This window comes from Corynebacterium appendicis CIP 107643, assembly GCF_030408415.1.
Taxonomy (GTDB): Bacteria; Actinomycetota; Actinomycetes; order Mycobacteriales; family Mycobacteriaceae; genus Corynebacterium; species Corynebacterium appendicis.
In genome coordinates, this window is record NZ_CP046976.1 from 1 (window position 1) to 57393 (window position 57393).

52 protein-coding genes, 4 tRNA genes, 2 pseudogenes and 2 riboswitches (1 of these 60 only partly in view) are annotated in these 57393 nt (G+C 64.1%); of the genes and pseudogenes, 26 read left to right on the top strand and 32 right to left on the bottom strand.

Annotated features, from left to right (window positions below; genetic code table 11):
* The 6 genes from dnaA to CAPP_RS00030 all read left to right on the top strand — a co-directional run bounded on the left by dnaA (position 1) and on the right by CAPP_RS00030 (position 8725).
* Positions 1-1656, top strand: a complete 1656-nt coding sequence (gene dnaA, locus CAPP_RS00005) for a chromosomal replication initiator protein DnaA (protein ID WP_076598258.1) — start codon at positions 1-3, stop codon at positions 1654-1656.
* Between the two features lie 578 nt (positions 1657-2234).
* Positions 2235-3422, top strand: coding sequence for a DNA polymerase III subunit beta (gene dnaN, locus CAPP_RS00010; protein WP_076598257.1), 1188 nt, complete (start codon positions 2235-2237; stop codon positions 3420-3422).
* A gap of 3 nt (positions 3423-3425) precedes the next feature.
* Positions 3426-4622 (top strand): DNA replication/repair protein RecF, encoded by a 1197-nt coding sequence (recF, locus tag CAPP_RS00015; RefSeq protein WP_076598256.1) that lies wholly within the window; start codon positions 3426-3428, stop codon positions 4620-4622.
* Entirely contained in the window at positions 4619-5278 is a 660-nt protein-coding gene (locus CAPP_RS00020) for a DciA family protein (protein ID WP_076598255.1), read from the top strand. Before recF ends, CAPP_RS00020 begins: the two co-directional genes overlap by 4 nt.
* Before the next feature lie 317 nt (positions 5279-5595).
* Positions 5596-7710, top strand: coding sequence for a DNA topoisomerase (ATP-hydrolyzing) subunit B (gene gyrB / locus CAPP_RS00025; RefSeq protein WP_076598254.1), 2115 nt, complete (start codon positions 5596-5598; stop codon positions 7708-7710).
* 115 nt (positions 7711-7825) lie between these two features.
* Positions 7826-8725, top strand: coding sequence for an alpha/beta fold hydrolase (locus CAPP_RS00030; RefSeq protein ID WP_076598358.1), 900 nt, complete (start codon positions 7826-7828; stop codon positions 8723-8725).
* 33 nt (positions 8726-8758) lie between these two features.
* On the opposite strand, the gene bsaP is transcribed toward CAPP_RS00030, so the two are convergent.
* The 7 genes from bsaP to CAPP_RS00060 all read right to left on the bottom strand — a co-directional run bounded on the left by bsaP (position 8759) and on the right by CAPP_RS00060 (position 12849).
* Positions 8759-8962 carry a biotin synthase auxiliary protein BsaP gene (gene bsaP / locus CAPP_RS11315; RefSeq protein WP_076598253.1) on the bottom strand — a complete coding sequence of 68 codons (204 nt, stop codon included), beginning with the start codon at positions 8960-8962 and terminating at the stop codon, positions 8759-8761.
* Positions 8962-10038 (bottom strand): biotin synthase BioB, encoded by a 1077-nt coding sequence (bioB, locus tag CAPP_RS00035; protein WP_076598252.1) that lies wholly within the window; start codon positions 10036-10038, stop codon positions 8962-8964. Before bioB ends, bsaP begins: the two co-directional genes overlap by 1 nt.
* 106 nt (positions 10039-10144) lie before the next feature.
* Positions 10145-10807: a thiaminase II gene (gene tenA / locus CAPP_RS00040; protein WP_076598251.1), complete on the bottom strand. Its 663-nt coding sequence runs from the start codon at positions 10805-10807 to the stop codon at positions 10145-10147.
* 4 nt (positions 10808-10811) lie between these two features.
* Positions 10812-11462 (bottom strand): TenA family protein, encoded by a 651-nt coding sequence (locus CAPP_RS00045; RefSeq protein WP_076598250.1) that lies wholly within the window; start codon positions 11460-11462, stop codon positions 10812-10814.
* 39 nt (positions 11463-11501) lie between these two features.
* A riboswitch (TPP riboswitch) is annotated at positions 11502-11600 on the bottom strand.
* A 56-nt stretch (positions 11601-11656) separates the two neighbouring features.
* Positions 11657-12094 (bottom strand): DUF6918 family protein, encoded by a 438-nt coding sequence (locus CAPP_RS00050; protein ID WP_076598249.1) that lies wholly within the window; start codon positions 12092-12094, stop codon positions 11657-11659.
* Positions 12095-12355: 261 nt separating this feature from the next.
* Positions 12356-12625, bottom strand: a complete 270-nt coding sequence (locus CAPP_RS00055) for a TetR family transcriptional regulator (protein WP_076598248.1) — start codon at positions 12623-12625, stop codon at positions 12356-12358.
* The gene (locus CAPP_RS00060) at positions 12625-12849 is read right to left on the bottom strand and encodes a CopG family transcriptional regulator (protein ID WP_076598247.1); all 225 of its coding nucleotides are present in this window, start codon (positions 12847-12849) and stop codon (positions 12625-12627) included. Before CAPP_RS00060 ends, CAPP_RS00055 begins: the two co-directional genes overlap by 1 nt.
* Positions 12850-12949: 100 nt before the next feature.
* On the opposite strand from CAPP_RS00060, the gene gyrA reads away from it, so the two are divergent.
* The 4 genes from gyrA (at position 12950) to CAPP_RS00080 (ending at position 16238) form a co-directional block, all read left to right on the top strand.
* A complete protein-coding gene (gene gyrA / locus CAPP_RS00065; protein ID WP_076598246.1) occupies positions 12950-15571 on the top strand; it encodes a DNA gyrase subunit A in 2622 nt (873 codons plus the stop codon).
* Positions 15572-15574: 3 nt separating this feature from the next.
* A complete protein-coding gene (locus CAPP_RS00070) occupies positions 15575-15916 on the top strand; it encodes a DUF3566 domain-containing protein (RefSeq protein ID WP_076598245.1) in 342 nt (113 codons plus the stop codon).
* A gap of 160 nt (positions 15917-16076) precedes the next feature.
* Positions 16077-16153: transfer RNA gene (locus CAPP_RS00075), tRNA-Ile, on the top strand.
* Positions 16154-16165: 12 nt separating this feature from the next.
* Positions 16166-16238, top strand: a tRNA-Ala gene (locus tag CAPP_RS00080).
* A gap of 511 nt (positions 16239-16749) precedes the next feature.
* Here CAPP_RS00080 and CAPP_RS00085 read toward each other — a convergent pair.
* A complete protein-coding gene (locus CAPP_RS00085) occupies positions 16750-17619 on the bottom strand; it encodes a polysaccharide deacetylase family protein (protein WP_234958682.1) in 870 nt (289 codons plus the stop codon).
* Between the two features lie 136 nt (positions 17620-17755).
* Here CAPP_RS00085 and CAPP_RS00090 point away from each other — a divergent pair.
* The 4 genes from CAPP_RS00090 to CAPP_RS00105 all read left to right on the top strand — a co-directional run bounded on the left by CAPP_RS00090 (position 17756) and on the right by CAPP_RS00105 (position 20669).
* Positions 17756-17828 (top strand) — tRNA-Ala (locus CAPP_RS00090).
* 148 nt (positions 17829-17976) lie between these two features.
* Positions 17977-18103: riboswitch (TPP riboswitch) on the top strand.
* Between the two features lie 35 nt (positions 18104-18138).
* The gene (locus tag CAPP_RS00095; RefSeq protein WP_076598243.1) at positions 18139-19161 is read left to right on the top strand and encodes an ABC transporter substrate-binding protein; all 1023 of its coding nucleotides are present in this window, start codon (positions 18139-18141) and stop codon (positions 19159-19161) included.
* Positions 19142-19963 (top strand): ABC transporter permease, encoded by an 822-nt coding sequence (locus tag CAPP_RS00100; RefSeq protein WP_084560449.1) that lies wholly within the window; start codon positions 19142-19144, stop codon positions 19961-19963. Before CAPP_RS00095 ends, CAPP_RS00100 begins: the two co-directional genes overlap by 20 nt.
* Entirely contained in the window at positions 19956-20669 is a 714-nt protein-coding gene (locus CAPP_RS00105) for an ABC transporter ATP-binding protein (protein ID WP_076598242.1), read from the top strand. Before CAPP_RS00100 ends, CAPP_RS00105 begins: the two co-directional genes overlap by 8 nt.
* Here CAPP_RS00105 and CAPP_RS00110 read toward each other — a convergent pair.
* The 7 genes from CAPP_RS00110 to CAPP_RS00140 form a co-directional block, all read right to left on the bottom strand.
* Positions 20613-21275 (bottom strand): YhgE/Pip family protein, encoded by a 663-nt coding sequence (locus CAPP_RS00110; protein ID WP_084560448.1) that lies wholly within the window; start codon positions 21273-21275, stop codon positions 20613-20615. The two genes, CAPP_RS00105 and CAPP_RS00110, sit on opposite strands and share 57 nt — an antisense overlap.
* Before the next feature lie 79 nt (positions 21276-21354).
* A complete protein-coding gene (locus CAPP_RS00115; RefSeq protein ID WP_076598241.1) occupies positions 21355-21750 on the bottom strand; it encodes a hypothetical protein in 396 nt (131 codons plus the stop codon).
* Positions 21747-21992 (bottom strand): hypothetical protein, encoded by a 246-nt coding sequence (locus tag CAPP_RS00120; protein WP_076598240.1) that lies wholly within the window; start codon positions 21990-21992, stop codon positions 21747-21749. The genes CAPP_RS00115 and CAPP_RS00120 overlap by 4 nt, the downstream gene beginning before the upstream one ends.
* 828 nt (positions 21993-22820) lie before the next feature.
* Entirely contained in the window at positions 22821-23117 is a 297-nt protein-coding gene (locus CAPP_RS00125) for a hypothetical protein (protein WP_076598239.1), read from the bottom strand.
* A gap of 839 nt (positions 23118-23956) precedes the next feature.
* The gene (locus tag CAPP_RS00130) at positions 23957-24211 is read right to left on the bottom strand and encodes a helix-turn-helix domain-containing protein (RefSeq protein ID WP_200803244.1); all 255 of its coding nucleotides are present in this window, start codon (positions 24209-24211) and stop codon (positions 23957-23959) included.
* Positions 24208-25080, bottom strand: a complete 873-nt coding sequence (locus tag CAPP_RS00135; RefSeq protein WP_076598238.1) for a replication initiation protein — start codon at positions 25078-25080, stop codon at positions 24208-24210. Before CAPP_RS00135 ends, CAPP_RS00130 begins: the two co-directional genes overlap by 4 nt.
* Before the next feature lie 30 nt (positions 25081-25110).
* Complete coding sequence (locus CAPP_RS00140) at positions 25111-25812, bottom strand: hypothetical protein (RefSeq protein WP_076598237.1); 702 nt, start codon at positions 25810-25812, stop codon at positions 25111-25113.
* Between the two features lie 31 nt (positions 25813-25843).
* Here CAPP_RS00140 and CAPP_RS00145 point away from each other — a divergent pair, with 31 nt between their 5' ends.
* The gene (locus tag CAPP_RS00145) at positions 25844-26356 is read left to right on the top strand and encodes a TetR/AcrR family transcriptional regulator (RefSeq protein WP_200803251.1); all 513 of its coding nucleotides are present in this window, start codon (positions 25844-25846) and stop codon (positions 26354-26356) included.
* A 9-nt stretch (positions 26357-26365) separates the two neighbouring features.
* Here CAPP_RS00145 and CAPP_RS00150 read toward each other — a convergent pair whose 3' ends face one another.
* Positions 26366-27067, bottom strand: a complete 702-nt coding sequence (locus CAPP_RS00150) for a hypothetical protein (protein WP_076598236.1) — start codon at positions 27065-27067, stop codon at positions 26366-26368.
* Between the two features lie 408 nt (positions 27068-27475).
* On the opposite strand from CAPP_RS00150, the gene CAPP_RS00155 reads away from it, so the two are divergent.
* Positions 27476-28444, top strand: coding sequence for a methylenetetrahydrofolate reductase (locus CAPP_RS00155; RefSeq protein WP_076598235.1), 969 nt, complete (start codon positions 27476-27478; stop codon positions 28442-28444).
* Between the two features lie 19 nt (positions 28445-28463).
* Positions 28464-30719 carry a 5-methyltetrahydropteroyltriglutamate--homocysteine S-methyltransferase gene (gene metE, locus CAPP_RS00160; protein WP_076598234.1) on the top strand — a complete coding sequence of 752 codons (2256 nt, stop codon included), beginning with the start codon at positions 28464-28466 and terminating at the stop codon, positions 30717-30719.
* A gap of 272 nt (positions 30720-30991) precedes the next feature.
* Here metE and CAPP_RS00165 read toward each other — a convergent pair whose 3' ends face one another.
* From CAPP_RS00165 to CAPP_RS00180, 4 genes and pseudogenes are all read right to left on the bottom strand, one after another.
* On the bottom strand, positions 30992-31381 hold the full coding sequence (locus CAPP_RS00165) for a CoA transferase (protein WP_076598233.1): 390 nt from the start codon (positions 31379-31381) through the stop codon (positions 30992-30994).
* A 206-nt stretch (positions 31382-31587) separates the two neighbouring features.
* Positions 31588-32274: a methionine ABC transporter permease gene (locus tag CAPP_RS00170; RefSeq protein WP_076598232.1), complete on the bottom strand. Its 687-nt coding sequence runs from the start codon at positions 32272-32274 to the stop codon at positions 31588-31590.
* A 61-nt stretch (positions 32275-32335) separates the two neighbouring features.
* Positions 32336-33091 (bottom strand): annotated as a pseudogene (locus CAPP_RS00175) (methionine ABC transporter ATP-binding protein); the annotation flags it as partial.
* A gap of 14 nt (positions 33092-33105) precedes the next feature.
* Positions 33106-33933: a MetQ/NlpA family ABC transporter substrate-binding protein gene (locus CAPP_RS00180; protein WP_076598230.1), complete on the bottom strand. Its 828-nt coding sequence runs from the start codon at positions 33931-33933 to the stop codon at positions 33106-33108.
* Between the two features lie 135 nt (positions 33934-34068).
* On the opposite strand from CAPP_RS00180, the gene CAPP_RS00185 reads away from it, so the two are divergent.
* The 3 genes from CAPP_RS00185 to CAPP_RS00195 are packed head-to-tail and all read left to right on the top strand — an operon-like array spanning position 34069 to position 36683.
* The gene (locus CAPP_RS00185; RefSeq protein WP_076598354.1) at positions 34069-34593 is read left to right on the top strand and encodes a peptidylprolyl isomerase; all 525 of its coding nucleotides are present in this window, start codon (positions 34069-34071) and stop codon (positions 34591-34593) included.
* A complete protein-coding gene (locus CAPP_RS00190; RefSeq protein WP_076598229.1) occupies positions 34594-35241 on the top strand; it encodes a rhomboid family intramembrane serine protease in 648 nt (215 codons plus the stop codon). It begins immediately after the preceding gene.
* 47 nt (positions 35242-35288) lie between these two features.
* Positions 35289-36683 carry an NAD-dependent succinate-semialdehyde dehydrogenase gene (locus CAPP_RS00195; RefSeq protein ID WP_076598228.1) on the top strand — a complete coding sequence of 465 codons (1395 nt, stop codon included), beginning with the start codon at positions 35289-35291 and terminating at the stop codon, positions 36681-36683.
* A gap of 426 nt (positions 36684-37109) precedes the next feature.
* Here the strand turns inward: CAPP_RS00195 and crgA are convergent, their stop codons facing one another.
* The 8 genes from crgA to CAPP_RS00235 all read right to left on the bottom strand — a co-directional run bounded on the left by crgA (position 37110) and on the right by CAPP_RS00235 (position 46348).
* Positions 37110-37388: a cell division protein CrgA gene (crgA, locus tag CAPP_RS00200; RefSeq protein WP_076598227.1), complete on the bottom strand. Its 279-nt coding sequence runs from the start codon at positions 37386-37388 to the stop codon at positions 37110-37112.
* A 159-nt stretch (positions 37389-37547) separates the two neighbouring features.
* A complete protein-coding gene (pknB, locus tag CAPP_RS00205; RefSeq protein WP_076598226.1) occupies positions 37548-39467 on the bottom strand; it encodes a Stk1 family PASTA domain-containing Ser/Thr kinase in 1920 nt (639 codons plus the stop codon).
* Positions 39468-39488: 21 nt separating this feature from the next.
* On the bottom strand, positions 39489-40925 hold the full coding sequence (locus tag CAPP_RS00210; protein WP_076598225.1) for a serine/threonine-protein kinase: 1437 nt from the start codon (positions 40923-40925) through the stop codon (positions 39489-39491).
* Complete coding sequence (locus tag CAPP_RS00215; protein ID WP_076598224.1) at positions 40925-42400, bottom strand: penicillin-binding transpeptidase domain-containing protein; 1476 nt, start codon at positions 42398-42400, stop codon at positions 40925-40927. The genes CAPP_RS00210 and CAPP_RS00215 overlap by 1 nt, the downstream gene beginning before the upstream one ends.
* A complete protein-coding gene (locus tag CAPP_RS00220; protein ID WP_076598223.1) occupies positions 42401-43732 on the bottom strand; it encodes an FtsW/RodA/SpoVE family cell cycle protein in 1332 nt (443 codons plus the stop codon).
* The gene (locus tag CAPP_RS00225) at positions 43733-45064 is read right to left on the bottom strand and encodes a PP2C family protein-serine/threonine phosphatase (RefSeq protein WP_076598222.1); all 1332 of its coding nucleotides are present in this window, start codon (positions 45062-45064) and stop codon (positions 43733-43735) included.
* Positions 45061-45516, bottom strand: coding sequence for an FHA domain-containing protein FhaB/FipA (locus CAPP_RS00230; protein WP_076598221.1), 456 nt, complete (start codon positions 45514-45516; stop codon positions 45061-45063). Before CAPP_RS00230 ends, CAPP_RS00225 begins: the two co-directional genes overlap by 4 nt.
* Positions 45517-45532: 16 nt before the next feature.
* Positions 45533-46348: an FHA domain-containing protein gene (locus CAPP_RS00235; RefSeq protein WP_076598220.1), complete on the bottom strand. Its 816-nt coding sequence runs from the start codon at positions 46346-46348 to the stop codon at positions 45533-45535.
* 160 nt (positions 46349-46508) lie between these two features.
* Between CAPP_RS00235 and CAPP_RS00240 the strand changes: the two genes are divergently transcribed.
* Together CAPP_RS00240 and CAPP_RS00245 are read left to right on the top strand one after the other, a co-directional pair.
* Positions 46509-46592, top strand: a tRNA-Leu gene (locus tag CAPP_RS00240).
* Positions 46593-46659: 67 nt separating this feature from the next.
* A pseudogene (locus tag CAPP_RS00245) lies at positions 46660-47904 on the top strand (glutaminase); the annotation flags it as partial.
* Between the two features lie 323 nt (positions 47905-48227).
* Here the strand turns inward: CAPP_RS00245 and CAPP_RS00250 are convergent.
* Positions 48228-48818: a TetR/AcrR family transcriptional regulator gene (locus CAPP_RS00250; protein WP_076598218.1), complete on the bottom strand. Its 591-nt coding sequence runs from the start codon at positions 48816-48818 to the stop codon at positions 48228-48230.
* A gap of 91 nt (positions 48819-48909) precedes the next feature.
* Between CAPP_RS00250 and CAPP_RS00255 the strand changes: the two genes are divergently transcribed.
* Positions 48910-50127: an alpha-amylase family protein gene (locus CAPP_RS00255; RefSeq protein WP_076598217.1), complete on the top strand. Its 1218-nt coding sequence runs from the start codon at positions 48910-48912 to the stop codon at positions 50125-50127.
* Between the two features lie 299 nt (positions 50128-50426).
* Positions 50427-51503, top strand: coding sequence for an HNH endonuclease signature motif containing protein (locus CAPP_RS00260; RefSeq protein ID WP_076598353.1), 1077 nt, complete (start codon positions 50427-50429; stop codon positions 51501-51503).
* A gap of 169 nt (positions 51504-51672) precedes the next feature.
* On the opposite strand, the gene CAPP_RS00265 is transcribed toward CAPP_RS00260, so the two are convergent.
* The 3 genes from CAPP_RS00265 to CAPP_RS00275 are packed head-to-tail and all read right to left on the bottom strand — an operon-like array spanning position 51673 to position 55591.
* Positions 51673-53175, bottom strand: a complete 1503-nt coding sequence (locus tag CAPP_RS00265; RefSeq protein ID WP_076598216.1) for a succinic semialdehyde dehydrogenase — start codon at positions 53173-53175, stop codon at positions 51673-51675.
* Between the two features lie 56 nt (positions 53176-53231).
* Positions 53232-54602, bottom strand: a complete 1371-nt coding sequence (locus CAPP_RS00270; protein ID WP_076598215.1) for a M20/M25/M40 family metallo-hydrolase — start codon at positions 54600-54602, stop codon at positions 53232-53234.
* Complete coding sequence (locus CAPP_RS00275) at positions 54599-55591, bottom strand: hypothetical protein (protein WP_076598214.1); 993 nt, start codon at positions 55589-55591, stop codon at positions 54599-54601. Before CAPP_RS00275 ends, CAPP_RS00270 begins: the two co-directional genes overlap by 4 nt.
* A gap of 50 nt (positions 55592-55641) precedes the next feature.
* Between CAPP_RS00275 and amn the strand changes: the two genes are divergently transcribed.
* Together amn and CAPP_RS00285 are read left to right on the top strand one after the other, a co-directional pair.
* The gene (gene amn, locus CAPP_RS00280) at positions 55642-57024 is read left to right on the top strand and encodes an AMP nucleosidase (RefSeq protein WP_076598213.1); all 1383 of its coding nucleotides are present in this window, start codon (positions 55642-55644) and stop codon (positions 57022-57024) included.
* Positions 57021-57393: the start of a Sir2 family NAD-dependent protein deacetylase gene (locus CAPP_RS00285; protein WP_076598212.1), read on the top strand. 581 nt of this gene lie beyond the right edge of the window; 373 of the gene's 954 nt are visible here — the first part of the coding sequence; its start codon is at positions 57021-57023; its stop codon lies beyond the right edge, outside the window. The genes amn and CAPP_RS00285 overlap by 4 nt, the downstream gene beginning before the upstream one ends.

Consider the following 57393-nt stretch of genomic DNA (forward strand, 5'->3'; position numbering starts at 1 on the left):
ATGGCACACGACCAACAGAGTTTGAATGCTCTGTGGCAGGACATTGTCGCCGAGCTGCTGAACCTGTCCGAACGCCCGAATTCCCACGTGCCCACCTTCAGCCCGGGGGACCGCGCGTATCTACAGCTCGTCAAACCCGTCATGCTTGTCGACGGATACTGCATTCTCTCCGCCCCCCACGCCGCGGCGAAGAATGTCGTGGAGAACAACCTCGGCCCCTACATCGTGGAGCTGCTCAGCCACCACATGGGCCAGCCGTGCAATCTCGCTGTCTCAGTGAATGCGCCGGCCCCGACTCCCGCGCCTGAACCGCAGCAACCGACACCTCAGGTGCAACAACCCGCCCAGCACACCGATAGCTCCGCCGACGACTGGTACAGCACCTACTCGGAGCCGCAACGGCAACAACAGCCACAGCAACAGGCACCGGCGCGGCCGGCGAACCCGTCGCCGCTGGCGGGGGAGCAGCTGCCGATGGGGCTGGACGAACTTGCGCGGATCCATGCGCAGCAGCAGGAGAATCCGGTCGAGGAATCCCCCCGGCAACAGTCGAGCCACCCTATCGTGCCCGCCCCGCAGCGCATTCCGCGCGAGAAGCCGGCACACGACCCGGACCGGGAAATGAGCCTGAACCCGAAGTACACCTTCGAGAATTTCGTCATCGGCTCGTCCAACCGTTTCGCCAACGGTGCCGCGGTCGCCGTTGCGGAGAATCCGGCGCGCGCCTACAACCCGCTGTTCATCTGGGGCGGCTCCGGCCTGGGCAAAACGCACTTGCTCCACGCCGCTGGCAATTACGCACAGGTGCTGCAGCCGAACCTGCGCATCAAATACGTCTCCTCGGAGGAGTTCACCAACGACTACATCAACTCCGTGCGCGACGACCGGCAGGAAACCTTCAAGCGCCGCTACCGCGACCTCGATATCCTCATGGTCGACGACATTCAGTTCCTAGAGGGCAAGGAAGGTACGCAGGAGGAGTTCTTCCACACCTTCAACGCCCTGCACCAGGCGAATAAGCAGATCATTCTGTCGTCCGACCGTCCGCCGAAGCAGCTGACCACGCTGGAGGACCGCCTGCGCACGCGCTTCGAGGGCGGGCTGATCACCGATATTCAGCCGCCGGATTTGGAGACGCGTATCGCGATCCTGATGAAGAAGGCCGCGGCAGACGGCACGCACGTCAGCGAGGACGTGCTCGAGCTGATTGCGTCGCAATTCGAGTCCTCCATCCGCGAGCTCGAGGGCGCGCTCATCAGGGTTTCGGCGTATTCTTCGCTGATCAACGAGCCGATCACGCTCGACGTCGCACAAGTCGCACTCCGAGACATTCTCCCGGACGAGGGCGATGTGACCATCACGGCGGAGACCATCAAGGAGGCCGCGGCCGAATTCTTCCGCGTCCCCATGGACAAGCTCACCGGCGCCGGCAAGACGCGCGTCGTCGCGCACGCCCGCCAGCTGGCCATGTACCTCTGCCGTGAGCTCACCGACCTGTCCCTGCCAAAGATCGGCCAGGAATTCGGCGGCAAGGACCACACCACGGTCATGTACGCCGACCGCAAGATCCGCAAGGAAATGACGGAGAACAGAGAGACCTACGACGAGATCCAGGAGCTCACTCAAATCATCAAAAACCGCGTCCGCTCGAGGTAGCAGCCCGCTTATCGACGCCGCGTCCGCGCGCCATGGAGGAACACCGACTCCATGGCGCGCTTTTTGTTGTCCATCAATTGCAAGTTTTCACACTGATTCAGTTATCCACAGAGTTGTACACACTTGTGTAATTCCATCGTTGTAATTAAGTTGAGTTCGTCACATATACGTTCTCCACAGGATGAAAGCGCTGTCCACAGGCGTGAGAGAAATGTGTGAGTTAGCGGTGGAATGACACGGTGACGTTGTGGGAAACGGGATGGGCCGAAAAGTTATCCACACCTAGACCGAGTTATCCACAGAAATTGCACACCTGTGCCCCACAAGCGAAACGCCGCGCCGACGTGGCGCAATGGGATGTGATCCACAGACTTCACAGCGCCTACTGTTACTCCCAATCTTTTTCCTAGTATTGAAACCAAGGGAAAGAGAGCGTGGGGACAACTCCGCCAGGCCTGCCCGCTGACGCTGACAGCTAGGGGCAGCCTTCCGTTGAGGTGAAACCACGCACCGCTTAAGGTGAGTTGGACATGAGCTCACCTGACGAACGGCAGCGCTAGCAAGGAGCAACGAGGACCATGGACGACAACAACGTGTCATTCCGCGTGCACAAGGACGATCTTTCGGATGCCGTCGCATGGGTTGCACGAAACCTGCCCACGAGGAACACGCAGCCGGTGCTCCGCGCCGTGGTGATCACGGCGGACGACAACGGACTGGAGCTGGCTGGCTTCGACTACGAGGTCTCCACTCGCGTGCGCATCAGTGCCGAGGTCACTGAGCCGGGCCGGGTAGCTGTCGCCGGCAAACTGATGGCAGACATCGTGTCGAATATGCCGGCTAAGCCGGTCGAGGTGTCCGTCGATAATTCGCGTCTTCTGCTGCAGGGAGGCTCCGCGCGCTTCGAACTGCCGCTGATGCCTCTCGACGATTACCCGCAGCTGCCCACCCTGCCGGAAGTCACCGGCACCCTGGACACCTCGACCTTTGTCAATGCTGTCACCCAGGTCGCTTCGGCTGCCGGCCGCGACGACACCCTGCCGATGCTCACCGGTGTGCACATGGAGATCGCCGGCAACAAGGTGAACCTGGCCGCCACCGACCGTTTCCGTCTGGCGCTTCGCTCCTTGGAATGGGATCCGGTCGCAGGCGACGTGCAGGCGAAGCTGCTCGTCCCGGCGAAGACGCTGCTGGATAACGCGCGCACGCTGGATTCCCACCTCCAGGATCCGGTGGAGATCGCGGTGGGCACCGGTGAGAATGTCGGTGGCGACGGCCTGTTCGGCCTGCACTCGCAGAACCGCGAGACCACGACCCGCATGCTGGACGCTGAATTCCCGAATATTCAGCCGCTGCTGCCGAAGACGCACACGTCGATGGCCTCGGTGGAGATCGCGCCGCTGGTGGAGGCGATCCGCCGCGTCAGCCTAGTCGCCGACCGCAACGCGCAGCTGCGCATGCACTTCAAGCCGGGCGAGGTCTCGCTGTACGCCTCCGGCGCCGATTCCGGTGAGGCGTCCGAGTCGCTGCAGTGCGCGTTCACCGGTGCCGACGAGCTGCTCATCGCTTTCAACTCCGGCTACCTCCGCGACGGTCTGAGCGTCATTCCGACCAAGCGCGTCGTCTTTGGATTCACCGAGGCGTCCCGCCCGGCGATCATGATCCCGGAGCCGGAGGAAATGCCGGAGGCGGGCGCGGACGGCACGTTTGAGACCCCGGCGACGGACTTCACCTACCTGCTCATGCCGGTGCGCCTGCCGGGATAGCACGTGTTTGTCCGTGAACTCGATCTGCGCGATTTCCGCTCCTGGCCGGAGCTGAATCTCGAGCTGGATAAAGGAGTCACAGTCTTCTCCGGCCGCAACGGCCACGGCAAGACCAATATCGTCGAGGCGGTCATCTACTCGGCGACGCTGTCCAGCCACCGTGTCTCCAACGACCAGCCGCTGGTGCGCGCGGGCGCGCAGAATGCCCGGGTGTCGGTGACCACGGTCAACGAGGGCCGCGAGTTGACGACGCACCTGCTGATCAAGCCGAAGGAGGCGAATCAGGCGCAGATCAACCGCACCCGGCTGAAATCGCCGCGGGAAATTCTCGGCGTCCTGCGCACGGTGGTCTTCGCGCCGGAGGACTTGGCGCTCGTCGTGGGCGAGCCGGGAGAGCGCCGCCGTTTCCTCGACGGCTTGGCCAGCATCCGCACTCCGCGCTTCGGCGGCGCGAAGGCGGATTACGACAAGGTCCTGCGCCAGCGCAACGCCCTGTTGAGGTCGCAAAACATGCTGCTGCGCCGCGGCTACAACGACGACCAGGGTGCGAGCGCGCTGTCCACGCTCGACGCCTGGGACATGCAGCTCGCGTCGCTCGGCGCGCAGGTGATCGCGGGAAGAAAAAAGCTGGTGGGGGAGCTCTCCCAACCAGTCCACGACGCGTACGCCTCGGTGGCGCCGGAGTCGCGTCCGGCGAGCATTAATTATGTGTCGACGGTGGATGGGGGCGTCGACAAGCTCGCCGGCGTGGATACCTCCGACCCGGAGATTCTCGAGGCCGCTTTTCTCACTGAGCTGGCCCGGAGGCGCAGGGAGGAGATCGACCGCGGCACGACGCTGGTCGGCCCGCACCGCGACGACCTTGTGCTGATGCTCGGCGACCAGCCGGCGAAGGGGTACGCGAGCCACGGCGAGACCTGGTCGTTCGCGCTCTCGCTGCACTTGGCGGAGTACGCGCTGTTGGCGTCCGACGGCGCGGAACCCGTGCTGATCTTGGACGATGTCTTCGCTGAACTCGACGCTAAGCGGCGTCAGCGCCTCGTGGCCGTTGCGGAGAAGACCGAGCAGGTGCTCATCACTGCCGCCGTCGGGGATGACCTGCCTGAAAATCTCGACGACCATGTCTCCGCGCGCTACGGCGTTGTCATGGAGGACAGCGACGACGGGCGGCGCGTGTCGCGGATCGAGGAAGCCTCGTGACGCAGCCGGAAACAAACCGCGAGGAGAACCGCAACGGACCAGACCTTGTCCGTGCCACGTTTGAGAATCTCCGCGCCACCGCGAAGCGCCGTGGCGGGAAGGTTCCGCGGCTCTCAGGGCAGGGGAAGAATGTCGTTCCGCGCCGTTCGGTGGGCAAGCTCGCCGTGGCGATGGGCGCGGACCAACCCGCGGCACCGGAGATCTCCGTGCCGGGCCTGGATCTCGCGCCTGAGCCGGCACAGAAGAGAAGGTTCCAGCGGGGCCGCCCGACTGGGCCCGACGGGCGCCCGCTGCAGCGGGAGTACTCCGTCGCCGGCTTCGGCTCGCTGCTGAAAAAAGAGATTTCCCAGCGCGAATGGACCGAACCCATCGCCCACGGCTGGGTGATGGGCAACTGGGAAGCGCTGGTGGGGGAGAAGATCGCTCAGCACACCGAAGTCAGCATGATCAAAGACGGCGAGCTGTTCATCTCCTGCGACCAGACCGCCTGGGCGACCAACCTGAAGTACATGCAGTCCACCGTGCTGTCCCAGATCGCGGAGAAGATCGGCCCCGGCGTGATCACCAAGCTCCACGTCTACCCGCCGAAGACCAAGAACTGGCGGTACGGGCCGCTGCACGTCAAAGGCCGCGGGCCGCGGGACACGTATGGATAAGGAGCTTGATCAAAGACAAGCAAGGAGATAAGATTTTGCTTGTTAGCTCCGAGATTGAGTCGTAAGAAGAAGGTTCTGTTCCGCAGGACGCTCGGGGCACTTGAACTGCCGGGGGGCGGGGAATTGAAATTTAGTGATCTTAACATGGACCTCTTGGTATCCGTGCCACGCATGGATACTTAAGACAGCAATCTCCCCAAAACGCGCGTGAAACACCTTGTCGCCCGCGCTGGCGGTGCGGCTGTGGGGGACCACAACCGTGTAAGATGACATGGGTTAAAGACGTATTCACGCCGTGACAGGAGAGTTTCGGGAAAGTGGCCGAGCAACAACCGCATTATGACGCGTCATCGATCACCATCCTTGAGGGGTTGGAGGCCGTGCGCAAGCGCCCCGGCATGTACATCGGCTCCACCGGTGTACGCGGCCTGCACCACCTCGTGTGGGAGGTCGTGGACAACTCCGTCGACGAAGCCATGGCAGGCTACGCGGACAAGGTCGAGGTGACGCTGCTGGCTGACGGCGGCGTCCGGGTCGTGGACAACGGCCGCGGCATTCCGGTGGAGATGCACCCGTCGGGCGCGCCGACCGTTCAGGTCGTCATGACCCAGCTGCACGCTGGCGGCAAGTTCGACTCCGAGTCCTACGCGGTCTCGGGCGGCCTGCACGGCGTGGGCATTTCCGTGGTGAACGCTCTGTCGACCCGTGTTGAGGCGGACATCAAGCGCGACGGGAAACACTGGTACCAGAAGTTCACCAACGCCATCCCGGAAGATTTGGTCGAGGGCGACAACGCCCGCGGCACCGGAACGACGATCCGTTTTTGGCCGGACCCGGAGATCTTCGAGACGGTCGACTTCGACTACGACACGATTGCCCGCCGCCTGCAGGAGATGGCCTTCCTGAACAAGGGCCTGACTATTGTCCTCAAGGACGAGCGCGTCTCCGAGGAGGAGCTGGAGCTCGAGGCCATCGCTGAAGAGGGCGACACCGCCCAGGTGGTCGAGGGCGACACCGCCCAGGTGGTCGAGGGCGATTCTTTCGACGACGCTGAGTCCGCGAGTTCCTACAGCGAGACGGAGAAGACCGAGGACAGTGACGACGAGACCGGAGTCGCGCCGGATACCAAGAAGAAGCGCGAGAAAAAGGTAACGTACCACTACCCGAACGGTCTGATCGACTACGTGGATTACCTGAACCGCAACAAGACGGCGATCCACCCGACGACCATCGGCTTCGAGGCGAAGGGCGAGGAGCACGAACTCGAGATCGCCATGCAGTGGAACGGCGGCTTCAAGGAGTCGGTGCACACCTTCGCCAACACCATCAACACGCACGAGGGCGGCACCCACGAGGAGGGCTTCCGCGCGGCGTTGACCTCGCTGATGAACCGCTACGCGCGCGAACACAAGCTGGTCAAGGACAAGGATCCAAACCTCACGGGCGACGACTGCCGCGAGGGCCTCGCCGCCGTCGTGTCTGTCCGCGTGGGCGACCCACAGTTCGAGGGCCAGACGAAGACGAAGCTGGGCAACTCGGAGATCAAAGGCTTCGTCCAGCGCGCGGTGAACGAGCATCTCAACGACTGGTTCGACGCGAACCCGGCCGAGGCCAAGGTCATCATCAAGAAGGCCGTGTCCTCGTCCCAGGCCCGCGAGGCCGCGCGCAAAGCCCGCGAATCCGTGCGCCGCAAGTCCGCGACGGATCTCGGCGGTCTGCCTGGCAAGCTCGCAGATTGCCGTTCGAAGGACCCGACAGTCTCCGAGCTGTTCATCGTGGAGGGCGACTCCGCCGGCGGTTCCGCGAAGCAGGGCCGCGATTCCATGTACCAGGCGATTCTTCCGCTGCGCGGCAAGATCCTGAACGTGGAGAAGGCCCGCCTCGACCGCGTGCTGAACAACAACGAGGTCCAGGCGATCATCACTGCGCTGGGCACGGGCATCAATGACGAGTTCGACATCTCGAAGCTCCGCTACCACAAGATCGTCCTCATGGCGGACGCCGACGTCGACGGCCAGCACATTGCGACGCTGCTGCTCACGCTGCTCTACCGTCTCATGCCGGACCTCATCGCGAACGGCCACGTGTATCTGGCCAACCCGCCGCTGTACAAGCTGAAGTGGCAAAAGGGCGATCCGGGCTACGCGTACTCCGACGCCGAGCGCGACGCTGAGCTCGAGGCCGGCCTGAACGAAGGCCGCAAGATCAACACCGACGACGGCATTCAGCGCTACAAGGGTCTCGGCGAGATGAACCCGGGCGAGCTCTGGGAGACCACGCTGGACAAGGAGCACCGCGTCCTGCGCCGCGTCGACCTCGAGGACGCCCAGCGCGCCGACGAGCTCTTCTCCGTACTCATGGGCGACGATGTCGCCGCCCGCCGTTCGTTCATCACCCGCAAGGCAAAGGACGTCCGCTTCCTCGATATCTAGCGCATTTTCGCTTATCGACGACCGCGTTCGGCGGAGGTTGGCTGGCGGCCGTTCGAGTATGAGCTCGGGCGGCCGTTTCCGCTTATCTAGGTCTGTGATCTGGCACACTATCTTCATGAGCGAAAACAGTCATTCACGCGACTACACCTTCGTCAACGCAGATGTGACATTGCCAGACGAGACGACCTCGCCGGTGTTCGTGTTTCCGGCACAGGGGGGAGCGGGGATCGTCGATAAGCCATTGGTGGCTATTTGGCCTGGTTTCGGCATGGGCGCGCGGTACTTCCGGCCCACGGCGCAGGAACTGGCGGACCGCGGCTACCCGGTCGTGATCGGCGAGCTCCGCGGGCAGGGGAGGAGCAACGCCAAGGCGTCGCGTAAGGCGCGTTGGGGCTACCACGACACCGCCTCGGAGGATTACCCCGCGACGATCCGTGCGGCGAAGGAGGAGCTCGGTCTTCCAGTGGACCACCCGACGGTGCTGTTGACGCACTCGATGGGCGGCCAGGTGGCATCGCTGTTCCTCGCCCGCCCGGAGGCGAAGGAGCTCAACGTCGTGGGCATGATGGGCGTTGGCACCGGCAGCCCGTACAAGGAGAGTTTCGTGGGGGCGGACCGCCGCCGGGTCGCCTACGGCAGCTTGTTCATGACGGCGGTGTCGAAGGTGTTCGGCTACTGGCCTGGGGGGAAGGTGGATCTTGCCGGGTACGGCCGGCAGTCCGGCGTGCACGTGCAGGAGTGGACGCGGTTCGCGCACTCGAATTCGCTGGCGAATCTGAAGGGCCAGGACATCGACTACGAGGCGGCAATGAAGAAGGTCACCGTCCCGATTCTGCTCACGCGGTTTACTGACGATGACGACTGCACGCTGGCGTCGGCGGCGTATCTGGCGGACAAATTCGATCCGGATGAAGTCCGCATTGAGCAGCTGATCGGCGGACTCGGCCACACGAAGTGGGCGCGCAATCCGGAGCGGGTCGCCGACCGGCTAGAGAAGTTCGTGGCGTCGCTTTAAGTCGGGGTGGCCTGAGTGGGTCGGGCAAAGAACCTAGCGTTGCAGCCACTCTGAGCGGAGAATCCCGTGGCGGGAGCAGATAGCTTCCCAAGCCACAGGGTTCATTTTCACGACCATCCGGCGCCCGCATAACGGACAGATCCGAGGTGCGTCATAGGGTCGTGCCGGGTCAAAAGGTAATTGGAGCTCGCCACTCAACACTGCGTCGGCCAATTCCGTCGAATCGGGGATTCTCACTAGAGCGACTTCAACGTGCTGTATAGGATGCCGTGGTCGGTGCGCTGTTTCTGTCCGACGGGCGTGATGGGAAGGTTTCGCGGGGAATCCATGGCGCGGTCGATCGCGTCACGGTCTTTTTCGATCGGTCGGCCGAATGTCGTCAGGTAGTTGCCGCCGATGATGGCGTTAGCCCCGCCAAGGAGGCCAGTTTCTGTGCCGTCATCCCCGAGCGCAAGCTCAGTACCGCCGGCGAACCGCAGCTGTGTCGACGGCATGGCGAGTCGGAGAGCGGCGACCGCGCGCAGGGCCTCGCCTTGGGGAACGAGGGGCCGGTTGGCGAACGGGGTCCCGGGGCGGGGGTCGAGGAAGTTTATCGGGGTTTCGTGCGGGTTGATCTCGGCGAGCTGCGCGGCGAATTCGGCGCGCTGCTCGAAAGTCTCGCCGAGACCGATGATCCCGCCGGAGCACGTCTCCATTCCCTCCGCCAAGACATTCTCCAAGGTGTCCCTACGCTCCTGCCACGTGTGCGTGGTGACGACGTTGGGGAAGAACGACTTCGCGGTCTCCAGGTTGTGGTTGTAGCGCATGACACCCATCTGCGAGAGCCGGTGGGCATCCTCGCGGGTCAGTGTGCCGAGCGAGGCGGAAATGGATATGTCCACCTCGTTGTTGATTGCGACGATCGCCTGGGCGACTTGGTCGAGCAGGGAGTCAGTCGGGCTCTTCACAGCGGCAACGATGCAGAACTCGCTCGCTCCCATCTTCTCGGATTGCTTCGCGGCCTCGACTAGTTCTGCTGTGTCGAGTGTGACAGAGCGGACGGGGGATTCGAACAGCCCGGACTGGGAGCAGAAGCTACAGTCCTCCGGGCACCCGCCGGTCTTCAGGGAAATGATGCCTTCGAGGGAGATCTCGACACCGCAGTGCTTGATCCGGACCTGGTGGGCGAGATCGAGTAGTTCCTGCAACCGTTCATCCTCGATGGTGAGAGCTCGGTAGATCTCACCTTGGGAGAGTCCTTCGCCGTTATCCAGGCATTTCTCTCGGGCGATGTCGAGGATGTCGGGATCGTTCACTGAAGCGGGTGTAGCCATAGCGATAAATGTAGACCACTCACCGTCAAATAGCAGCATAAAGCATGTTTTGAACGGTGTTCAACAGCGCCTGGAAGTGGGGTGCACACCCCGGTTAGGGGGTGCGTTAGCTGTCGAGCGCCTGCTGCCAGAAGTCGGCCTCGAGGCGGGTCGCCGTGCGGAAAATGTCCAGCAGGCGCTCGAAGCGTTTCGTGCCCTTGATCTCCTCAGCGGGCACCCCCAGTAGGTCGTCGAGAAGCTTCGTCATGGCTACCGCCTGGTTCTGGAAATCGTCGCCGGCGTATTCCTGGATCCACTCCGCGTACGGGTGCTCGGCGTTCTCCTTGAGCTTCGGTTCTAAGTAGGTGCCGATTTCCGCGTAGCCGATCTGGCACGGCGCGAGCGCGATCTGCAGCTCCAGCAGGTCGCCCGCCATGCCCGTGTCGAGCACGTAGCGGGTGTAGGCGACCGTGGACTTCTTCTCAGGCGCGCGCTCGAGCTCCTCGGTGGAAATGCCCCAGCGCTCCGTCAGGCGGCGGTGGAGATTCGTCTCGTGGATGGTGGCGGACAGGCCCTGCGCCGCGGATTCGACCTCGGCGAGCGTGCGGGACTTGTACGCAGCGAGCGCATTCGCGCGGGCGTACTGCACGAGGAAGAGGTAATCCTGCACCAGGTAGTCCTGGAAGACCGGGAGGGGCAGCGTGCCCTCGCCGAGATCCTCGACGAACTTGTGGTGGATGTACGCGTCCCACTCGGGGGAGTCCTGCTTGAGAAGCTCCAGAAGATTCATGTTTTTACACCTCTAGCGGTTGCTCGTAGGAATTGTTGAAGAAGTCCAGCTCGAGGGCGACAGCCCGGCCGAAGTACTCCTCGACGACCTCGCGGTTGTCCGGGCCGACACGGTCGACCTCGCTGCGGAGGAACTCCACCAGGTCGTGGAACTCCGGGTAATCGTGCAGCTCGATCCATTCGTTGTGGACGAAGCTCTCCGGGCGCTTCTCCGGGGCGTTGGTGGCCCAGTCGAGGTACAGCCACTCCGCGACGACGAGGACACCGAGGGCGGCGGCGTAGGAGCGGGTCTCGGCCGCCTCGCGCATCAGGCTCGTGAAACCGGTGCAGGCGGAGGTGTCCGGGGTGTTGTCGCGCTGCTCGACGGTAACACCGAGCTCCTTAAAGGAGCGGAGGAAATACGTGTTCTCGTCGCCCGCGACCTCGCCGATGAACTGGGAGAGACGCAGACGCGGGGCGAGCTCGTCCGCGGTGGACATTGCCGCACCGAGCAGCTGCAGGAAGCTGTCCAGGAAGCGGTAGTCCTGCACGAGGTAGCCGGCCATGACACCGTCGTCGATCGTGCCGTCGAAAAGCTCCTGCACGAAGCGGTGACCCACTGCGGCGTCCCACTTCTCGCGGTGGGCGTCACGCAGCTCGTCGCTGAATCTAGTCAATGTTGTGTCCTTCCAGTTGACGTGGAACTAGCGGACACGGGGGCCGTTGCAAGACAATCCCTCCGCGAAGATGGCTTCGATCAGGTTCGGCGGGTGTGATCTCAGCCCTGCATGAACAGGGCACCCCGTGTCTTGCCCGCCCACGCTACCAATTTCTGTGAACGGCGGCCGGGGCAGGGTGTAGTGCGCGTTTGCTACTTTGCGTGGCGCTCGATGATGTCGCCGAATTCCGGTAGTGCCGGGGCTACGATCTTGCCCACCTTGCCCCGCATGGAGGAGTAGACCTTCTGCACCGGGGCGGGGGCGCGGCCGGCGAAGGAATCGCCGATCTTGAGCACGGACTCGGTGACGCTGTCCTCGTTGTCAGCGAGGTGCGCGCCGAAGCTGCCCGTGCCGGATCCCTCGTAGGACTCCCAGTGCGGCGTGAGCTCCTCGACGATGCTCGGCATGAGCTGGTTGATGCCCTTGCTCAGCGCATCCGCGTCCGCCTTCTTTGCCGCACCGACAGCGGACTTCAGGGCCATTCCGGTCAGACCGGACTGGTTAGCGATGGTGGTATCCGCCAGCTTGGTCAGGTCGGCGACGACCTCGGTGCGGGTGGGGGCGTTCAGAAGAGAATTCAAGTCAGTCACGCGCACTATCTTAACTGTCTGCTCGCCGAGTGACCTGCCGTGGAAGCGGAGAAACGGCCCCGCCAGCACCCTCGGTGGTGCGTGCGGGACCGTTGATTCCCATTCGAGTTGCAGTTCTTCCGCCACAGGTTCACATGAATCACTGCAACCACAACAGCAACAAATGTAACAAACGCTTCAGAACTCCGCTACATAAGGCGGGGGAGTATCGCGTTTGCCGCTGCTAGCCGGCCGCTACTGGGCCTGGCGCTGTTGCCTGTATCAGTCGCGGTCTGTCCAGCGCAGATAGATCTCCTCGGCGGCGGAGGCGAAGGGCGCATTGAAATCGGCCAACGGTTCGAGGCGCTCGATGCCGCGGGACAGGGCGGCGGCCGCGGCGGTGGGGGAGTCGAAGACGGGGAGCCCCTCCAGGCGCGCGCCGGGAATCGCGGCGGCGGCGCAGATGGCCGAATAGCTGCGCACAGTCGTGCCCCATTCCGTGCAGCACTCATCAGCAATGATCAGGAGTTGCTCAGCCGATAAGGGTTTCATCACTGTGTCTCATTCGGCCGGGCGCGGCGGATGCTGGCCTGCAAGGCTGCGCGGCCGGGGACGGTGTCGTGGGCGAGGGAGGCAACGGCGGCGTCGTCAAGCAATCTGCTTGCGGAAATGATTACCGCGCGTTTGGCTGCCTCCTGTTTGCTGCACCCCCATGCGCTGGCGAGCAGGACGAGCGCGCGGTCTTCCTCCGCGGACAGCCTGAGCGTCATAGCCATGCGGCGATGGTATCACTCTGATACCGCATGGCAGCGGGGGAATGGTTCACGCGGTGCGTAAACTGCTGTGTGAACTATCTCTAACTGAAAGGCCTCAACTTTGAGTGACGATATTTTCGGTGGCGGTAGCGAGGGCGACCGCATCCTCCCCATCGACATCAATGAGGAGATGCAGACCAGCTACATCGACTACGCCATGAGCGTCATCGTCGGCCGCGCACTTCCTGATGTGCGCGACGGCATGAAGCCCGTGCACCGCCGCATTGTGTATGCGATGTATGACTCCGGCTACCGTCCGGAGCGCTCTTATGTGAAGTCCGCGCGCCCGGTCTCCGACACGATGGGTCAGTTTCACCCGCACGGTGACTCCGCTATTTATGACACGTTGGTGCGTCTGGCCCAGCCGTGGGTCATGCGTTACCCGCTGGTAGACGGCCAGGGTAACTTCGGCTCCCGCGGTAATGACGGCCCGGCGGCCATGCGTTACACGGAGTGCAAGATGACGCCGCTGTCCATGGAGATGGTGCGCGACATCCGCGAGAACGCCGTGGACTTCGTGCCCAACTACGACGGCAAGGCGCAGGAACCGGTCGTGCTCCCGTCGCGCGTGCCGAACCTGCTGCTCAACGGCTCGTCCGGTATTGCCGTGGGCATGGCCACCAACATCCCGCCGCACAACCTGGGCGAGCTGGCTGAGGCCATTTACTGGATCCTGGACAACCACGACGCGGACGACAAGACCACGCTTGAGGCGTGCATGGAACGCGTCAAGGGCCCGGATTTCCCCACCGCAGGCCTCATCGTCGGCGATCAGGGCATCAAGGACGCCTACACCACCGGCCGCGGTTCCATCCGCACGCGCGGTGTCACCGAGATCGAGGAAGTGGGCACCCGCCAGGTCATCGTGATCACGGAGCTGCCGTACAACGTCAATCCGGATAATTTCATCTCCGGCATCGCCGAGCAGGTCGCCGCGGGCAAGCTCACCGGCATTTCCAAGATCGAGGACGAGTCCTCCGACCGCGTGGGCATGCGCATCGTGGTCACGCTCAAGCGCGACGCCGTGCCGCGCGTCGTGCTCAACAACCTGTACAAGCACTCGCCGCTCGAGTCGAACTTCAGCGCCAACATGCTTTCGCTTGTCGACGGTGTGCCGCGCACCCTCCGCCTCGACCAGATGCTCCGCTACTACGTGGCCCACCAGATCGAGGTCATTGTCCGGCGCACCCAGTACCGCCTGGACGAAGCCGAAAAGCGCGCCCACATCCTGCGCGGCCTGGTCAAGGCCCTGGACATGCTCGACGAGGTCATCGCGCTCATCCGCCGTTCCCCGACGGTCGACGAGGCGCGCACGGGCCTCATGGAGCTTCTCGACGTCGACGAGATCCAGGCCGACGCCATCCTCGCCATGCAGCTGCGCCGTCTGGCAGCTCTCGAGCGCCAGAAGATCATCGACGACCTGGCCGCCATCGAGGCCGAGATCGCCGACTACAAGGACATCCTGGCCAAGCCGGAGCGCCAGCGCCAGATCGTGGCTGACGAGCTGAAGGAGGTCGTGGACAAGCACGGCGACGAGCGCCGCACCCGCCTTGTCGCAGCCAGCGGCGACGTGACCGAGGAAGACCTCATCGCGCGCGAGAACGTCGTGGTCACCATCACCGCGACCGGCTACGCTAAGCGCACCAAGGTCGACGCGTACAAATCCCAGAAGCGCGGCGGCAAGGGCGTCCGCGGCGCCGAGCTGAAGCAGGACGACGTGGTGAAGAACTTCTTCATCTGTTCCACCCACGACTGGATCCTCTTCTTCACCAACTTCGGCCGCGTCTACCGTCTCAAGGCCTTCGAGCTGCCGGAGGCAGGCCGCACCGCGCGTGGCCAGCACGTGGCAAACCTGCTGGAATTCCAGCCGGAAGAGAAGATCGCGCAGATCATCCAGATCCAGACCTACCAGGACGCCCCGTACCTGGTCCTGGCCACCCGCGACGGCCGAGTGAAGAAGTCCCGCCTGACTGACTACGAGTCCGCACGATCCGCCGGTCTGATCGCGATCAACCTCAATGAGGGCGACGCCCTGATCGGCGCCTCCCTGGTCAGCGCGGACGACGACATCCTGCTCGTCTCCGAGCAGGGCCAGTCCATCCGCTTCACCGCCGACGACGAGCAGCTCCGCCCGATGGGCCGCGCCACCGCCGGCGTGAAGGGCATGCGCTTCCGCGGCGACGACCAGCTGCTGGCCATGACCACCGTGAAGGACGACGACTACCTGCTTGTCGCCACCTCCGGCGGCTACGGTAAGCGCACCCCGATTTCCGAGTACAACCCGCAGGGCCGTGGCGGCATGGGTGTGATGACCTTCAAGTACACCCCGAAGCGCGGCAAACTGATCGGTGCACTTGCAGTGGAGGAGGACGACCAGATCTTCGCCATCACCTCTGCCGGCGGTGTCATCCGCACCGAGGTCAACCAGATCCGTCCGTCGTCGCGCGCCACCATGGGCGTCCGCCTCGTGGACTTGGCTGAGGGCAACGAATTGCTGGCCATCGACGTCAACGTCGAAGACGAAGGCGAGCAGGAAGCCACCGCTGTGGCCAAGGGCGAGAAGACCCTGGACCAGGGCGCTGAGCCTGTGAACGTCAACTCCGTCGAGACCGACGAGGTGGGCGATGACCACGACTACGACGAGTCTAAAGGCTCTGAATCCAATACCGACGGGAAGGAGTAAAGCATGGCCTCACGCAATGTCACCGTCACCCGCATCCGCCCCGGGAGCGCCTTCAAAGTAGGCATCCTCATGGCGCTCATCGGGTTCGCCGCGTGGCTAATCGCCGTGTCCGTGCTCTACCTCGCCGTCGACGCCGCCGGTGTCGTGGAGTCCATCAACTCCCTCATCGGCGGCGTGGGCGGGGAGACCATCATCGACTTCCCGCTCGTCATCGCCCTCGCCGCCCTGGTCGGCGCCATCGGCGTGGTGGCCGTGGCCATCATGGCTCCACTCACAGCGTTCATCTACAACGCCTTGGCTGACCTGGTCGGCGGCCTCGGCATCGAACTGACCGACTACCTCTAAACAGCCAGGTCGGCCCGGCCTGGACAGCATGCCCCGTCTGGAACGTGTTTGCTCGTGTTCCAGACGGGTTTTCATTTCTTTACACCATCTTGAATACGCAAATGACCAGGCGATTTGGTTTTAAAGCAGTCTCGTGGGTAATGTTCTAACAGTTCCGAGCGGGCCTATAGCTCAGTCGGTTAGAGCGCATCGCTGATAACGATGAGGTCGCAAGTTCGATTCTTGCTAGGCCCACCAGTTCGGAACAAAGGGGCATTAGCTCAATTGGTAGAGCGCCTCCCTTGCAAGGAGGAGGTCAGGAGTTCGATTCTCCTATGCTCCACGGCATAACCTCAGATCAGACCCTCTTTCCGTATCAGGAGAGAGGGTCTTCTGTTTTCTTTGTGCACACCGGATGCGCATGGGTATTGCTTAGCCCGCAAAGTCTGACTTCGATTCGCAGTTTGGCGGTTAGACTCATAAACCGCAGTTCAGCAAAGTGTGAAACTGAGAAAATGGTTCCTTAAATTCACACTTCGTTGTTTAAGTGCGAGATTCAGTGGTGCGACAGATTCAACTGTCTGCGTTACCCGCGCCGTCCATGGAGAGCCAGCGGTGAATCTGTTTACATTTCGTGCTCTTCCACTTTTGAGAGAAAACGCGTTGACCTCGGTGTATAAGAGGTGCCGAATGTGGTGAGTGTAAACAGATTCATTCCTGGCCTCGGCTAGCTTTGCCTGGCGATCGACTCGGTCCTTTAGGGGTGTCGAACTTTCGCAGCTTGGATTCGCACTTTCACAGTGCGATTTCCAACTTTCGCGGTTTGAGTGTGAGTTTCAGCCGTCGTGCGGATGTCAAAGGTCGTCGGGAGCGGTGCCGTCGACGAAGACGAAGCGGTGGGTGCCGCCGCGCATCTGCTCGAGGGCGGTGCGGACGCCGGCGGCGGTGCCGGATGAGGGCTGGTTCATGTGCGCGAGGACGATCGCACCGTCGGGGGCGTTCATGATTGCCGCGGCGACCTGGTTTGCGGGCGCGGTCGCACCGTAGTCGGCGTTGACGGTGAAGCCGGCGATCTTCACGCCGTAGTCGTGGGCGATCTGCACCGCGACATCGTCGTAGTGAGCGGTGCCGGAACGGAACCAGTCGGACTCGGCGCCGTAGGTGCGCAGCAATTCGCGGTTGCCCTCTATTTCAGCGATCGCCGCGGCAGGATCCTTCGTGCCGGCAATTCCATAGGCGGATTGGCCGGTGACAGATAACGGGGCATGCAGGGTGCCGTGGTTGTGGAGGAGGAAGAGGGGGTCGTCGATAAGCGATTGCGTGCTGGACGGGTTTGCTTCGATCCAACGGGAATTGAGGAAAAGCGTCGCAGGGACGCGAAATTCGCGGAGCGTATCGACGAGGGTCTGGTCCACCCCTGAGCCCGCCGGCCCGCCACAAGCGTCGAATGTGAGCGCAACGGTGGTGACCCCGGGCGTGGTGGGGACGGTGTCGACGATGCCGTCCATGTGCATGCCGAAAGTGTGCGGTGTGCGGCCGGCGTAGGACTCTGCTGGCGGTGGTGGGGGTGCGGTTGACGGCGTAGTTGTGCTCAGGGTGGTGCTCGCACTGGTGGTTGTCTTTGGTTGCTCCCGTGTCGGTGCGGTGCAGGCGCCGAGCGCGGCGGAACTTGCGACGGCGAGTGCGCCGGCAAGGAACTGTGTGCGGGTGAGGTGGTGGGCCACGCGACGTATCGTCCCGCGTCACGCGAGACGTCGCAACAGGAAGCTCTGGCGAAAGCTTGTACATGAATGGGCGTCGAGGCAGTTTGGTGCGTGCGAGTGACAGGCGTAACGTCAAAGAAGTCCCGAAAGACCTTGAGGGGCATTAGCTCAGTTGGTAGAGCGTCGCGTTCGCAATGCGAAGGTCAGGGGTTCGATTCCCCTATGCTCCACAAAAGAAAATCGATTTATCATGCGGTTTGAATGCTTTCCGGGTCCGTTCTTCGCGACGGGTCCGGTTTTTATATAGAGTCCAGGCCATTTCTTCGTCGAGAAGCGGAAGTCCCACAGAACCTTGTTACAACCCTGGTATACCCTTAGAGGCGTGACACGGGGTGCCACCGTGGCTGCGTGAGGCAGGTGCGGCGCCGGGAGGCGATGGCTGAGATGACACCCGTTGAACCTGATCCAGTTAGCACTGGCGGAGGGATGGTCGCGAGAACGCGTGCGCTCATGCCTCCGCCCGGAGAAAGGCCGAGGTAAATGGGCATTAGCAAGAAAATCGCCGTTTTTCTGACCGCTCTGGCATCGACGATGATGCTTGCGGCGTGCAGTGGAGGAACCGATGATTCGGACGGCATGACTAAGGTCCGTTTCGCGCTCGACTGGACTCCGAACACAAACCACACGGGTCTGTATGTCGCCATGAACAAGGGCTACTTCGAGGAAGCGGGCCTGGACGTGGAGGTCGTGCCGTACAACGACAGTAACCCGATTCTGCTGACGGACTCGGGGAATGCAGAATTCGCCGTCGATACGCAGGACCGTATGACGATGGCGAAGGCGGCTGGCGCGGACGTGCGCTCCGTGCTGGCGATCCAGCAGAGCTGGACCACCGAGGTCAGCGTGCTGGCTGACCGCGACGATATCCAGAGTCCGGCTGACCTGGACGGAAAGACGTTCGGCGGCTTCGGCTCGCCGGCGGACCACGCGATCCTGAAGGGCGTCATCCGCGGCGCCGGCGGCGAGGGCGAATTCGAGGAAGTCACCCTGGGCACGTCGGCGTATGAAGCGCTGTACAACAAGGATGTCGACTTCACCGTCCCGTACGTCGCGTGGGAAGGCATTGAGGCCGCGGACCGCGGAGTCGAGCTGAAGAACTTCGCCTACACCGACTACGGCTTCCCGGACAGTTACCAGATGCTCGTCGTGGGCAGCAATAAGTGGATGGAGGAGCACCCGGAGGAGACCAAGAAGTTCGTCCAGGCCATCCAGCGTGGATTCCAGGATGCAGTGGATAACCCGGACGAGGCAGCGGAGATCCTGCAGCAGGAGAACGCGGAGATCCTCACCGACCTTGAACTCCTGAAGAAGAGCCAGCGCATGCTCTCCGAGAATTACATGCTTGACGACGAGGGCAAGTTCGGTCGCCAGACCGAGAAGCAGTGGGCTGACCTGGGCCAGTTCCTCTTCGACAACGAGCTCCTTGTCGACGGCGCGAATAACCCCTTGAGCGAGGCCCCGGACTGGAATACTTATTTCACTAATGAGTACATCTCCGAATAGTCCCGCCGCCGGTGAAGCAGCCGAACGTGCCCGCGGTCTGAGCGTTAACCTGTGGGTGCCGCTGCTCTTCGTCATCGCCGGCCTCGCCGTGTGGGAGATCGCCGTGCGCGTCACGGGCGTGCGCCCGCAGGTCCTTCCCGCGCCATCGCAGGTTGCGCGCGCTGGCTGGGCGCAGCGGGAGGTGCTGGGCACCCACGCACTGGCCACGCTGCAGGTCACACTGATCGGTTTCGCCTTGTCGCTAGTGTGCGCGTGGATCATCGCCATCGCGATCGATTTCTCCCCGACGCTCAAGCGCGGGCTCACACCACTCTTGGTGGCGTCGCAGACGATCCCGGTCGTGGCCATCGCCCCGCTGATGATCATTTGGTTCGGCTTCGGCCTGCTGCCGAAGACGCTGGTGGTCTCCCTGGTGACCTTCTTCCCGATCTCCATCGGACTGATCGAGGGATTCGCCCGCACCGACCGCGAGGCATCGAACCTGCTGCGCAGCATGGGGGCGTCGAAATGGCGCGAATTCTGGATGGTGCGCCTGCCGTCGGCCATGCCGGAATTCTTCACCGCGCTGCGCATCGGCATTACGTACGCCGTGACGGGCGCGATCTTCGCCGAGTACGTCGGCGCAAAGAAAGGCCTGGGCATCTACATGAGCGTGCAGAAGAACGCCTTCCGCACCGACCTTGTGCTCGCCGCTGTGGTGGTCACGGCCATTATCAGCGTGCTGTTGTACCTGTCCACCTACCTCATCGAGCGCGCGGTCATTCCGTGGCACATCAAGGAAAGGAAGACCGAGCGTGCTTGAGCTCAACCAGATCAGTCGCGCCTTCGGCGACCGCCAGGTGCTCGACGGCGTGAGCTTCGACGTGGCGGCTGGCGAGTTCGTCTCGCTCATCGGCCCCTCGGGCGCGGGCAAGTCGACGCTGTTCAACATCATCGCCGGGCTGGACAAACCGGACTCGGGCGAGCTGCGTTTCGACGGCACTACCGCCTACATGCCGCAGAAAGACCTGCTTTTTCCGTGGCGCACCATCGAAGCCAACGCGGCGCTCGGCCTCGAAGTTCAGGGGGTGCACAAGAAAGAAGCGCGGGCCCGCGCACGCGAATGGTTCCCGCAATTCGGGCTAGAAGGCTTCGAAGAAGCTCTACCGTTCCAGCTTTCCGGCGGCATGCGCCAACGCGCCGCGCTGTTGCGCACCGTCGTGCAGGAGAAGAGCACATTGCTTCTCGACGAGCCGTTCGGCGCCCTCGACTCCCTCACCCGCTCCGAATTGCAGACGTGGCTGCAGGGCATGTGGGCCGAGCACGACTGGACCGCGATGCTCATCACCCACGACGTGCGTGAGGCGATCATGCTCTCGGACCGGATCGTGGTGCTCAACCCCCGGCCGACCAGCGTGCGCGAGATCATCGACGTGAGTCTGCCGCGCCCACGCGGAACCGAGGTGCTCAGTTCACCCGAGTTCGGCGAGCTGGAGCGCCGGATCCTGGAGCACCTCCAGACCCGGTAGTCGGGGTGCGGGGTCGCAGCCGCTAGACGTCGAGTTCGGGTGGATGTCCTTCTCCATGAGCACGCGCTCCTTCCAGAAGCCGAGCATGGCCAGCAGGAAGGATGCCACGCCCAAGGCACCGAGAACTGCCACGGCGACCTCCACGCGGTTGTCGCCCGGCAGGGTGCCGAAGAACGTGTGGCGCATCAGGTCGACCGAGAAGCGCATCGGGCCCCAGGAGTGGACCCACTGGATGAACTCCGGCTGCACCTCCGGCGGGTAGAGGCCGTTGGAGGCCACCAGCTGCAACGACATTAGGACCATCGTGATCAAGCGGCCCACGGACGGTCCGAAGAGCGAGTAGATCGCCAGAATCGCGGTGTTGAACACAGCGGCGATGAAGCCCAGCGCCAGCAGCATCTGGATCGGGTGCTCCGGGTTCACATCCAGCACGAAGTGCTGCACCGCCCACAGGTTGAACGCCTGCGCTAGGCCGACCAGGACGGCGGGGATCCAGGAGCCCATCACCACGCGCGCGGGGTTGGTGCCCGAGTCGATGGCGCGGCGGGAGATCGGGTTGAAGATCATGAACAGGATGAGGCCGCCGAACCACAGGGACAGCGACAGGAAGAACGGGAAGCCTAATCAGGTGTGGGGCCTTCTGGGCCGGATTTAGTTCCTTCCTGCGCGAGCGCAGCGAGCTCCTTCACACCCGGGTTCCCGGCTTCCCCGCCTTCCGGTCCGCCCTCCTCCGATCTCGTCTACCCATAGGCTGCGCTTTCCGCTCTGCGGCTTGCACCAGCCTTCGTGCGGCCTCCAGCACTGGTTCCACCGTGCGGGATACCTGCCCTCGGTCCTCGACGATGCGGGCCGCGGCGTTTAGCTCCTGGACGACCTCGTTGATGACTTCGTCTGGTCGGCGTAGCTGGATGGTCGTTTGCGATCGTGCGGCTTCGAGCTCGGCGGTGTGCTGGCGACGGTTGCGGTCGCGGGTGGCTGCGGCTCGGCAAGCGTCCGAGCAGTACTTCGCCCGGCGTCCACGGGGGTCAAGGCGCGGCGGAATCGGGTTACCGCACCACTCGCATGCTCCCTGGTCGCTCATAGGCCAAGCATCTTCCGGGCGGTGGCCTCGGCCTGTTCGGTGGCGCGGGTCTGTGACTCGAGGACGTCGACCAGGGCGCGTTGCTCGGCGGCATCGAGGGCGTCGAACTCGGCTGCCAGGGCGGTTATGACGGTGGCGAGTGCTTGTTCACTGCCGCTGAGTGTGGCGTCGTCGGGGTTCCATTGGGCGGCTCGGGCCAGGGTTGGGTGGGCGGCGATCTGCTGGCCGGTTGTCTCAGGCATGGCTTCAATATATCGAACGTTCGATAAAACTTCAGCGGATCCGGGAAATTTTCTGCGCGGACCGACCTTGCTCCTGCAGAACTCGCAGCAGAGCTTGGGGTGTCCATGAGACGCGTTAGGCAGGCCTGAAGGCACTCGGAATGGAAACGAAAAGAGGCCGTCCGAAGAAAAGGGAAACGCCCTAAGCGGTACACGGTTCCCGCCTTTGGGTGAGCTTTTTCGGAGGTCTCGGGAGGGGGCAGACAAATGCAAGAGGTGTGTCGTTGTGGAGCGGTTTTCGAGGGGCATATTTGGACACAGCGAGGGCGCGACGAGTGCGGGGTTCTTCCGGCGTCAGATGATCTGCCAACGGTGTGTTGCTGTAGGGGCAGAAGTCAGGGCCGGGCGGAGTGACCCGGATACTGCTGAGCAAGCGAGCGCGTCAGCGGTCGCGCGGTAGCCGAGGGGAACAGGAATGGGCGACCAGGAACACGACGACGGTCGGACGAGGCTTGTGGCCGACGTGGAGCGGCTCTCTGAGGCCGTCAGAGACGTCGAGATGCCCGAAGGTGACACCGGGCCGCTTCAACGCTTCTAAGCGATCTGAGGGGAGTTCTGACACGCTCTGAGGTGCCCGCATCACGACTGGGTGGTGTGCTCGACGCTCAGAAGCGTGCACAGTGTCCCGGGCGGCCAGCTGGACGGGAATGGCGGGCCGGCTGGCGCTAGGGGAGTACATCATCACTGTTCTGCGTCTAGAAAAGGAATCCCTAACAGAAACACGTCCCCTTCGATGTAGATCAAAGGAGACGTGATCGCCGCAGGTCCAGAGGCCTTCCTGCTTATCTTCTAGCGCTGCTTCCGTTCTTGGAAGCGGACAACTAGTTTTCGGATATTAGCCAGGGCCGCCCGAAAGAACATGAGCGGGACAAATGTCACGAGAGTTTTTGCCATCGCTTTTCCTCCCTCCACCAGGGACGGGAGCCCTTGATCCGCTAGCACTTTGTCGATTTCTTCTCGCGAAAGATCAGAATGCGCATCAATGACTTCCCTGCTGGCCATGAGATCTTTGCGATAGGCAGGAGTGCGGCGCCAGCGCCGTTCTGCTTTTTTCTCCAGTGAATCGATCATTCTCAAAATGTTCATTCTTTCTCCATCGCTGAGGGAGCCTTAACGGCCACGGACGCAAGCCAGCGCAGCTGTTCCAAAGAGAGTGGCGACTGCTGCCCAATTTCCAGTTACGGCCAGGTCCGCGAGCTGAAGTAATTGCTGTCCACGGATACCGAGACCAGCTAAACAGCGAATAACGACGAAAGGCAACGCTGCAGGTTGAATAAGCTCCTCGTCAGCATCATCTGTGGCCGGGATGCTCGGTTCCGCAACCAAGTCGGCAGCAGGGGTGTCAGTAGTGGACGGAGTGGGTTCCGCTTCAGTCGATACAGCTACTGCAGGGGTGGAGATTTCCTCAGCCTGTACAGCCGGCAACGCGGTGAGGGGGAGCAATTGTCAGAGTTACGGCTGCAAAACGGGTAGCAAGTCGATTTCTCATAGCGATCCTCCCGTGATCATTTCTGAAGGCGAGACAGAACAGTAAACGTCGGAGAATAATTCCCTTAGTATTCATGATTATCACGCTGAAGATCGTCTCGCAGGACTAAGTAAATATTTTCTTTCCCTCTTAGGTTTTCTGCGCTATCAGCGGATGCGACGGGGCTGCACGCTTGCCCCTGGCGCTGCCGCGCGCACGGCTACGCCGCACGCTTGCCCCTGAATTTCTCGTGCCCGACAGCCGTGCCCTGTGCCCGCGTTTTCCGAGTGCGCTCCAGCCGGCCTGACTTCGCCCCTCACAGCAACACACCTATTGCAGATCATCTGACGCCGGTAAAAGCCCTCGATCCCCACGCCCGTTCGCGAGCGCCAGACGCTCGCTTTTCTACCGATTCAATTTTGATCCTCGGTACATTGGCAGTAAACATGCCCGCTGGTCAGACGGTGCGGTCCTCATGGACATAGCGGTGGACGAGACCCACTGAACATCCGACTTCTTCGGCGATGGAGCGCATGCTCTTGCCCTGGCTGCGAAGCTCTCGGATCCGCTCGCGTCTTTCGTCGGCGCGGGCGAGGTATTTCTTCCGTGGTTCGGAAGTCCAAGAGATAATCGTGCTTTTTGACAGCCCCGTCATTTCAGCCACTTCACGCACGGTTCGGCCATTGCGGGGGATTCGTTCGAGCTGGTTCACTTCAACACCTCCGAAAGTTGAGTACGCGCAGCATTGCGCTTCTCCCGCCGTTTCTCGCCCGACTTCTTGCCGCCCTTGGTTCCTCGGGCGGTCTGCTGTGCCCGGAATCCTTCTTCGGTGATGTGTTGGGCGGTCCACTTGGCGATGGAGCGGGCGATGGAGCGAACTTCATTCAGGGGTAGCGGCCCGCCTGCCTCGGGAGCCATGCCGCCGTTGAGATCGAGCAGGTGGGAGATCATTGCGCGGTAGAGCGGGTCAGCCCCGGGCCAGCCCATCTGTTTGTACAGGCTATAGGCGGTAGTCCTTCCACTGTGGAAGAGTGAACAGTTTCGTCCCAGGTCAGCGCGCGTGTTTTCCGGTTTTCTCGGCAGCTGACGGGGCATGGCCGGGGTGGGCATTTCGTGCAGGCCGTAGAGGTGGTCAGTCCCCCAGATCACCTCGCCTGCGATCAGGCCAGGGTAGATCGGGTTGCGGGTGATGAAGCCGCTGTAGGCGGGGTCAGCGCCCAGGGAACGGCACAGCCCTTCCTGGACGCGGGCGAGGTAGCGCAGGGGCTTTTCGTGGGCGGCTTCGGTACGGGTGACCGGATCCGCCAGCCACCAACCGACATGCGCCCCGTGGGCGGTCTCGATGATCCAGGAAGGGTCAGGGTGGTCGTGCGGGCGCTCCAGGGCGTCCATGACGGCGCTGGGACGATCGATATCCATGACGACAGCCGAGACCATGGCTCGGGGATTGGCTTGGATGAAGCGACGCTTGAGCGCTGTCTGCCCGTACTCGCGGCGGACCTGTTTGGTGTCGCCCGCGTAGGCACTCACGCCCTCCAGGCCCCATCTCTCGCGCCAGTCGTCGGCGTCCATCATCGTCATGAGCTCACACTCGCATGACTCGGTGGGCGGTCAAGGGATTTCTTTCGGCGTGTTCAAAGTTACCAACGACAGGCCCTGGCCGAAGGTCGTCAGGTCGTCGCCGGTGTTCTGCAGGCACACAGGCGCGCCGGCCACGTCGGACGCCTCGTCGAGGTTACTGCCCTTGAAGCTGGGCACCTGCTCGGAGCCCTCGGTGATTTTCAGGGCCAGTTCGCCGGAACCGTCGTCGAGCTGGACCAGGCCGTCGTTAAGCTCGTCCATGCCAACGACGAGCTGCTCGGAGCCGTCGGCGAGCTGGGTGGTGCCGTCGGCGAGCGTTCGTGCGCCGACGACGAGCTTGGATGTGCCGTCGGTGAGGCGCGTGGTACCCGCGACGAGCTGACCCGAGCCGTCGTGCAGCAGGTGCAGGGCGTCAGAGAGACGCTCCGCGCCGTCGGCCGCGTCGTTGATGCCGGTGACGAACTGGGCGGCCGGGTTATTCAGCTCGTCCGCGAGTTTGGCCGCGCCGTCGCGCAATTCGTTGAGCTGGTCGATCGTGGCCGGGTCCAGCGCAGTGTCGATCATCTGCTGAGTCTCCGGGTCGACCACGGAGATGCCCGCCTCGTCCTGGATCTGGCGCAGGCGGTCCACCAGGTCGCGTGCCGCGGGGCCGCCGACATTCTCCAGATCCGAAATAGCCTGGTCGATCGAGGAGTTGAGGCGGTCGTTCGCCGCCTGGATCTCCTCCAGCACGACACCGGAATCTTTAGTTACGTTAGAAAGTGTGGCGGCGCGCGCCGGCGTCGGCATCGCCACCTTGTACCGCAATTTTCCCACCCGTTCCGATCTCGACGTCGCCTGCGGCTTACGCCTGCCGCGCATCTTGGGGGAGAGGATCGAGCAAACACGCAGGCTTATCGACGCCGACCCCACAACCCACTGGGACCACTTCGTCTGGGGCCTCCTCGACTACGGAGTCGGGCCTTTGGTCAACGCCATCACCGCCGAACACTGGCACGACAATCCTGAACTGTCCGCAAAGCGAGAAGAGACCATCGAGGCCTTCCAATCACTTCTGGACAAGGCTGCCCCCGCCGGTCTCGTGCCGCAGGAGCTTAGCCCCCTCGACTTCGCCGCGGAGGTCTTCGTGGTCACCCGACCCCTCGACGGCAAGCTCGTCCAGCACGCCCCCGATGTTCAGCGACGCCTCCTCGGCCGACTGCTCACCGCCTGGCGGCGCCAAAGCGAACGCGAACTGGCTGGTCTTCCTGGAGCTGTTTGCAGCTCCGAGGCGTAGGGCTGAGTTCTAGCGCTGGTCGGCGCCGCCACGCTGATCGTCGTCAAGCGTGTCCAGCGTGGACAGCTGCTCGTCGATGGAGCTCAGCAGCTCCTCGTCGCGCTCGGCCGGCTCCTCGCTCAGCGGGCCGTGGTCGTTCGTGTTGGGGGTGCTGCTTGCGTTGGTCGCATTCACCGTGGTCACGCGCGTCGAACCCTTTGTCGGCGGCTGTGTGCGCTGGACGGTCGGCGGGGCCGGCTGCTTCGGCGCGGTGCCCTTCTTGGCCTTTGTGGAGGCGGTGGGGGAGTCCGAGCCGAAGATGAAAAAATAGACGGCGCCGGCAGCGGCGGCGAGCAGGGCCAGGATCAGTGCACTGAGCGCGATGCCGCCCTTCTTCTTGTTCTTGGCGGCCTTCTGCCGCTTCTTCAGAGCCTTCTCCAGCTCCTTCTTCTCCTTCTTGTCCAGTTGCTCGGCGTCAAACAGCGCGCGGCGGCGGTCCAGGCGGGCGTGGGCGGCGCGCGTGACGTCGCCTGCCTTCAGGCGGGCTTCGCTGAAGTTCGAGGTGTCCTCTTCCTCGGCGTTGGTGCCGTTTCCGTCCTCGCCGTCGCCGCCGCGCGCCATGATGCGGACGGCTTCGTACACGTCGCGCTGCTGCTCGTTATTCAGCTCGCGGAATCGGTTGAACAGGGTGCCGGCCACCTTGGAGGCGACGCGGATATTGCGGAGATTCATGGTGCGTTCAGGCCTTTCTTGTCGGGTCCAGGTCGGTTCCGTGCAGGTCCATGCAGGGCTTCGTGCCACCCACAGTAGTGAAGTGAGCGCGTGCTGGCGCGGGGTTTCCGGTGGCATCGGGGCGCGGCTCACCGCTTTGTCCGTCGCCGCTCGCCAAAAGTGGACAGCTCGGTTCATTTTCTCCGAATTTTTCGGCTTTATATTCATTCTGTGAACCGTTTTGAGCTGCATTAATACTCCACGAAGCGGTGTCGGTCATTGATCGTTCAAACGCGCCCTGGTTACATTCCAACCAGTTTCCAAGTGCTGAGCCCAGCCAGCCGGACAGCGACGAGTCTGATGATTCTGACGACTCCGAAGCTCCCCGGCACACGATCACTGAACCGACGAGACGAAAGGACTCCTTCGTTGACTGAAGGACACTTTTCGTCGAGGCTGTCGGCGTCTGCGCCCTTGGACCACCTCGACGAAGCACCCGAAGACGGTGCCCGCCGCGCTGTGAAGCGGCAGCAGAGGACCGCTCTGAGCTTCGAGCTCATCCCGCCCCGCCACGACGCGGACGAAGCGAAGCTGAAAGATCTCATCACCGGCCTGATCGCCTACAAGCCGGACTATTTCGCCGTGACCAGCTCCCGCCGTTCCGGCTGGCTGCAGGGCACCGCGGACTTCATCGCGCGACTGAGCGAGTGCACCAACCTGCCCACTATCGCGCACTTGGCGTGCACCGCCGGACCCGTCGATGAGCTGGCAGACTGGATCCGCACCCTCATCGACTCCGGCGTACGCGGCTTCCTCGCCCTGCGCGGCGACCTCCCGGAGGGGGAGACCAGCCTGCCGGAGGGCTACCTCCAGTACGCCACCGAGCTTCTCACCCTCATCCGCGAGATCGAGGACGAGAACGCTTTCCGCCTCGCTGCGGGCAAGCTCGCCCTGTCCGTGGCGTGCTACCCGTCCGGCCACGCTGAATCGCCCACGCCGGACCTGGACTTGGACGTGTTGCTGTCCAAGCAGCGGCTCGGCGCAGATTTCGCCATCACGCAGCTGTTCTTCGAGGCGGAGGACTACCTGCGCTTCGCGGAGCAGTCGCGGATGGCGGGCGTGCGCATTCCCCTGATCCCCGGCATCATGCCTATGACGAGCCTGAAGCGGGCCCAGCGCATGGGCGTGCTGTCGGGGATCGAGGTGCCGCAGCGTGTCGCCGATAAGCTCTCGGCGGCGAGCGACCCCGACGAGGAATACGAGGTGGGCATGCAGCTCACCGCGGAACTCGCCGGCAAGCTTCTCGACGCCGGCGTCGGCGGCCTGCACATCTACACCCACAACAATCTGGCGGTGACGCAAGACCTGCTGTCGCGGCTCGGAATAGAACCGAAATAACAAACCTCAAGGAGAAACTGTGAGTACTTTCCCCAAGGCCACGATCGAGGGCTACCCGCGCATCGGCGCGAACCGCGAGCTCAAGCGTGCGCTGGAGTCCTACTGGGCCGGCCGCATCGACGCCGAGACCTTCCGCAGCACCACCCGTGCCCTGCGGATTGACACCTACAACCACCTCCGCGACCTCGGCCTGACCGAGGACTACGCCATCCCGGCGGATGTCGCGTACTACGACCAGGTGCTCGAGACCGGCCTGACCGTCGGCCTCATCGCCGGCGGCACCGACCTCGACGAGGAATTCGCGCTCGCCCGCGGCAACGACACCCGCGTGCCGCTCGAGATGACCAAGTGGTTCGACACCAACTACCACTACCTCGTGCCCGAGGTCGAGGCCGGCCAGGACATCACCCCGGCGCCGGAACGCATCGTTCGCCTGGTCGAGGAAGCACGCGAGGCTGGCCACGCGGTCCGCCCGGCACTCGTCGGCCCGGTCACCCTGCTCGCCCTGTCCAAGCCGGTCGAGTGGTCCCTGCTGGATAAGCTTGTCGACGCTTACGCGACCGTCTTCGCCGCCCTCAAGGACGCCGGTGTGGAGTGGGTCCAGGTCGCTGAGCCGGCACTGGTCGCCGACCTGTCCACCCCGGACGCTGAGCTGGCCAAGTACACCGAGCAGGCATGGTCCAAGCTCCTGGGCGCCGAGAACCGCCCGAACGTGTACGTGACCACCCCGTACGGCTCCGCGCGCGAGGGCCTGAACGCCCTGGCTAAGGTCGCTCCGGAGGCCGTCCACGTCGACCTGTCTCCGTGGACTCTCGATGCCGATGCCGAGTACCCGGCACGCGTCGCCGCCGCCTTCGACGGCAAGGACACCACCCTGGTCGCCGGCCTCATCGACGGCCGCAACGTCTGGGCCGCCAACCTGCGCGAGAAGGTCGAGGTGCTGAACAAGCTCGGCACCGCCGACGCACCGCACGTGTCCACCTCCACCTCCCTGCAGCACGTGCCGCACACCCTGAACGCTGAGAAGAACATCCCGGTCGACGTTGCACCGTGGCTCTCCTTTGCTGATGAGAAGATCGAGGAGATCACGGCCCTCGTCGCTGGTGAGGAGAACGCACCGGAGGCCTTCGGCCGTTCCGACCGCGCCGTGCGCACCCGTGCCGAGTCCACCCGCATCCACAACTCCGCTGTCACCGACCGCGTCGCCGCACTGCCGGTGGGCGCTGTTCAGCGCCAGCCGGAATTCGCCGAGCGCCAGGAAGCTCAGAAGGAGCTCGGCCTGCCGCAGCTGCCGACCACCACGATCGGTTCCTTCCCGCAGACCACCGAGATCCGCAAGGCTCGAGCCGACCACCGCAACGGCGAACTCACCGACGAGCAGTACAACGAGGCGCTCAAGACCGAGATCAAGCAGGTCATCGAGCTGCAGGAGCGCCTCGGCCTCGACGTGCTCGTTCACGGCGAGCCGGAGCGCAACGACATGGTCCAGTACTTCGCCGAGCTTCTCGACGGCTTCGTCGTCACCGAGAACGGCTGGGTCCAGTCCTACGGCTCCCGCTGCACCCGTCCGCCGATCGTCGTCGGCGACGTCTCCCGCCCGGAGGCCATGACCACCGAGTGGTCCGCCTACGCGCAGTCCCTGTCCAACAAGCCGGTCAAGGGCATGCTCACCGGCCCGGTCACCATCCTGGCCTGGTCCTTCAAGCGTGACGACGTCCCGCTGTCCGTCTCCGCCGACCAGATCGGTGTGGCGCTGGCCGACGAGGTCGCCGACCTGGAGAAGACCGGCATCAAGGTCATCCAGATCGACGAGCCGGCTCTCCGCGAGCTCCTCCCGCTGCGTGCCGACGACCGCCCGGCCTACCTCGACTGGGCCGTCCGCGCCTTCCGCCTCGTGGCCCTGGAGGCCCAGCCGACCACGCAGATCCACACCCACCTCTGCTACTCGGAGTTCGGCCAGATCATCGACGCCGTCGCCGGCCTGGATGCCGACGTCACCTCCATCGAGGCCGCACGCTCCAAGATGGAGCTGCTCGAGGACATCGACGAGACCTTCCACGCAGAGATCGGCCCGGGTGTCTACGACATTCACTCCCCGCGCGTGCCGTCCAAGGAAGAGATGGCCGAGCTCATCAAGGCCGCCCTGGAGAACGTCCCCGCCGACCGCCTCTGGGTCAACCCGGACTGCGGCCTGAAGACGCGCGGCTACGCCGAGGTCGAACCGGCCTTGGCCAACATGGTCGCCGCCCGCGACGAGGTCACCGAAAGCCTCTAAGGTTTCGAAGGCTTCTAAAGCTCACACACCCTCGAAACGACTAACCCCCGCCAACCATGTGGATGGTTGCCGGGGGTTTCGTCGACAGGCGAGTGCTCTGGCCCGAGCTGGTGGGTGCCCAGTTGCGAGATGCAGATCCAACTAGCTGGATTTGGAGGGGCCCGGGGCACCGCCGGGGGGGGGAGGCCGAGGCACCGCTAGGGAAGGGGGAGAGCCGGTCGTTCCGTGGATCTCGATTGAATCTTGCCGCGCGCCGGCCGCAAAACCCCTGGTCAGTTTTGGTTGCTATAGCAACGATGCAATCTAGATCCAGCGGCTGTGCCGAGCCCTACGCGAACGCGCCGATGCCGGTCATCTTCTGGCCGAGGATTAGGGTGTCCATCTCGTCGGTACGCACGAATTAGAGATTTGTGGCATGGCGGATGGGGGGAGTAGTCGTGGGTGACTCCGCTGCTGCTGAGAGGACGTCGATGAACGCGTAGCCTGCTTTTCGTGGCGGGCCGTCGGGCGAACCCGAAATTGTCGATCGGCACGTCTGCCCGGCCGATGATCGCGTACGCCGTGTCCAGGTCGTCCGAGTCCTTCAAGTTGAGCTTGATGAGAGTCTTGTTGCGTTTGATGGACAAGTAGTGGGTGCCATCATCGCCGCGCTTCGGCGGCACCCACCCGTGGGTGTCATCGCCATTCGGCCCGGCGGGCGCTCACGAAAAGTCTGCGACGACGACGCCTTTTGTACTGAGGTGCTGGTGGATCTAGATTGACCGGTTGTCAGCTCAAGCAAAACTGACCTGGGGATTTGTGGCCGGGGCTGGGGCAGTCTGGAATCTAGATCCACTAGATCCTCGACTCCTTAGCTATGACTACCTCTCTACGCCCGCGCGCGGCGGGCGAGCGTGTTGCCCACGGACTGGATGGCCTGGACGATGATGATCAGGAGAACCACCGTCGTGAGCATCGCGATGGAGTCGAACTGCTGGTAGCCGTAGGAGATGGCCAGGTCGCCGACACCGCCGCCGCCGATCGTGCCGGCCATGGCTGTGGCGGAGATGAGGCCGATCGTCGCCGTGGTGACGGCGAGGATGATGGAGGACTTCGCCTCCGGCAGGAGGAAGTACCTGATGGTCTGGAACAAGCTGGCGCCCATGGAGTCGGCGGCCTCGGTGATGCCGGGGTTGACCTCCAGCAGGGACTGCTCGATCAGGCGGGCGATGAACGGGGCGATGTACAAGGTCAGCGGGACAAGCGCCGCGGTGGTGCCGATGGCGGTTCCCGCGATCACGCGGGTGAACGGCGAAATAGCCACCAGCAGGATGATGAACGGCAGCGAACGGATGATGTTCACGACCACGTTGAGAACGCTGTAGACGACCTTGTTGGGCTTCAAGCCGCCCGGCCGGGTGATCACGAAGGCAAGCGCCAGCGGGATGCCCAGCAATGCGCCGAGGAACAGGGAAATCCCCACCATGTAGAGGGTCTCGCCGAAGGAGTCGATGTACATCTCCGGTGTGACACGGGAGCCGGTGGTGTCGCGCCACCACGAGTTGAGCTGGTTCATGCTGTTACACCTCGCTGTTCTTCACCAGTGCGCGGGAGAGGGCCTCGCGCGCGGCAGCATCGAGTTCGGGCGGGATCACGGTGTCCACGAATTTCTGGGTCAGTTCGTGCTGCGGGTTCGCGAACACCTTCGCTACCGGGCCGGATTCCACGAGACGGCCCTCGGAGAGCACCGCCACATTGTCGGCCAACCGCGCAATCACGTCGATCTGGTGGGTGATGATCAAAATCGTCACGCCCAGTTCTTCGTTGATATTGCGGAGCAGATCGAGGATCTGGCTGGTGGTGATGGGGTCGAGGGCGGAGGTGGGCTCGTCGCAAAGCAGCATTGTGGGATCCGTGACGAGAGCGCGGGCGATGCCCACGCGCTGACGCTGGCCGCCGGAGAGCTGCCGCGGCTTGTGCTGGGCGCGGTCGGTGAGGCCGACCAGCTCAAGCACCTCGGCGGTACGGCGTTCGATCTCGCTCTTCGGCGTCTTGGTCAGCTTCAACGGGGTGGCCACGTTTTCCGCGACCGTCTTCGTTTCCAAGAGGTTGACGCTCTGGAAGACCATGGCGACTTTCCGGCGGAGCTCGCGCAGCTCGGACGTGCTCAAGGAGGCCGGCTGCTGTCCGTGCACGGTGACGGTGCCGGAGCTTGGGGTCTCCAACCCGTTCACCATCCGGATCAGCGTTGATTTGCCAGCGCCCGAGGTGCCCACGACACCGGTGACACTGCCTTCGGGGACAGTGAAACTGATGTCGTCGAGGGCCGCGAAGGAACTATCCCGCGTCGGGAACACCTTGCCAACATGGTCGAATACGACAGCGTCAGTCATGGAAAACAGCCCACTTACTTCAGGGAATCGGGCAGGAACCAGTAGTCGTTCTCGTTCTGGGAGTCGAAGTACTCCTTGAACTCGTCAGAACGATACGCGTCTGCGACAGCCTTCGCCCACGGAGCGTCCTTCTTGTCCTCGGTGGTGACCGCGACGAGGATCAGCTCAGGGCGCAGCTCCTCCTGGAAGAGCTGCAGGTTCGGGTCGAGCTTGGCGGAGTAGCTCATCGAACCCGGAATGACTGCCCAGTCGAGATCGGGCAGGGAGCGGGACAGGTTCGCGGAGTCCATCGGCTTGATCTCGAGGTTGTGCGGGTTCTCGGCGATGTCCGATTCGGCCAGCAGTGCCTCGTCGGCGTCGTCGCGGAGGGTGATCCAGCCAGCGTCGACAAGCACGTGGAGTGCGCGCGACTTATTCGAGCCGTCGAGCGGGATGCCGACAGTCTGGCCGTCAGCGACCTCGTCCAAGGACTTGTGCTTCTCCGAGTACAGGCCCGCCGGTACCGTCGGAACCTCGGTGATGGAGGTGAGGTTCGCGCCCTTCTCCTCGTTGAACACGTTCATCCACGCGGTGTGCTGCTCGACGTTGAGGTCGGCGGAGCCCTCCGCGAGAGCTGTATCGGCCTGGGTGAGGTCGGTGAAGTTCTGTACGTCGACCGTGTAGCCCTCTTCCTCGAGGATGGGGGCGACGCCTTCCTGGAAGAGCTCGGAGTACGGGCCCGGGGAGGTGGCGACGCGGATGGTCGTGTCGTCGCCCCCGTCGTTGCTCTCGCTGGAGCCGCATGCGGTGAGGCCGAGAACGAGGGAGCCAGCTGCTACGGCGGCCGCGATCTTCTTGAACATTCTAAGGTCCTTTCACGTTTCTAAAAATGCTGTAGTTGAATGTTAATACTAAACCGTCCGGTATGCCTAAACAAGACAGGTCAGTCTAGCCTGGTGCTGGCGCGGGCGCCCGCCCCGACGCGTATCCTGGACCGCATGACTCAGAAGACTCAGACCATCACCTTCCACACCAACCACGGCGACATCGTCGTCGACCTGTTCGGCAACCACGCCCCGAACACCGTCGAGGTCATCACCGGCCTTGCCAAGGGCACCCAGGAGTACTCCACGAAGAACGCGTCCGGCTCGACCGAGGGCCCGTTCTACGACGGCGCGATCTTCCACCGCATCATCCCGGGCTTCATGATTCAGGGCGGCGACCCGACCGGCACTGGCACCGGCGGCCCGGGCTTCCAGTTCGCCGACGAGTTCCACCCGGAGCTCCAGTTCGACCGCCCGTACCTGCTGGCTATGGCTAACGCCGGCCCGGGCACCAACGGTTCCCAGTTCTTCATCACCGTCGCGCAGACTCCGCACCTGAACAACCGCCACACCATTTTCGGCGAGGTCACCGACGAGGCATCGCGCAAGGTCGTCGACGAGATCGCGAACGTGCAGACCGGCCGTATGGACCGCCCGGTCGAGGACGTCGTGATCAACTCCGTCACGGTGTCCGATTAATTGAACCGCGTCCTCTACGGCGCCCCCGCCACGGCGACCATCGCGTCGCTGTGCGTGGGGGCGTTCCTCGTCGCGGCGTTCCAAGCACATTCGCTTATGGACGTCATCTGGTCCTCTCCGACCGGCACCTCCACCGTCTTGTGGGGCCCTTTCGTCGCGAGTGAACCCAACGGCCTGTTCCGGGCTGTGACCTCCGGGTTCATGCACCTGGACATCACCCACCTGGCGGTGAATGTGCTCATGCTCGTCGTGGTCGGTGCCGCAGTGGAGCGCGCTGTCGGGACCGGCCCGTTCGTGCTTGCCTACATCGCCGGCGTGCTCGGTGGGTCAGCGGCCGTGCTGATCTTCGACTTCGACCAGCCCACCGCCGGTGCTTCCGGTGCGCTGTACGCCGTGATGGCGCTGCTCGTCGCCGTCGCCGCCCGCAGTAACGCTGATCTGCGCGCCCCGCTCGTGCTGGTCGGCGGAAACCTGGTGTTCACCCTGATCACGCCAAATGTGAGCCTGTGGGGCCACCTCGGAGGACTCCTTGCTGGTGCTCTCATGGCTGCCCCACTCACCTCGGATAAGATGCGCGTCCGGTGGGGAGGAGCCGCGGCGGCAGTGGCGGTCGCCGCTGCGGCGACCACCGTTCCTCTCTGGGCATAAATAAAAATTTATAGCGTGCTGCCCGCAACGTCCGTACCGTGGGGTACATGCCAAAGAAATTTCGAGTACAGAATCCGAAAACAAACGAGATTGTCGAAAGCTTTGACTTCATCACCGACGACGAGTTAGAGCAGGCGCTCGCCACGGCGGACGAAACGTTCAAGCAGTGGCGTGAGAAGAGCTTCGAGGAGCGAGCCGAGGTGCTCCACAAGGTGGCATCGCTTTTCGACGAGCAGCGTGACGAGCTCTCCCGCATCATTGCTGAGGAAATGGGCAAGTCCGTGACTGAGGGCGACGGCGAGGTCGACGATGTCGTCGATATCTTCAATTACTACGCCGCTAACGGCGCCGAGTTCGGTGCCGACGAGGAGATCCCGAACGACCAGGGTGGCACCTCCGTCATGCGCAAGGTTCCGCTCGGGGTCATCGTGGGTGTCATGCCGTGGAACTTCCCCTACTACCAGGTCGCTCGCTTCGCGGCACCGGCGATCATGGCCGGCAACGTGGTGATGGTCAAGCACGCGGAGATCTGTCCGCGCTCCGCCGCGGCGATCGAGAAGATCTTCGATCAAGCCGGGGCACCGAAGGGGTTGTACACGAACATGTACGCTCAGCATTCGCAGATCTCCACCATGATCGAGGACGACCGCGTTCAGGGTGTTTCCCTGACGGGCTCCGAGACCGCTGGCCGCTCCATCGCATCCCAGGCAGGGCAGGCACTGAAGAAGTGCGTGCTGGAGCTCGGCGGCACCGACGCATACCTGGTGCTGGACTCCAACGATGTGAAGGCCGCGGCGAAGACTGCGTGGGAAAAGCGCGTCGGCAACACCGGCCAGGCATGCACGGCGAACAAGCGCATCATCGTCATGGAGGACATTTACGACGAGTTTGTCGAGGCACTGGTGGACCTTGCCTCCGGGTACACCGAGGGCGACCCGCTCAACCCGGGCGAGGGCAAGGAGTTCTACCCGTTGTCCTCCCGCGACGCCGCTGAGATGCTCGCTCAGCAGCTGAAGATAGCTGTCGAGGAAGGCGCCAACCTACGCATCGGCGGTGACGTCACCGGCAAGGGCGCCTACATCACCCCGGCAGTGATCACCGACATCCCGGTTGGTTCGGGCTCCTTCTACGAGGAGTTCTTTGGCCCGGTGGCCGAGGTATACAAGGCCTCTTCTGAGGAGGAAGCCATCGAGCTGGCCAACGACTCCCGCTACGGCCTCGGTGGCGCCGTGATGTCCGAGGACGAGGAGCGCGCCAAGAAGGTGGCCGCGAAGATCGACACCGGCATGATCCACGTGAACATCCCGCAGGCTCGCGGTGCGGAGCTGCCGTTCGGCGGCGTGAAAGCATCCGGCTTGGGTCGCGAGCTCGGTCCGCTGGGCATGGATGAGTTTGTGAACAAGCAGCGTTACTACGTCGCTGGTTCCGACTCCAAGGTCTAAGAGTTTCCAGGCTTTCAGCCTCGGGTCGCCCACCTCATTGCGGTGTGGTGGCCCGGGGTTTTTGTGCGTGCGGACGTGCGCGTCTGGTTCCACACCAGCTGCAACGAAGTTATCCACAGGGTGTGGAAGAACTTGTGCATAAGTCACTTCTGCACCACCTTTCACAAGCTGTGGAAAAGCGTCATTCACCGCTGTGAACAGTACTTTTCACAAAGATTGACCGAGGTTGTGCACAGGTCTGTGGAAACTCTCCTGCGGGTGTAGCGCTGGGGATAGTTGGGGATAACTACGTGAACAACACGCCGTGATTTCCACACGTTCCACAACACGCAGGGTGGGGGGCAGCTGGGTCGGGAGGACATAAAAAAGCCAGCGCCCGCAATGGTGCGGAGCGCTGGTGCGTCTAGCTGGCGGGGGCTGGGGGGCTTAACGCCAGCCCATTGTCATGAGCAGACCGATGACCAGGCCGCCGAAGCCGATCGCGTAGTTCCACGGGCCGATCTCGTTCATGAACGGGATCTGCGGGCCAGCGAGGTAGTTGACCACGAGCCAGAGCAGTCCGACGATCATGAAGCCGAACATGAGGATCTTGTACCAGAGCGGGGTGCCGCCGGTGTTGATCTTCACCGGGGTGCGGGTGGTGCCGGTGGAGGTGGTGGTCGACGTTGTGCTGACGGTGTCCTTAGTGACCTTAGCCTTAGGCATGTTGCACGTCCTTCATCGTGTGCTCCTCCGCGTGATTCGGACGACGCCTGGCTGGCGGCGTGGGGGAGCGGAATTTTCAACGGTTTCTTCTGTGCGGTGACTTTACCAGCAGGCACGCGAGGCTCCTAGGCGGAACTTGCGCGCCGGGCGACTGGAGCGCTAGGGGGCGGGCAGGAAACTCTCCACGCCCTCGCGCAGGGCGTTTTTCCAGATATCGACGGTGATGTCGGCATCCTTGCGGATCTCCTCGCCCTCGGCGGGGCGGTGGCCGGCGACGAGACCATGGTCGTTGAGGTCCGGGGTGTCCACCGAATGGCCGGTTTTCAGATTGCCGGTCCAGCCCTCCTTGCGCAGGGTCGCTTCGGCCTGCTGCGGGTTCTGGCGGACGAGCTTCGGCATCGTCATCAGCATGCCGTTGGAAACGCGCAATTCAATGGTGGTGCCGCGGTCGACTTCCTCGCCCTGGCCGGCGACAGCGAGGACTTCGTCCTTCGGCTTCAAGGAATCAACCTCGACAGTGGTGGACTCCAGCCCCAGCGAGGACAAAACGGACTCGGCCTGGCTGACATTCATGCCCTCCAGGGACGGCACTTTGACCTTCTCGCGGCCGTTGGATACGGTCACGCTCACCTTCGACCCCTTCGACAACTGGGAGCCGGCGGCGGGCTGCTGAGACATGATCACGCCTTCGGGAACAGTGTCGGAGTGCTCGCGCTTGATGTCGTCGTCAAGCTTCAGCCCGGCTTTTTCGAGCTCGGCGGCGGCGTCCTGCGGGCTCAAGTTGCTCACATCTGGAACGTCGGTGACTTCGCGGCCCGACGACACAGTGACCGTGATCGGCGTGCCCTTCTGCAGCTGCGAACCCTCGGTCGGATTCGTGCTGAGCACCTCGCCGCGTGGTACATCCGGGTGCGGAGCCTCGTTCACCGTGACCAGTAAGCCCAGTTTCTCCAGCTCTTGGACAGCCTCCTCGCGCTTCTTGCCCACGACCTTCGGGACGAAGACCATGTCGTTGGCCGCCTCCTCCTCGGGGTCGTTGCGCACCTTGTTGAACGCGAACGCGCCGCCGCCGAGCAGCATGACCGCCGCCATCAAAATGGCGAGAATCTTCATGCCCGTGTTGCCGGTCTTCTGCGTCTTCTGGCGGTGCTGCTCGTAGCGGCTTTGCTCGGCGACGGGCGCAGCATCGTCAGGGAGCTCCGTTTCGTCGAGGTGGCTGCGGGCAGCCTCCGTGACCGCGCCGTGCTCGAGGCGTTCCAGGTCGTCCGCCATCTCCAAAGCGGACTGGTAGCGGTCCGCCGGGTGCTTCGCCATCGCCGTGAGAATCACCGAGTCGACATTGACCGCCTCCGATTCCGAAAGATCCGCGATGCGCGCGCTCGGCGGCTCCGGATCCTCCTGGACATGCTGGTACGCCACCGCGAACGGCGTTTCACCTTCGAACGGCGGGGTGCCCGTGACCACCTCGTACATCACGCAGCCCAGCGCGTAGATGTCGCTGCGGGCGTCGGCGCTCTTGCCGCGAGCTTGCTCCGGGGACAGGTACTGGGCCGTGCCGATCACCGCGGACGTCTGCGTCATCGCCGCCGTCGAATCATCCAGCGCACGCGCGATGCCGAAGTCCATCACCTTCACTTCGCCGGTGCTGGTGACCATGATGTTCGCCGGCTTCACATCGCGGTGAATGATCCCCGACTCGTGGCTGGCTTCCAGCGCCAACGTCACCGGGAACAGCAGCTCCGCCGCCTTCTCCGGACGCAGAGGACCTTCTTCGCGCACGATCGCGCGCAGATCGCGGCCTTTGATGTGCTCCATGACGATGTACGGGATCGAAATGCCCTCGACGAGGGTTTCGCCCGTGTCGTACACGGCGACGATATTCGGATGGTTCAGCCGCGCCGAGTTCTGCGCCTCTTTGCGGAACCGCTGCCTGAAGTTCTCGTCGCGGGCCATGTCGATCTTGAGCATCTTGACCGCCACTTCGCGGCCGAGAAGGGTGTCCGTGGCCACGTATACGTCGGACATGCCGCCGGTGCCGATGGAATTACCGAGCTGGTAACGATCGCCGATGAGAGTCATGTGTCGATGGTCCTTAGTGGTCTACGGATTGGGGAGGCCCGGAAGGTCCAGTCCTGGGAGAGGGTCGTCGTCAGACGGCGGCTGCTGCGTCTCCGGGGGTTCCGTCGGCTGCTGCGTGGGGCGCGTCGGCTGCTGCGTGGGGCGTGTCGGCTGCTCCTGCGTCGGTTCTGGCTGCTCCCTGGTCGGCCGCTCGGGTTCCGGCGAATTGTACAGGGTCGACGGCGAGGATTGTGTCTGGCGGTCACGCGATGACGCCGTTTCTTCCGCGGAGCGGGTCTCGGTGACGGTCTCCGTCGGGGGAGAAGACTCGGGCGCCGTGGTGGTCGTCGCCGGGGTGGTGGTCTCCTTGCCGCCGCCGGTCAGATCGTCGAAGAGGCCGGAGGTGTAGGCCCACACGGCGGCGGCTCCGAAGAGCAAGACCAGCAGGGCTACGAGCACGCCAGTGCCGAAGCCGCCGCTGCCGGATTTCTTCTTCTCGGGAGCGGGGCGCGGCTCCTGCAGCGGGGCCTCCGGATGCAAGGTGGTCGCCTCGGTGACGGAAGCGAGCTGCGCAGTGGATTCCTGCGGGGTCGGTTCTACGGGCACGGCGCGCGTGGCGGTGGTGACCGGGCGCTTGCCTTCGCGGGCGTCGGCGATCGCGTGCTGGAATTCGGCGCCGTCGGTGAACCGGGTGTTCGGGTCCTTGCGCAGGGCGATGCCGATGAGCTCGCGAGTCGGGGCGGAAATCGAGGTGGACATCGGCGGGACTTCGCTGGACACGTGGGCCAGGGCGACCGAGACCGACGAATCGCCGGTGAACGGGCGTTGGCCGGTGAGCAGCTCGTAACCGACGACAGCCAGGGAGTACACGTCGGAGGCGGCGGTGACCTCGAGGCCTTGCGCCTGCTCCGGGGAGACGTACTGGGCGGTGCCGACGACCATGCCGGTGCGGGTGAGCGGAGCTGCGGCGGCGGCCTTGGCGATGCCGAAGTCAGTGATCTTCACCTTGCCGTTCTGCGTGATCATGAGGTTGCCCGGCTTGATGTCGCGGTGCACCAGGCCCAGCTGGTGAATCACGGACAGGCCGTGGGCGGCCTGCTCGAGCACGTCGAGCGCCATCGGCTCGTCGAGCTTTCCTTCGCGGGCGATGAGGTCCGCCAGGGACTCGCCGCGGATGTACTCCATGACGATGAAGCAGACGTTGAAGCCTTCGCGGGAGGGGATCTCGCGGTAGTCGTAGGTGGCCACGACGTTGGCGGAATTGATGCCCTTCGCGGCGTGGGCTTCGTTGCGGAAGCGGGTGAGGAATTCCTCGGTGCCGGAGAATTCGGGGCGCAGCACCTTGACGGCGACTTCGCGGTCGTTGGCGGGGTCGTCGGCAAGCCAGACGGTGGACATGCCGCCGTGCCCGATGATCCACTGGAGCTGGTAGTCGGGACCGATGAGCTCCTGGAGTTCAGCGCGATTGTCGGTGTGCATTACTCAGCGCCTCCTGCGGTGTTCGTCTCCTGCTTGTCCTTGTCGTCTTTCGCGGGTGCCGGGGCCGTGTTCAAGATGGTCCGGCCGACGGGTGCGGAGACCCGCCCCCCGGTGGCTCCCTGGCCGAGCCCGCCGCCGTCCTTGACCACGACAGCCACGGCGACGTCCTTATCGGGGTCGAACGCGACGTACCAGGTGTGCGGCGGGAGGTCCTCGCCGTGTTCGGCGGTGCCGGTCTTGGAGGCGAAGCCGTTGCCGTTGTAGCCGTAGGTGTTGCGCTCCGAGTTGAACATCAGGTCGGTGATGGTCTCGGCTTCTTCCTTGTTCAGCGCCTCGGCGGCCTGGCGGGGGCGGATCTCGCGGACGGTCTTCATCTGCGGGCTGACCACGCGGGAGACCACGTGGGGCTCCATGCGGCGGCCCTCGTTGGCGACGGTGGCGGCCATGACGGCGGCCTGCAGCGCGGTCATGGTGACGTCGCGCTGACCGATGGCGGACATGCCGACGGCTGCGAGGTCCTCGAGGTCGCCGAGGGAGCCAGCGGCATTCGGCAGGCCCAGGTCGTAGCGCTCGCCGACACCGAAGGCGGTGGAGACTTCACGCAGCGGCTCGTCGCCGATCTCGGTGGCCATCTGCACGAAAGCGGTGTTGCACGACAGGGCGAACGCGGTGCGCAGCGTGGTCGAGGAGCTGCCGCCGCAGGAGTTGCCACCGTAATTGGTCAGCTGCACTTCGGTGCCGGGCAGGGTGATCGCGGATTCGCCGGTCAGGGGTGAGTCGGGCGTGTAGCCGTTTTTCAGGCCGGCGGCGGTGGTGATGATCTTGAAGATCGAACCGGGCGGAAGCTGCTCCTGGGTGGCGTGGTTGAGAAGGGGCTGGCCGGCGGCGTCGTTAAGCTGCTGCCATGTTTCTTCGGCTGTGTCGTCGTTGACGACGGCATTCGGGTCGTACGACGGGCTCGAGGCCATGGCGAGCACTTCGCCTGTCGACGGACGCAGCGCCACCACCGCGCCCTTGTAGCCGCGGCTTTCCAGCTGGTCGTAGGCGGCGGCCTGAGTCTTCGGGTCGAGGGTCAGCTCGACGGAGTCGCCGACGCGGCCGTCCTTGCTGGTGCGCAGGAAGCGGTTGCCCTTCGCGCTCGACTCGCCGTTGAGGTCGGCGTTGAAGCCGGACTCGATGCCGGCTGCGCCGTAGCGGTCGGACAGGTAGCCGACGACCGGGGCGAAGGAATACGGCATATTCGGGTAGCTGCGGGCGTAAAAACCGTCGCCGACCGGAGTGGACTCGGCGAGGATCTGGCCGCCGGCGTTGATCTGGCCGCGCTCGACCTTCTTGGCTTCGACGAAGTTTCGGGCGTTGAGCGGGTTGCGCGCGTAGTCCTCCTCATGGAAGCCCTGCACCCAGGTGAAATTCGCGAGCAGCAGGACGGTGAGCAGGATGGAGCCGAAAGCGCCCCAGCGTATCGACGTATTCATCTAGCGCACCCCCACGAGTTCAGGCTGGCTGGCGCCCTCGGTGTCCTCGACTGGACGGTTAGCGTTGTTGGAGATGCGCAGCAGCAGGCCGAGCAGGATGTAGTTCGCCATGATGGCGGAACCGCCCGCGGACATGAACGGCGTGGTCAGACCCGTCATGGGCAGCATCGCGGAGACGCCGCCGGCGACGACGAAGATCTGCACGGCGAGCGTCAGCGACAGGCCCGACGCGACGAGCTTGCCGTAAGTGTCGCGCACGGCGAGCGCGGTGCGGAACCCGCGGGTGATCAAGACAGCGAAGATGATGAGCACCGCCGCCAGCCCAACGAGGCCGAGTTCCTCGCCGATGGCGGCGAGAATGTAGTCGGCGTGCGCGACGGGCACCATCTGCGGGTGTCCGAAACCCAGGCCGGTGCCTGTGATGCCGCCCCAGCTCAGACCGAACAGGGCCTGGGAGGGCTGGTAGCCCGTGGTGTCGTAGTTGGCCAGCGGGTCGAGGAAATTGGCCACGCGGTCCTGGATCTTCGAAGAGACCTTGTACACCGCGAGGCCGCCGACGGCGACCAGGCCCAGCCCGATGACGAGCCAGCTTGTGCGTCCGGTGGCGAAGTAGACCATGCCCAGCACGGTGGCGAAGAGCAGCAGCGCGGGGCCGAAGTCGTTGGACACGCCCATGATCACGATTGCGATGGCCCACACCATCAGGATCGGCGCGAGGTCGCGCAGGCGCGGGAACGTCATGCCGAGGAAGCGGTAGCCCGCCACTGTGAACAGGGAGCGCTTCTGCGCCAGAAGCTGGGCGAAGAAGAGCAGCAGGAGGATCTTCGAGAATTCGCCGGGCTGGATCGAAAACGGCCCGAGCCAGATCCAGATGCGCGCTTCAGCGTCGGGCGGCTGCGGCCACACGAGCGGGAGTGCGAGCAGGATGAGCCCGAGAAGCCCAAGCAGGTACGAGTAGCGGGTGAGTTCCCGGTGGTCGCGCACGATAAGCAGAGTGGCCACGAGGAACAAGATTCCCACCAGGGACCACATCATCTGGCGCGGGGCGAGCCCGAAATCCGTCTCGAGGTCGAGGCGGTAGATCATCACCAGGCCGATCGCGTTAAGCGTCGCGGCCAGCGGCAGCATCACCTGGTCGGCGTGCGGCGCGGCGTAGCACATGGCCACGTGCGCGATCGCGTAGACGCCGATGAACCCACCGACGAGCCACAGCATGTCCACCGTCAGCGCGTTGCCCTGCGACAGTTCCAGCCCAACGAGCATGAGCAGCAGCAGGGCTGCCGAGAGCACGAGCAGGAAGAGTTCGCGGCCGCGGGAGAAGAGCTGGCGCATCTACTTCACCTCCCGGCAGTTGCCGTCGTCGGTGGAGTCGACGCAGGCGGGCAGGGCTTCGTCGGCAAGCGAATTGAGCTGGTCCGTGACCTCCGCGTACGACCCGCTGCCGAGGTTGTCGACGCGGCTCTGCGTCGATTCAGGCAGGTCGCGCACAGCGAAGACATGGCAGTCGTCCGGCACGTCGCCAATTCCGACGAGGCGAATTTGGTTGTCGTTGTTGATGCACACCTGCTGGACGGGTTCGTGCATGTCACGGCCGAAAATGGTGGCGTCCATGCCTTGCTCGATGACGAATTCTTCGCGGTCGTTGACGGCCACGAAATACGTGTCGCCGCGCGCGGAATCGAACCACCACAGCCCACCGAGCGCCGCCAGCGCGAGCGCGAGAACGCCGATCACCCACGGCCACGCGGAGCGGCGCCGGTGATCATCCTCGTCGTCGGACGCGGGCTCCTCTTTCTTGCTTATCGACGACTCCCCCTTGTCCCTTTTCGCCCCCATCAGCTTCGCAGCGCGGCCCGCAGCGGTGTCCGGGTGCGTCGGCTCTTCGCCGGTGATCAGGGCGCCGGCTATGGCGGGAGCGGTGGGAAGCTCGGGGCTGTCCGCGTCGTCCGTGTCGACGACATCGGCGACGACGACCGTGACATTGTCCGGTCCGCCGGAGCGCAGCGCCAGCTCGATGAGGCGCGCGGCCGCTTCCTCTGGGGTGCCCTCCGCGAGGGTCGCTTCCATCGTGGAGTGGGTGACCGGGTCCGACAGCCCGTCGGAACACAGCATGAAGCGGTCGCCCGCCTTGACCGGCAGCAGCTCCAGGTACGGCTCGACCGGCCGGCCCGTGTAGGCCTTCAGGATGAGCGATTTCTGCGGGTGGGAAGAAACGTCCTCCGGCTGCAGCTTGCCGTCGTTGACTAGGGACTGGACGAAAGTGTCGTCTTCGGTGATCTGTGTCAACTCACCGTCGCGGAGGCGGTAGCCGCGGGAATCGCCGACGTGGATGAGCCCCATGTTCTCGCCGTCGAACATCAGCGCGGTGAGCGTGGTGCCCATGCCGTCCTGCTCTGGGTGCTCGGAGATGGAGTCGGAGATGGACGCGTTCGCGTCGTCGGCGGCCGCGCCGAGCAGCGCCAACGTGTCGGCGTCTGCCGGCTCGCGGTCGAGGTGCTCCATGTGCTCGACCATCAACTGGGAGGCGATTTCGCCCGCGGCGTGGCCGCCCATGCCGTCTGCGAGCAGCAGCAGGTGCGGGCCCGCGTAGGCAGAGTCCTCGTTGTTGTCGCGCACCAGCCCCCGGTCGGAGGCCGTGTGGAAGTTGAGCTTCAGGTTCGTCATGGCATCAACCTCACAATCGTGCGCCCCATTTTGATGTCGGTACCCACCTGGACGCGCTCAGGTTGGTCAATGCGGATTCCGCCGACAAACGTGCCGTTTCGCGAATCCAAGTCTTCCACGAACCAGTCGGATCCGCGGCGGAATAGGCGGGCGTGGCGCGAAGAAGCGAAATCGTCGCCCAGAACGAAATCGTTGTCGTCAGCTCGGCCCAGCGAGAGGTCCTCCACCGTGGAAATATTCATGTGGGAGCCGCGCAGCGGGCCCTCCACCACGACGACCTCGTGCGCCTTCTCGCGGCGCGTCGACGCCGGCACGGGTGCTCCACCGCTGCGGCGCTGCGCCACCTCCGCGGACTTGATGTCGCGGCGCTGCACAGCCAGCACCACGAAGATGAACAGCCACAGAAGAATGAGGAGGCCGAAGCGCGCTCCGAGCATCAGTGCAGAATCCATGAGTCAGCTAGCCCCCTTACTGTTCGGCCTGCCCAGCAGGGTAGGGGCGCGGGCCCGCGATGCGCACCTCGATATTCGAGTGACCCACCGTGATCACGTCGCCGTCGGCGAGCTCCCAGTTCTCCACCGGCTGGTCGTTGACAGTGGTTCCGTTCGTGGACTGCAGGTCCACAAGAAACGCCGTGGTGCCGTCCCAGATGATCTCGGCGTGCTGGCGGGACACGCCTGTGTCCGGGAGGCGGAAATCGCAGTCGTTGGAGCGGCCGAGAATAGTCGAGCCCTCGTGCACCGGGTACGTGCGGGAGGTCCCGTCCAGCAGGAGCAGACTTACCGCGGCGCTGCCGTCGGGGGCACCGTGAGCGTCTGTCGCGTATGGCTGGTTCATGGCGTGCGCCTCCTGGTGGTGTGGGGAACGGTCGGGCAAAATCGCGTCGAACCCGCTATCGACGTCCGGCTCCTCGTCGACGTACGACGACACGCGCAGCTGCCCGGTCCGCAGACCTGACTCCTCCGCGACGCGCACGACGACAGGACCGTACAAGCCGATGTTCTGGTTGCGGATGAAACGGGTGAGCTGGCCTGCGAGGTTGGTGGGCAGGTCCGGGTCCTGCGACAAATTCTCCAAGTCCTTGCTGGACACTCCGATCGCGAACACGTTCGGCGTGATCAGCTCGTCGTACTCGTTGTTGAACAGTCCGTCGTGCATTTCCTGCTTCAGCAGCTCTTCCAGCTCCGCCGGAACAACGCGCCCGCCGAAAACAGCGGCGAAACCGTTATCCAGGCCGCGCTGCAACGAACTGTCCACTTTGGCCAACCGGTCCATCAGGCCCATCCGCCCACACCTCCTCTCAGCGTGCACTCCCAGCAGTAATGTTTCGACAGATAGTATAGGGTTCCAGGTTCCAACAACATAGCTGCAAAGCCGAAAACCGCTCTCTGCCAGTCAATTTGGAGTTTCCCGGAGTGCGCGTGCTATGTTTACTTAGTCGCCCGCCCGGGTGGCGGAATTGGCAGACGCGCTGGCTTCAGGTGCCAGTGTTCGCAAGAACGTGGGGGTTCAAGTCCCCCCCCGGGCACGAACGCAAGGCCCGTCGATAAGCGAAATGCTCCTATCGGCGGGCCTTTCGCTTTAGACTGGCGCGCATGCCGACTACCCCCATCCCCGGATATCTGAATGCCATCCTCGACGAGGTCCGCGATATCACCGACGGCGAGAACGCGGGCTATATCGAGACGCTGCGCAACGCCGACCCCGACAAGCTTGCACTCGCGCTGTGCACGCGCAGCGGCAACGTCTACTCGGTGGGGGACGACGACTACGAGTTCTCCATCCAGTCCATCTCCAAACCCTTCGTCTACGCCATCGCGCTCGACCAGGGCGGGGTGGAAAACGTCCACAGCGTCGTGGGCATGGAGCCGTCCGGCGAGGCATTCAACGAGCTGTCGCTCGATGACGACACGAAGCGCCCCACCAACCCCATGATCAACGCCGGCGCCATCGCCGTGAACCAACTCGTGGCCGGCACCGATGCCCCGGTCGAGGAGCGCTCCGCCATGGTCTTGGAAGTTTTCTCCAAGCTGGCGGGGCGCCAGCTGCGTTTCAACGAGGAGATCATTTCCGCTGAGCTCGACACCGCCGACCGAAATATGGCGCTCGCTCACATGCTGCGCGTCTACGGCATTATCGAAGACGATGTCGACGACGCTGTGACCAGTTATATCCGGCAGTGCTCCATCATGGTCACCGTTAAAGACCTGGCGGCCATGGCCGCAACGCTCGCGAACGGCGGCGTGCAGCCTGTCACCGGCGAAAAGGTGCTCAGCTCCGACGCCTGCCGTCTCACCCAGTCCGTCATGGCGTCCGCCGGAATGTACAACGGCTCCGGCAAGTGGATGAGCACCGTCGGCATCCCCGCCAAGTCCGGCGTGGCCGGCGGCCTGATCGGAACCCTGCCCGGCCAGCTCGGCGCCGCGTCGCTGTCTCCGCGCCTGAACGAGAAGGGCAATTCCGTCCGCGGCGTGGAGATCTTCCGCCGGATGTCCAAGTCGCTCGGCCTGCACATGATGGGCTCGCACTATTACTCCGCGCCGGGCATCCGGTCGGTGCGCCGGGAGGGCGAGACTCACGTCGTGCGACTGCAGGGCATGATCAACTTCACCGCCGCCGAGCAGATCCTGCACGAGCTCGTCGAGCGTGAACTCGTCGGCGACGAGCTTGTCTTGGATTTCTCCCACGTGACCTCGTTCAACCTGGCTGGCCGCCGCCTGATCAAGGAGGGCCTGCGCCAATTTCGCGAGGACGGCTTCGACGTCGCCGTCTACGACCCGGACAACGCCATGCCGGACTATGAGTTTTCCGACGGCACCACCGTCGAGTCCATCCAGGACTTTTCCGATTCCTTCACCGTTTCCGCCTCCAGCAAGGACGCGTACAGCGTCGTGTCGCAGCCGCAGGAGTGGTGGGAGGACGACGAGGCGGGCGAGTTCGACGCCGCCGAGTTCACCGTCGACCAGGACGACGACGCCCAGCGCGTTGTCCTGCACAGCGAACCCATGGGGGAGGACTTCATCTTCGACTTCGACGAGGAGGAGGACGGCAGCACCCGCGTGCGCCTCACGCACCGCGGTCTGCGCCCCAATTTCGAGGAGGCCGCCGAGCGCTGGCACGAGCGCATCCGGAACCGCCTCGAACCGCTGATCAACAAGGAGGACTAACCCCAGTCGCCGAGCGCGCCCTCCAGCGCCCCCAGCGCGGCCGCGGCGATCGGCTCCCTCGCCTCATTCGGGCAGCCCGCGTCCACCCAGTCCAAGCACACCGCCTCGACGAACCCCAGGAAGCCGGACACAGCGATCGGACGGTCCCCGACCACGCCAAGCAGCTTGTCGACGACCCCGTCCCTCCTCTCAATCCCCACGAACTGCGCCTCAGCCGGGGTGTCTCCCCGCGTGACCGCCGCCCACGACAGCGGGTCCGCCGCGATGTGGTCGAGGTAGCTCACAAGCAGCGCCCGCACCGTGTCCCGTCTCGGCGAATTCGGCGGCAACTGGGCCGCCGCCCTCCCCATCTCTTCGTCCAGACGGTCCAAACGGCGCTCCACCACCGCCGCGTAGATCTCCGCCTTCGACGGGAAGTGGTGGAACAAGAGCCCCTCGGAGACCCCGCATGCCTGCGCCACTGCGTGCGTGGAGACACCGTTGTATCCATGCTCCGCGAACATAGCGCCCGCGACATCCAGGATCTGCGCCCGCCGCTGCACGACCGGCAACCTGCGCCTGAGAGCCCGCGCTTCCTGTTCAACCATGGTCAGAACACTAACATCGGGTTGGTACCATCGAGACCATTATTGAGCTGCGCTCAGTACGCGCTCGGTACAGCTAGAGGCAGGAGGATTCATGCTCGACAGCACGACCGGAACGATCTGGTGGCACGTCTACCCCCTCGGCGCGACTGGGGCCCCGATCCGCGGACGCACCGGGGACGGCTCCGATGCCGCGCCCCGCCTGCGCCAGCTCGAGCCCTGGCTCGACTACCTCATCGAGCTCGGTTGCGACGGCCTGCTTCTCGGCCCCATTTTCGAATCCGTCGCCCACGGCTACGACACCCTTGACCACTACCGCATCGACGCACGCCTGGGCACCAACGAGGACTTCGACTGGCTCATGGGCGCCTGCCGGCAGCGCGGCATCAAAGTGATGCTCGACGGGGTGTTCAACCATGTGTCGGCGACGCACGCGGCCGTCGATAAGCAACTTGCTGGCAGCACGAACTGGGAAGGCCATGACGAGCTGGCTACATTGCACCACGACGATGAACGCGTGCGCGACATGGTCGCCGACATCATGAAGTTCTGGCTCGCGCGCGGTATCGCCGGCTGGCGCCTCGACGTCGCGTACTCGGTCCCGCCCGAATTCTGGTCCGACGTGCTCGGCCGTGTCCGCGCCGACTACCCCGACGCGCTCATCCTCGGCGAAGTCATCCACGGCGACTACGCCCAGATTGCGCACGACGGCACCCTCGACGCCGTCACCCAGTACGAGCTGTGGAAAGGAATCTGGAGCTCGCTTCACGACACCAATTTCTGGGAACTCGACCACGCCCTTGAGCGCCACCGCGACGTGTCCGCCCAGCTGCTCACCAACACATTCATCGGCAACCACGATGTCGACCGGATCGCCAGCAAAATCGGCCAGGACAAAGAAATCCTCGCGCTGGCCATCCTGCTGACCCTGCCCGGCATGCCCAGCATCTACTGCGGCGACGAACAAGGCTTCGAAGGCGTCCGCGGCGAAGGATTCAGCGCTGACGACGCCGTCCGCCCGCCGCTTCCCGCCACCCCCGGCGAGCTCTCCGACCTCGGTGCTTGGATCTTCCGCGAACACCAAGCGCTCATCGGCCTACGCCGCCGCAACCCGTGGCTCACCGGCGCCGACCTGGAAGTTCTCGACAAAACCAACGAGACCATCAGCTACCGCGTCTTCGCCGACAACGAGCAATTGCTTATCGACGCCTGGCTCACCCCCGCCCCCGGCATCCGCATCCGCTCCGCCGCTGATGCCGTCGACGGGGCAGCCGACACCTCCGCCGAGACCGTCTACGAATGGACCCCTTAAACCTCGCTTTCGCGACTTACGAAGCGCCCCGGCGCCTTCCACCCTCCGGGTATCCCTGCCCGGTGTATTGCTGCACAGTGCTCACAATCTTCCTTCAACGAATCCGACTGTAGGACTGCGTTCGAACACCACGATCAACCGATCCGGTGACCAACAGAAAATTTTCGCTTTTATGGAACCGCAGGTTGAACCACCTTTTTGCGCGCTAGCTCTGCGCTGAATTGTGGATAACTCGGGTTATCCACAGGCATTTTCGTCGCCTATGTCGTTTTTCCTTGACTCCGTTTAGCGTGTGGGGCATGAGCGATTTTGACGCGTTTCTTGGAACTCTTGGTAGCCCGATGGTTATCCTGGCTGGTTTCGACCGTCAGGCTGCTCGTGCTGCCGGCGTCAAGCCCACCACGTATGTCGAGTGGGAAAAGGCTTATGAGGTCTACTTCGGTGCGACCCGGTTTCGCCGCCAGCAAGCCAATGCCGTTCGTGTTGCTAGGCAGACGGGGAAGTCTCTGGATCAGATCCTGTTCATTGAGCAGCAAGTGCGTGCTGTGTCTTCCGACCGGGAGACATGGAAACTCCGCCTCGCCCTGCTATCCGTGCGGGGCGACTACAAGACGCTGCAGCGCCGCGCCAAAGACATCGTCCCCGACCCGGACGCCGATAAACCCGCCCCGGAGTCCACGGTCCGGTTTGGCCGGACGCGGAAAGGCAAACGCACGGTCATCGCCACCGGCGCCGAACGCGTTATCGCCGACCTGGAACACGCCCTGCGGGCAAAGCTCGACCCTGACCGCCCTGAGGGCCCGCAAATGTATGAGGCGTTCGCGGAGTTGCTGCGCGGCGGTGCCGGGGTTGCGGAGTCTGTGCCGCGGCCGTTGATCCAGGTCCCGCTTTCCGAGCACATCAGGATCCTGGCAGGCGAGGGGGATGAGACGATCCTGGGCCTGTCGGATGGCACCACGATGACTGGTGCGGAGTATCTGACTCACTATTACTCGAAGGATTTGGAGGTGGCGTTGTTCCACCCGCAGGCAGGTGCAGTGAACCTGTACCACGCGAAGCGGTTCGCCAACGCCAAGCAACGCGACCTGGCCCGTGCGACGTTGACGACGTGTCCGGTGCCGGATTGCCGGCACGCGGCGGATAATTGCGAGGTCCACCACATCACACCGTGGGCGCGTGGCGGGCCGACGAACATGGACAACCTGTCGGTGTTGTGCAGGTACCACAACCGCACCAACGACGACGACCCCCACAGACACCACCGGGGTCGAATACACATCCGCAACGGCACCCCGACATGGGTCTCCCCGCGCGGAACACCAGTACCGAACACCACCCACCAATACGGTGCCATGCACCTGTTATTCGGAAACTAGCTCGGAACCTGACTCACACCACCAGGCCGAGGGCGAAACAGCCCTGCGGCCATATCGGTGTGCCCAAAAAGAAACGACAAAACCGGGCCCCGAAACATCGGAACCCGGTTCGATCGGCGTGGGCTTTTAGTACATGCTCATGTAGCCCTATAGGCGCGCCTGATTGTGCTTAGCGCATGAGGTCGCGGCCGTACTTGAGGGCGAAGGTCAGAGCCTGCGCCCACCGCTCGGGAGCGATGCCGTCGGGGCCGGCGATGGGGACGATGCGCTGCTCGGCGACGGTGCGGGACTCGGTGTACTTGAGCAGTCCGCCGTCGCCGTGGCGCCGGCCGACGCCGGAGCGCTTCCAGCCGCCCATCGGAGCACCAACGGAGGACCAGCCCGCGCCGTAGCCTTCGTTGATGTTCACGGTGCCTGCCTGCAGCTGCGACGCGATCTTGTGGGCGGTGGACGGCTTGCCGAACACCGACGCATTCAGGCCGTAATCCGTGTCGTTGGCCTTGGCGATAGCTTCCTCGTGGGAGTCGACGACCTCGATGTAGACGACGGGGCCGAAGACCTCCTCGCGGTACAGCCGGGCATCTTCGGGCACGTTGAGCAGTACGGTCGGAGCGTAGAACGCGGGGCCGAGGTCGGTGAGACGCTTGCCGCCGGTGGCGACGGTCGCGCCCTTGCTCACCGCGTCTTCGACGAATTCGGCGACGGTGTCGGCCTGGTCTTCGTTGATGAGGGAGCCCATGTCGATGTCCCAATCGTGGCCGCCGCCAATGCGCATCTTTTCGACGCAGCGCACGAAAGCCGGAATGAACTCGTCGGCCACAGCGCGGTGGACGTACATGCGCTCGATGGAGATGCACAGCTGGCCGGTGTTGGAGAAGCAGGCGTGGCGGACGCCGCTGACGACCTTGTCCACGTCGGCATCGGCGGTGACGATCAGCGGGTTCTTTCCGCCGAGCTCGCCGGAGAAGCCGATGAGGCGCTCGCCGGCCTGGGAAGCGAGCTTCGCGCCGGTCTCGGAGGAGCCGGTGAACATGAGATAGTCGGCTTCCTGCACGAGCAGCTGCCCGACTTCGCGGCCGGAGCCGGGGACGACGTTCAGTACGTCCTTCGGCAGGCCGGCTTCGGCGAAGAGCTCGGCGGCGCGCAGCGCGGTCAGCGGGGTGGAGGAGTCGGGCTTGAGCACGACGGTGTTGCCGGCGAGGATAGCGGGGATCGCATCGGAAAGCGCGAGCACGAGCGGGTAATTCCACGGTGCGATGATGCCGACAACGCCGACAGGGGCGTGCTCGACGCGGGTCTTCGTCGCGATCGGCAGCGCGACCTTGGCGCGGTCGCTTCTCAGCAGCTTCCCGGCGCGGTACGCGTAGTGGCGGGCGGTCAGCGCGCTGTCGAGCACCTCTTCGAAGGCGGAGCGGCGGTTTTTGCCGTTCTCGTCCTGGATGAGGTCGAGCAGCTCCTTTTGGTGCTTCAGCACGAGGTCGTGGTAGCGCAGCATGATTTTTTTGCGCTCTTTGACCGGGGTGGCGGCCCATTCGGGCTGTTTGGCGCGGGCGCGCTCGATGTACTCGCGGGCGGTGTCCGCAGAGTGGTAGTTCGTGGTGCCGACGATGGTGCCGTCAGCAGGGTTTTTGATGGTCTTGGTCGAATTGTCCTGGTTAAGCAGCGTCGTCATAGTCCCCAAAGATAATGCACGGGCACCGCCCCGCACAGGTGCTTTGGCGAGAAAAATTAAACGCCCAGGAAGCGCCGCACGAGGCTGCGGTATGCGCGGGCGGTGAGCTCGACGTCTTCGACGTGGACGAATTCGTCGTGGGAGTGGAGTTGGTCGAGCACTTCGCCGAATCCGCGTCCGGCGGCGTGCAGCGCGAATCCGTAGCCGACCCCGCCCAGCCGTCGCCCGAAGCGCAGGTCGGAGCCGCCGGCAGCGATGGTGGGCACGATGTCGGCGTCGGGGAAAAATTCGCGGTAGGTGTCCACGATGGCGTCGTAAAGCGGGCCCGATGCGGGCGAGACGGTCGCTTCTTCGGTGATCAAATGCTCGACGTGGACGCGTTCGGCCAGGTCGCCCAGAGCTTCAAGCAGCAGCTTATCGACGTCCTCCTGCCCCTGCCCCGGCAGCGGCCTGATATCCAGCTCCACGTATGCCGTGGACGGGAGCACGTTGATCGCGCCGCCGGCGCGCAGGACAGTGGGGGAGACGGTGAGGTGGCTCATGGCGTGCGAGTAGCGGGCGAGCGGGCCGAATGCCTCGTAGTTCTCGCCGGCGATGAGCGCCGCCTCGGTCTCCGGGTCGAAGCGGAAGGAGCGGACGTAGCCCTGCCAGATATCGTCGGACACGACGTCCGGTTCAATCGCTGCGAGGCGCCGTGCGACTTCGCCGATGAGACCGACCGTGATTTCCCGGCCGTACGGCGCTGAGCCGTGACCCGCGTCCCCGTGAATGGTGATGCGTCGCTGAGCTGCGCCTTTCTCGCCGACGACGACCACGATCGCGTCGCCGCCGCCCGAACCTTGCACCGGGATATGCGACCCGCCCGTCTCCGAGAGGCAGTTGCGCCAGCTGAACGCCTCGGGCTCGTTCTTCGCGATCCAGCCCGCGCCCAGACCTCCGCGCGCCTCCTCGTCGGCGCAGGCGACGAAGGTAAGGGTGCCGCGCGGCGGGTTCCCGTCCTGCGCCGCGAGTGCGACGTCCCTGGTCACGGCGGCCATCGCCGCGGTGATGAACAGCATGTCGGTGGCGCCGCGGCCGTAGATGCGCGCGCCGTCCTCCGCTTCCACGACGTCGGCGCCGAAGGGGTCTTTAGTCCACTTCTCCTCGTCGACGGGCACGACGTCGGTGTGGCCCAGAAGCGTCAGCGGCTCGGCGTCCGGGTCGGTGCCCGGCACCGTGAACGCGACGGAGACGCGTCCCGGGTGCGGCTCGAAGCGGCGCACTTCAACACTGTCGCCGACGTCCGCGAAGAACTCCTCGAGGGTCTCCGCGTTGCGCACTTCGTCGCCGGAATCCGCGGTCAAGTCGTTGACGCAGGCGTTGCGGATGAGCTGCTGCAGCAGCTTGATCGTCGTCTGTTCCAGGGTGCGCTCGGGCGTTTGGGTCACTGGTTCTCCTCGTTTTCCTCGTCCTTGACCATCGGCATGTCGTGCATGTCCTCGCCGATCTTCGGTTCGCTGGCGCTCTCGGAATCCTCGGTGTCCGGTTGGCCAACTTGGCCAGCGTGGTCGGCCTGGTCGGCTTGCTCAGCCTGCTCCGCCTTCAATTGCAGCTCAGCGGATGACTCCGCAAGCAGCGCGGCAATTTGGTCGAGGGCGTCCTGGCAGTCCTGCTCGGAGCCGTCGAGGGAGCGGGCAGCGATGGCGACGCCGTAGTCGGTATCGCCGGCGGTGAAGAAGCCGAGCTGTCGGACATGGAAAGAACCGTCGTCGGCGTCGGACCAGCCGCCCTTGAACGGCAGGTCGTCAATGGTGCCCAGGCCGTAGCTGTGCTCGGCGTCGATCTTGTGCATCTCCTGGATGACGGGGTTGTCGGCGGGCACGGACGCCAAGTGCTGGGCGTAGCGGGCTTGGGCGGGGATGGGCCAGTTGGTCATGCCGAAGGCGGGCTCGACATGGACAGACACGCCTGCCTTGGCGATCTCGTCGCCGACGAGCTGGCTAGCTTCCGCGTCGGAGCCGAGGCAGCGCCAGAGGTAGTAAGCGGCGTCGTTGTCCGACCACTCGATGGCTGCGGTGGTCTGCTCGACGACGAAGTCCTTGTCGTCGCAGTGCTCCCAGGCAGTCAGGGCGATGGGGACCTTGATGGTGGACCAGGCAGGCAGGACGCCGCCAGAGCCGGAGTTGGTGGGGGGAGTGGAGCCGTCGAAAAGCGAGAAGCTTGCTTGCGTGTTGGTGGCGGCCTCAATCTCGGCGATCTTTCCGTCGAGCCCCTCGAAGTGCGGTGCGGCGGACTCGGGCGCTTCGCTGTCGGCGGGGGCGGAGGGCGGAGCCGGATCGGCGGGCTCGGGCGCAGGCCCGGAACACGAGGAAAGAGCCAGGGGAAACAGCGCGAGCAGAGCCGCTAGACGACGCTTCCCGGATGCGGTGTTGATCACAGCATTGCACTTTAGCTCGTCGGTTTCTGTGTTTCAGTAGGGTTGGGCGCATGGGAGCGTTAGAGCTTGTGGGAAGCGTTGACGGGGCCGTCGATAAGCTGATCGAGCTATACACTGCTGCCTGCGATGTCGCGCGCGACGGCGGGGACTACGCGCAGGTGTTGTACCCCAAAATCGCGGTGGACATCAAGGAATGGAAGCCGATCGACCGCTCCCAGCCCTTCGGCTACGTCGACGAGGCCGGGGTGTATTCGGCGGCGGTGTCGCGCCCGGACCTCATGTCGGACTACCTGCGCCACCAGTTGCGCTGCCTGACGGACAACTACGACGCGGAAATCTCCGTCGGCTACTCCGACATCGGGATCGCGCCAGAGTACATCCGCGGCGCACAGCGCAGGCCGGACGCGAAAACTCCGCGCCCCACGCTCGACGACGTGCACGACGCGATTATCGACGGCGACTGGGACGCCTTTCACGGTCCCGAGAAGCCGCTGTTCCACTTCGGGCCGCAACGTTTCGACATCGCCTGCGCGCGCATCGAGCACTACACCGGCATCGAGGTCGACTCGGTCCAGAAATTCATCCTGTTCACGAACTACGAGATGCACACGCGCGAATTCGTGAAATTCGGGCTGAGCCAGCTTGCCGACGACGCCACGCGCTACAACGCGCTAATCCTCCCCAACGGGACCCGCATCGAGCGCGGCGACGTGGACGACATCGACGCGCTGGCGATGAACCTCGCCTCGAAGTACCAGATGCCGCGCTTCGATCTCGTAGCCGACGGCAACAACGGCGTGACCATGATCAACATCGGCGTCGGCCCGTCGAACGCGAAGACGATCACGGACTGTCTGGCTGTCCTGCGCCCCGAATGCTGGATCATGATCGGCCACTGCGCCGGCCTGGACGCCCGCATGCGCATCGGCGACCTCATCCTGGGCAACGCGTACGAGCGCCGCGACCACGTCCTGCACAGCCACATCGACCCCGAAACGCCCATTCCCGCCGTGCCGGAAATCCAGCGGACGCTGGAGAAATCCGTGAAGAAGATCTACGGCGAGGAAGAGCAGTCGCTCATGCGCACCGGTACGGTGCTGTCCACCGACGACCGTAACTGGGAGTGGCAGGCCCCGCGCGATCTGTGGGAATGGCTGCGGAATTCGACGGCGGCGGCGGTGGACATGGAGTCCTGCACCATCGCCGCGAACGGCTACCGCTACCGAGTGCCTTACGGCACTCTGCTTGCCGTGTCCGACCTGCCGCTGCACGCCGTGCCGAAGCTGCCGGCCGCCGCGCAGGCCTTCTACTCCAACTCGAAGGAAGCCCACGTCATGTGTGCGGTGCGTGCCGTGGAGCGCCTGGCCAAGAACCCGGAGCGACTGCGCACCCGCAAGCTGCGTCACGCGCTGGGCGAGGTTCCGTTCCGGTGACATCCAGCTTCCCCGAGCCAGAATTCACCGACCCGGCGGTCGAGCTCGCCCACCGCAGCGCGATCCGCTCCATCGAGCGCGTGGTGCACGAGACCGCGACGCCGACGCCGCCAGACCAGGCGCTCGACTACGTCGCAGACCTGTTGCGGAACGGTCCGGCGCTCATCGTCACGGGTGCAGGGGTGTCAACAGCTTCAGGCATCCCGGACTACCGCTCGCCGGGCGGCCGCTTGTCCAAGGGCCGCCCGATGACGTACCAGGAGTTCGCGCACTCGCGTGCTGCGGTCCGCCGCTACTGGGCGCGCGCGTACGTGGGCATCCGGCAGATGCGCGCCACGTCGCCGAACCGCACGCATTTCGCGCTCGTGG

Coding starts and splice junctions, on each gene's coding strand:
- dnaA (WP_076598258.1), top strand. CDS start 1: ATGGCACACGACCAACAGAGTTTGAATGCTCTGTGGCAGGACATTGTC.
- dnaN (WP_076598257.1), top strand. CDS start 2,235: ATGGACGACAACAACGTGTCATTCCGCGTGCACAAGGACGATCTTTCG.
- CAPP_RS00030 (WP_076598358.1), top strand. CDS start 7,826: ATGAGCGAAAACAGTCATTCACGCGACTACACCTTCGTCAACGCAGAT.
- bioB (WP_076598252.1), bottom strand. CDS start 10,038: ATGGCTACACCCGCTTCAGTGAACGATCCCGACATCCTCGACATCGCC.
- tenA (WP_076598251.1), bottom strand. CDS start 10,807: ATGAATCTTCTGGAGCTTCTCAAGCAGGACTCCCCCGAGTGGGACGCG.
- CAPP_RS00055 (WP_076598248.1), bottom strand. CDS start 12,625: ATGAAACCCTTATCGGCTGAGCAACTCCTGATCATTGCTGATGAGTGC.
- CAPP_RS00060 (WP_076598247.1), bottom strand. CDS start 12,849: ATGGCTATGACGCTCAGGCTGTCCGCGGAGGAAGACCGCGCGCTCGTC.
- CAPP_RS00070 (WP_076598245.1), top strand. CDS start 15,575: ATGGCCTCACGCAATGTCACCGTCACCCGCATCCGCCCCGGGAGCGCC.
- CAPP_RS00095 (WP_076598243.1), top strand. CDS start 18,139: ATGGGCATTAGCAAGAAAATCGCCGTTTTTCTGACCGCTCTGGCATCG.
- CAPP_RS00100 (WP_084560449.1), top strand. CDS start 19,142: ATGAGTACATCTCCGAATAGTCCCGCCGCCGGTGAAGCAGCCGAACGT.
- CAPP_RS00115 (WP_076598241.1), bottom strand. CDS start 21,750: ATGAGCGACCAGGGAGCATGCGAGTGGTGCGGTAACCCGATTCCGCCG.
- CAPP_RS00120 (WP_076598240.1), bottom strand. CDS start 21,992: ATGCCTGAGACAACCGGCCAGCAGATCGCCGCCCACCCAACCCTGGCC.
- CAPP_RS00125 (WP_076598239.1), bottom strand. CDS start 23,117: ATGAACATTTTGAGAATGATCGATTCACTGGAGAAAAAAGCAGAACGG.
- CAPP_RS00135 (WP_076598238.1), bottom strand. CDS start 25,080: ATGACGATGATGGACGCCGACGACTGGCGCGAGAGATGGGGCCTGGAG.
- CAPP_RS00150 (WP_076598236.1), bottom strand. CDS start 27,067: ATGAATCTCCGCAATATCCGCGTCGCCTCCAAGGTGGCCGGCACCCTG.
- CAPP_RS00170 (WP_076598232.1), bottom strand. CDS start 32,274: ATGAACCAGCTCAACTCGTGGTGGCGCGACACCACCGGCTCCCGTGTC.
- CAPP_RS00180 (WP_076598230.1), bottom strand. CDS start 33,933: ATGTTCAAGAAGATCGCGGCCGCCGTAGCAGCTGGCTCCCTCGTTCTC.
- CAPP_RS00185 (WP_076598354.1), top strand. CDS start 34,069: ATGACTCAGAAGACTCAGACCATCACCTTCCACACCAACCACGGCGAC.
- CAPP_RS00195 (WP_076598228.1), top strand. CDS start 35,289: ATGCCAAAGAAATTTCGAGTACAGAATCCGAAAACAAACGAGATTGTC.
- crgA (WP_076598227.1), bottom strand. CDS start 37,388: ATGCCTAAGGCTAAGGTCACTAAGGACACCGTCAGCACAACGTCGACC.
- pknB (WP_076598226.1), bottom strand. CDS start 39,467: ATGACTCTCATCGGCGATCGTTACCAGCTCGGTAATTCCATCGGCACC.
- CAPP_RS00210 (WP_076598225.1), bottom strand. CDS start 40,925: ATGCACACCGACAATCGCGCTGAACTCCAGGAGCTCATCGGTCCCGAC.
- CAPP_RS00215 (WP_076598224.1), bottom strand. CDS start 42,400: ATGAATACGTCGATACGCTGGGGCGCTTTCGGCTCCATCCTGCTCACC.
- CAPP_RS00220 (WP_076598223.1), bottom strand. CDS start 43,732: ATGCGCCAGCTCTTCTCCCGCGGCCGCGAACTCTTCCTGCTCGTGCTC.
- CAPP_RS00225 (WP_076598222.1), bottom strand. CDS start 45,064: ATGACGAACCTGAAGCTCAACTTCCACACGGCCTCCGACCGGGGGCTG.
- CAPP_RS00230 (WP_076598221.1), bottom strand. CDS start 45,516: ATGGATTCTGCACTGATGCTCGGAGCGCGCTTCGGCCTCCTCATTCTT.
- CAPP_RS00235 (WP_076598220.1), bottom strand. CDS start 46,348: ATGGGCCTGATGGACCGGTTGGCCAAAGTGGACAGTTCGTTGCAGCGC.
- CAPP_RS00250 (WP_076598218.1), bottom strand. CDS start 48,818: ATGGTTGAACAGGAAGCGCGGGCTCTCAGGCGCAGGTTGCCGGTCGTG.
- CAPP_RS00255 (WP_076598217.1), top strand. CDS start 48,910: ATGCTCGACAGCACGACCGGAACGATCTGGTGGCACGTCTACCCCCTC.
- CAPP_RS00260 (WP_076598353.1), top strand. CDS start 50,427: ATGAGCGATTTTGACGCGTTTCTTGGAACTCTTGGTAGCCCGATGGTT.
- CAPP_RS00265 (WP_076598216.1), bottom strand. CDS start 53,175: ATGACGACGCTGCTTAACCAGGACAATTCGACCAAGACCATCAAAAAC.
- amn (WP_076598213.1), top strand. CDS start 55,642: ATGGGAGCGTTAGAGCTTGTGGGAAGCGTTGACGGGGCCGTCGATAAG.